At 42.3% G+C, this 57,671-nt stretch carries 46 protein-coding genes; 9 read left to right on the forward strand and 37 right to left on the reverse strand.

From position 1 onward, the window contains the following. Positions 1–177: 177 nt before the first annotated feature. The 3 genes from tnpA to LJE09_RS08185 all read left to right on the forward strand — a co-directional run bounded on the left by tnpA (position 178) and on the right by LJE09_RS08185 (position 2,921). Positions 178–582, forward strand: coding sequence for an IS200/IS605 family transposase (tnpA, locus tag LJE09_RS08175; protein ID WP_227311148.1), 405 nt, complete (start codon positions 178–180; stop codon positions 580–582). A gap of 194 nt (positions 583–776) precedes the next feature. After that, positions 777–1,940, forward strand: coding sequence for an aminotransferase class V-fold PLP-dependent enzyme (locus LJE09_RS08180; RefSeq protein WP_177968987.1), 1,164 nt, complete (start codon positions 777–779; stop codon positions 1,938–1,940). 84 nt (positions 1,941–2,024) lie between these two features. Further along, the gene (locus LJE09_RS08185; RefSeq protein WP_173696600.1) at positions 2,025–2,921 is read left to right on the forward strand and encodes a selenium metabolism-associated LysR family transcriptional regulator; all 897 of its coding nucleotides are present in this window, start codon (positions 2,025–2,027) and stop codon (positions 2,919–2,921) included. A 3-nt stretch (positions 2,922–2,924) separates the two neighbouring features. Here the strand turns inward: LJE09_RS08185 and LJE09_RS08190 are convergent, their stop codons facing one another. From LJE09_RS08190 to cobI, 5 genes are all read right to left on the reverse strand, one after another. After that, complete coding sequence (locus LJE09_RS08190; RefSeq protein WP_227311150.1) at positions 2,925–4,874, reverse strand: putative bifunctional diguanylate cyclase/phosphodiesterase; 1,950 nt, start codon at positions 4,872–4,874, stop codon at positions 2,925–2,927. A 75-nt stretch (positions 4,875–4,949) separates the two neighbouring features. Next, a complete protein-coding gene (locus LJE09_RS08195; protein WP_227311152.1) occupies positions 4,950–5,726 on the reverse strand; it encodes a response regulator in 777 nt (258 codons plus the stop codon). A gap of 299 nt (positions 5,727–6,025) precedes the next feature. Beyond that, positions 6,026–6,757, reverse strand: a complete 732-nt coding sequence (locus LJE09_RS08200; protein WP_008706312.1) for an ABC transporter permease — start codon at positions 6,755–6,757, stop codon at positions 6,026–6,028. A 73-nt stretch (positions 6,758–6,830) separates the two neighbouring features. Further along, entirely contained in the window at positions 6,831–7,673 is an 843-nt protein-coding gene (locus LJE09_RS08205; protein ID WP_118593020.1) for an ABC transporter ATP-binding protein, read from the reverse strand. Then, on the reverse strand, positions 7,670–8,365 hold the full coding sequence (gene cobI, locus LJE09_RS08210) for a precorrin-2 C(20)-methyltransferase (RefSeq protein ID WP_055054022.1): 696 nt from the start codon (positions 8,363–8,365) through the stop codon (positions 7,670–7,672). The genes LJE09_RS08205 and cobI overlap by 4 nt, the downstream gene beginning before the upstream one ends. Positions 8,366–8,610: 245 nt before the next feature. Between cobI and LJE09_RS08215 the strand changes: the two genes are divergently transcribed. Beyond that, the gene (locus LJE09_RS08215) at positions 8,611–9,129 is read left to right on the forward strand and encodes a hypothetical protein (RefSeq protein ID WP_022380025.1); all 519 of its coding nucleotides are present in this window, start codon (positions 8,611–8,613) and stop codon (positions 9,127–9,129) included. A gap of 81 nt (positions 9,130–9,210) precedes the next feature. On the opposite strand, the gene LJE09_RS08220 is transcribed toward LJE09_RS08215, so the two are convergent. From LJE09_RS08220 to LJE09_RS08275, 12 genes are all read right to left on the reverse strand, one after another. Beyond that, complete coding sequence (locus LJE09_RS08220) at positions 9,211–10,521, reverse strand: alpha-L-fucosidase (protein WP_022380024.1); 1,311 nt, start codon at positions 10,519–10,521, stop codon at positions 9,211–9,213. Positions 10,522–10,648: 127 nt separating this feature from the next. Further along, positions 10,649–13,150 carry a transglutaminase domain-containing protein gene (locus tag LJE09_RS08225; protein ID WP_227311154.1) on the reverse strand — a complete coding sequence of 834 codons (2,502 nt, stop codon included), beginning with the start codon at positions 13,148–13,150 and terminating at the stop codon, positions 10,649–10,651. Beyond that, complete coding sequence (locus LJE09_RS08230; protein WP_227311156.1) at positions 13,150–13,896, reverse strand: copper homeostasis protein CutC; 747 nt, start codon at positions 13,894–13,896, stop codon at positions 13,150–13,152. Before LJE09_RS08230 ends, LJE09_RS08225 begins: the two co-directional genes overlap by 1 nt. A gap of 98 nt (positions 13,897–13,994) precedes the next feature. After that, entirely contained in the window at positions 13,995–14,756 is a 762-nt protein-coding gene (locus tag LJE09_RS08235; protein ID WP_118569517.1) for a DeoR/GlpR family DNA-binding transcription regulator, read from the reverse strand. 101 nt (positions 14,757–14,857) lie between these two features. Further along, entirely contained in the window at positions 14,858–15,832 is a 975-nt protein-coding gene (locus LJE09_RS08240) for an ABC transporter ATP-binding protein (protein ID WP_025578858.1), read from the reverse strand. 3 nt (positions 15,833–15,835) lie between these two features. After that, positions 15,836–16,825: an ABC transporter ATP-binding protein gene (locus LJE09_RS08245; RefSeq protein WP_008706297.1), complete on the reverse strand. Its 990-nt coding sequence runs from the start codon at positions 16,823–16,825 to the stop codon at positions 15,836–15,838. A 12-nt stretch (positions 16,826–16,837) separates the two neighbouring features. After that, complete coding sequence (locus LJE09_RS08250; protein ID WP_020993648.1) at positions 16,838–17,737, reverse strand: ABC transporter permease; 900 nt, start codon at positions 17,735–17,737, stop codon at positions 16,838–16,840. A gap of 13 nt (positions 17,738–17,750) precedes the next feature. Beyond that, on the reverse strand, positions 17,751–18,671 hold the full coding sequence (locus LJE09_RS08255; RefSeq protein WP_055060088.1) for an ABC transporter permease: 921 nt from the start codon (positions 18,669–18,671) through the stop codon (positions 17,751–17,753). Between the two features lie 212 nt (positions 18,672–18,883). Continuing rightward, positions 18,884–20,494: a glutathione ABC transporter substrate-binding protein gene (locus LJE09_RS08260; protein WP_022380018.1), complete on the reverse strand. Its 1,611-nt coding sequence runs from the start codon at positions 20,492–20,494 to the stop codon at positions 18,884–18,886. Between the two features lie 391 nt (positions 20,495–20,885). Further along, on the reverse strand, positions 20,886–21,746 hold the full coding sequence (locus LJE09_RS08265; RefSeq protein ID WP_118331220.1) for a mechanosensitive ion channel family protein: 861 nt from the start codon (positions 21,744–21,746) through the stop codon (positions 20,886–20,888). Between the two features lie 307 nt (positions 21,747–22,053). Beyond that, positions 22,054–22,347 (reverse strand): DUF1294 domain-containing protein, encoded by a 294-nt coding sequence (locus tag LJE09_RS08270; RefSeq protein ID WP_020993650.1) that lies wholly within the window; start codon positions 22,345–22,347, stop codon positions 22,054–22,056. A gap of 28 nt (positions 22,348–22,375) precedes the next feature. Further along, the gene (locus tag LJE09_RS08275) at positions 22,376–22,609 is read right to left on the reverse strand and encodes an HPr family phosphocarrier protein (protein WP_020993651.1); all 234 of its coding nucleotides are present in this window, start codon (positions 22,607–22,609) and stop codon (positions 22,376–22,378) included. Between the two features lie 163 nt (positions 22,610–22,772). On the opposite strand from LJE09_RS08275, the gene LJE09_RS08280 reads away from it, so the two are divergent. Then, positions 22,773–23,666, forward strand: a complete 894-nt coding sequence (locus LJE09_RS08280; RefSeq protein ID WP_008706289.1) for a LysR family transcriptional regulator — start codon at positions 22,773–22,775, stop codon at positions 23,664–23,666. A gap of 87 nt (positions 23,667–23,753) precedes the next feature. Here the strand turns inward: LJE09_RS08280 and LJE09_RS08285 are convergent, their stop codons facing one another. From LJE09_RS08285 to dapF, 8 genes are all read right to left on the reverse strand, one after another. After that, a complete protein-coding gene (locus LJE09_RS08285; protein ID WP_118409152.1) occupies positions 23,754–25,913 on the reverse strand; it encodes a Tex family protein in 2,160 nt (719 codons plus the stop codon). A gap of 179 nt (positions 25,914–26,092) precedes the next feature. Continuing rightward, complete coding sequence (locus LJE09_RS08290) at positions 26,093–27,373, reverse strand: M28 family metallopeptidase (RefSeq protein WP_227311157.1); 1,281 nt, start codon at positions 27,371–27,373, stop codon at positions 26,093–26,095. Between the two features lie 185 nt (positions 27,374–27,558). Beyond that, positions 27,559–28,641: a DUF975 family protein gene (locus tag LJE09_RS08295; RefSeq protein ID WP_227311159.1), complete on the reverse strand. Its 1,083-nt coding sequence runs from the start codon at positions 28,639–28,641 to the stop codon at positions 27,559–27,561. Between the two features lie 14 nt (positions 28,642–28,655). Further along, positions 28,656–29,864: an aspartate kinase gene (locus tag LJE09_RS08300; protein ID WP_227311161.1), complete on the reverse strand. Its 1,209-nt coding sequence runs from the start codon at positions 29,862–29,864 to the stop codon at positions 28,656–28,658. Positions 29,865–30,027: 163 nt separating this feature from the next. Continuing rightward, on the reverse strand, positions 30,028–31,242 hold the full coding sequence (locus tag LJE09_RS08305; RefSeq protein WP_025578840.1) for a homoserine dehydrogenase: 1,215 nt from the start codon (positions 31,240–31,242) through the stop codon (positions 30,028–30,030). A 6-nt stretch (positions 31,243–31,248) separates the two neighbouring features. After that, complete coding sequence (locus tag LJE09_RS08310; protein WP_008706279.1) at positions 31,249–31,704, reverse strand: ACT domain-containing protein; 456 nt, start codon at positions 31,702–31,704, stop codon at positions 31,249–31,251. Between the two features lie 156 nt (positions 31,705–31,860). After that, positions 31,861–32,971, reverse strand: a protein-coding gene (prfB, locus tag LJE09_RS08315; RefSeq protein WP_096788358.1) for a peptide chain release factor 2 whose coding sequence is annotated in 2 segments (ribosomal slippage) — positions 31,861–32,895 and positions 32,897–32,971 — 1,110 coding nt in all. Because the reading frame shifts where the segments join, the coding sequence is not laid out codon by codon here. Positions 32,972–33,204: 233 nt separating this feature from the next. Next, complete coding sequence (gene dapF, locus LJE09_RS08320) at positions 33,205–34,053, reverse strand: diaminopimelate epimerase (protein WP_331466570.1); 849 nt, start codon at positions 34,051–34,053, stop codon at positions 33,205–33,207. A 675-nt stretch (positions 34,054–34,728) separates the two neighbouring features. Between dapF and LJE09_RS08325 the strand changes: the two genes are divergently transcribed. Beyond that, a complete protein-coding gene (locus LJE09_RS08325; RefSeq protein ID WP_008706276.1) occupies positions 34,729–35,589 on the forward strand; it encodes a helix-turn-helix domain-containing protein in 861 nt (286 codons plus the stop codon). A 129-nt stretch (positions 35,590–35,718) separates the two neighbouring features. On the opposite strand, the gene LJE09_RS08330 is transcribed toward LJE09_RS08325, so the two are convergent. The 6 genes from LJE09_RS08330 to LJE09_RS08355 form a co-directional block, all read right to left on the reverse strand. Beyond that, positions 35,719–37,185, reverse strand: coding sequence for a sodium-dependent transporter (locus LJE09_RS08330; protein ID WP_062808120.1), 1,467 nt, complete (start codon positions 37,183–37,185; stop codon positions 35,719–35,721). Between the two features lie 282 nt (positions 37,186–37,467). Next, positions 37,468–40,044: a preprotein translocase subunit SecA gene (gene secA, locus LJE09_RS08335; RefSeq protein ID WP_025578833.1), complete on the reverse strand. Its 2,577-nt coding sequence runs from the start codon at positions 40,042–40,044 to the stop codon at positions 37,468–37,470. 233 nt (positions 40,045–40,277) lie between these two features. Next, a complete protein-coding gene (malQ, locus tag LJE09_RS08340; protein WP_195277488.1) occupies positions 40,278–41,750 on the reverse strand; it encodes a 4-alpha-glucanotransferase in 1,473 nt (490 codons plus the stop codon). A gap of 363 nt (positions 41,751–42,113) precedes the next feature. Then, on the reverse strand, positions 42,114–42,641 hold the full coding sequence (hpf, locus tag LJE09_RS08345; RefSeq protein WP_008706266.1) for a ribosome hibernation-promoting factor, HPF/YfiA family: 528 nt from the start codon (positions 42,639–42,641) through the stop codon (positions 42,114–42,116). A 202-nt stretch (positions 42,642–42,843) separates the two neighbouring features. Then, on the reverse strand, positions 42,844–43,611 hold the full coding sequence (gene hisA, locus LJE09_RS08350) for a phosphoribosylformimino-5-aminoimidazole carboxamide ribotide isomerase (RefSeq protein WP_195277487.1): 768 nt from the start codon (positions 43,609–43,611) through the stop codon (positions 42,844–42,846). Between the two features lie 324 nt (positions 43,612–43,935). Further along, a complete protein-coding gene (locus LJE09_RS08355; protein ID WP_227311164.1) occupies positions 43,936–44,463 on the reverse strand; it encodes a hypothetical protein in 528 nt (175 codons plus the stop codon). 254 nt (positions 44,464–44,717) lie between these two features. Here LJE09_RS08355 and LJE09_RS08360 point away from each other — a divergent pair, with 254 nt between their 5' ends. Then, positions 44,718–45,977 carry a D-alanyl-D-alanine carboxypeptidase gene (locus LJE09_RS08360; protein WP_118331210.1) on the forward strand — a complete coding sequence of 420 codons (1,260 nt, stop codon included), beginning with the start codon at positions 44,718–44,720 and terminating at the stop codon, positions 45,975–45,977. A gap of 147 nt (positions 45,978–46,124) precedes the next feature. On the opposite strand, the gene dapB is transcribed toward LJE09_RS08360, so the two are convergent. From dapB to LJE09_RS08380, 4 genes are all read right to left on the reverse strand, one after another. After that, positions 46,125–46,886, reverse strand: a complete 762-nt coding sequence (gene dapB, locus LJE09_RS08365) for a 4-hydroxy-tetrahydrodipicolinate reductase (RefSeq protein ID WP_008706259.1) — start codon at positions 46,884–46,886, stop codon at positions 46,125–46,127. Positions 46,887–46,951: 65 nt separating this feature from the next. Further along, entirely contained in the window at positions 46,952–47,845 is an 894-nt protein-coding gene (gene dapA / locus LJE09_RS08370) for a 4-hydroxy-tetrahydrodipicolinate synthase (protein ID WP_008706258.1), read from the reverse strand. A gap of 79 nt (positions 47,846–47,924) precedes the next feature. Then, positions 47,925–48,416 (reverse strand): cob(I)yrinic acid a,c-diamide adenosyltransferase, encoded by a 492-nt coding sequence (locus LJE09_RS08375; protein WP_020993654.1) that lies wholly within the window; start codon positions 48,414–48,416, stop codon positions 47,925–47,927. Positions 48,417–48,697: 281 nt separating this feature from the next. Next, a complete protein-coding gene (locus tag LJE09_RS08380; RefSeq protein WP_008706256.1) occupies positions 48,698–49,324 on the reverse strand; it encodes a single-stranded DNA-binding protein in 627 nt (208 codons plus the stop codon). 425 nt (positions 49,325–49,749) lie between these two features. Between LJE09_RS08380 and typA the strand changes: the two genes are divergently transcribed. Next, complete coding sequence (gene typA, locus LJE09_RS08385; protein ID WP_008706255.1) at positions 49,750–51,582, forward strand: translational GTPase TypA; 1,833 nt, start codon at positions 49,750–49,752, stop codon at positions 51,580–51,582. 502 nt (positions 51,583–52,084) lie between these two features. Then, positions 52,085–54,742 (forward strand): bifunctional acetaldehyde-CoA/alcohol dehydrogenase, encoded by a 2,658-nt coding sequence (gene adhE, locus LJE09_RS08390; RefSeq protein WP_227311166.1) that lies wholly within the window; start codon positions 52,085–52,087, stop codon positions 54,740–54,742. 88 nt (positions 54,743–54,830) lie between these two features. Here adhE and LJE09_RS08395 read toward each other — a convergent pair whose 3' ends face one another. Further along, on the reverse strand, positions 54,831–55,919 hold the full coding sequence (locus tag LJE09_RS08395; RefSeq protein WP_227311167.1) for a class II aldolase/adducin family protein: 1,089 nt from the start codon (positions 55,917–55,919) through the stop codon (positions 54,831–54,833). A gap of 99 nt (positions 55,920–56,018) precedes the next feature. Then, on the reverse strand, positions 56,019–57,578 hold the full coding sequence (gene cls, locus LJE09_RS08400) for a cardiolipin synthase (RefSeq protein ID WP_227311169.1): 1,560 nt from the start codon (positions 57,576–57,578) through the stop codon (positions 56,019–56,021). Positions 57,579–57,671 lie beyond the last annotated feature (93 nt).

Genomic DNA, 57,671 nt, shown 5'->3' on the forward strand with positions numbered 1-57,671 from the left:
ATCACAATAAACAGACATTGTTTTATTAAGCAAAACTTTATCTGTATCAGTTGCAACTATCTGAACTTTTGCAGTTATAGTTATCTGTTCCATAAAATTTATTCCTCTCATTGATACTTCACTAGCAATAGTGTATACTAATATTTAGTGAACGTCAATAACTATCAGAGGTGATTTATGGATAATAGATATTATCGTCATAACAGACGAAAATACAGTCTGAAAGTACATATAGTTCTTGTAACCAAATACCGCAAACAAATACTAAAAGGCTCTATTGCTGATGATGTGAAACAAAAGATTCTCGATATAGCTAATACTCGTGGCTACGAAATAATTGCTATGGAAACAGACAAAGACCATATACATTTTTTGTTAAGTTATGATACAACGGATAGAGTATGCGACATTGTTAAAATTGTAAAGCAGGAAACAACATACTACTTATGGCAAAAGTATAATTCGGTCTTATCAAAACAGTATTGGAGGAAAAAAATATTTTGGTCAGATGGTTATTTTGCTTGCAGCATTGGAGAAGTGTCATCAGCAACTATACAAAAATATATTGAGAGTCAAGGATAATAGATAACAATTTACAAGGCTCCTCCCACCGCCTAAAGGGACGCCACTGAAAAACTATTTTTATACACATTATATAGTAGATTAAAACAAATAAAAACACTTTATATTGTACTGCTTTATGCAAAATAAAGACTTTTTCAGTGGCGTCCCTAAAGGCAGTGGGAGGAGCCCATGACAAACGAAAGGATTTATTTATGAATAAAATCTATCTGGATCAGGCCAGTACGTCTTTTCCCAAGGCACCATCTGTTGCACAGGCAGTTTATGATTACCTGTCAGGCTCTGCTGTGAATGTGAACCGGGGAGGATACCGGGCAGCTTATTCTGTGGAGGAACAGATTTTTGAAACAAGAGAACAGCTTCTGAGGCTCTTTCACTTTACTTCCGGAAAGGGTAAGAATGTTATTTTTACAGAAAATATCACTGCCAGTCTGAATGTTCTTCTGAAAGGACTTCTGAAACCCGGCGATCATGTACTTGTAACTGCCATGGAGCATAATGCAGTGATGCGTCCCCTTGTACAGCTGGAGAAACATGGAATTTCTTTTGACAGGATCCCATGCGCTTCTGACGGCAGTCTTCTGCTTGATAAAGCGACCGCACTCCTTCGTCCTGAGACTAAGCTTGTGGTCTGTCTTCATGCTTCTAATGTATGCGGAACTGTCATGCCAGCACAGGAAATCGGAGATTTCTGCAAAGAACATGGGCTTCTTTTTATTCTGGACACTGCACAGACGGCAGGAACCATTAACATTGATATGGAGAAATGTCACATAGACGCACTGGCATTTACAGGTCACAAGGGACTCAGAGGGCCACAGGGAACAGGTGGCTTTCTGATCCGCAATAAACTGGCAGCGCAGATTGAGCCTCTTATCAGCGGTGGAACAGGAAGTGCCTCTCATTCTGAAGAAGTACCGGCATTTCTTCCTGATCGTTTCGAGCCCGGAACTCCCAATATACCTGGGATTCTGGGACTTCATGCCGCACTCTGTGATCTGGAGAAACAGTCCATGGAAGAAATCCGCCAACATGAATTAATGCTGACACAATACTTTATAGATGGTATCCTGAATCTGGATCCTGAAGAAAAATTTCTGCGTATTATCGGTAAAAAAAATATTGAAAACCGTTGTGCAGTTGTATCCGTCCAGACCTTACATATGGACATGGCTCAGGCCGCCTTTGAGCTGGACAGTACTTATGGAATTATGACAAGAGTCGGCCTTCACTGTGCACCAAACGCACATAAAACTCTTGGAACATACCCGGATGGTACTCTCCGTTTTTCTTTCGGACCTGAGAATACAAAGCAGGAACTGGATATTGCTTTAGATGCATTATCCGCATTACTATAGCAATCCCCGCAAATGATGCATTTATAGCAATCCTCTTAAATGCATTATTATTTAAGAGGATTGCTATAAAAGGAGAATTTCATAATGGAATTTAAACAGTTAGAAGCATTCGTCGCTGTCGTGGACTACGGCAGCTTCTCAGAGGCGGCCCGCCGCCTCTATCTGACACAGCCTACGATCAGTGCGCATATACGTTCCCTGGAAGATGAACTGCATATGAAACTGATCATCCGTACTACAAAGAAAACAACAATCACAGCCAAAGGCTACCAGCTTTATGACAGTGCAGTCCGTATGCTGGAAATCAGAAATAACCTGCTTGAAAATTTTACAGGTGCCCACAAACATATGATAGATCTGGCTGCATCTACCATTCCTTCTTCTTATCTTTTGCCGGAACTGCTTGCTGCTTTCGGCAAAACGCACCCGGATGTTTATTTTCACTCCATACAGTCAGACAGTTCAGAATCCATCAGCCGGGTGCTGGACGGAACTGTAGATCTGGCTCTGGTAGGCCAGAATACACGTGATGAGAGCTGCGTATTTATTCCTTTCTGCCATGATGAGCTGGTCATAGCAACTCCTGTAACAGATCACTATCTTGCACTCAAGGACAGAGAAACACCCGCTATTTTTCATGATTTCCTAAAAGATCCTATTATTTTCAGGGAAAAAGGCTCCGGCACAAAAAAAGAAATGGACCTTTTTCTGGAGCGCACAGGCATCACAACAGGCAATCTGAATGTAATCGCCCGCATGAATGACCTGGAAAGCATCAAAAAGTCCATTGTTAATGGTCTGGGAATCTCTATTCTTTCATCACGCTCTGTCAATGACCTGCAGAGGACAAAGCAGATTCTTGTCTTTCCGCTGGAGGAAGCTGCCCATAAGCGCAGTTTCTATATAGTCTACAGCAAAAACAGGATTCTGAACCCCCATGTAAAGCAGTTTGTACAGTTTGTGCGAGACTATTATATGTAACTGTTATCTGCCGGCATCCAGCAGTTTCACAAACTCTTCCTCCTGCATCGGTTTGTAAAAATAATAACCCTGAATATAATCACAGCCGTTATCTCTTAAGAACTCGACCTGCTCTTTAGTTTCAGCACCTTCTGCTATAATCTTTATATCCATAGTATGTGCCATTTCAATGATGAAGCGGATAATACTGCGTGTTTTGGTATTGGTTTCTATCTGCCGCACAAAACTCATATCAATTTTCATAATATCAAAGTTGTAATTCTGGAGCATTCCAAAGGAAGAATATCCGCTTCCAAAATCATCCAGGAGCAGCAGAATCCCTGCTTCTCTTAATGCCTCCAGAGTTGCATTTCTGTCTGCCTCAATGGCAGCATAGGAGGTTTCTGTAATCTCCATTCTGCACAGACCGGACGGCATGGAAGCATCTACACATTTCTTCTCCAGCCAGTTCATGATCGTCTCATCATAGAAATCCATCCATGACAGATTAGTTGATACCGGAACTGTGATCTTATCGAACTGATAACGTTTCTTCTGAAATTCATTAACCGAATCCAGCACATACAGATCCAGTTCGGAAATATGTCCGCTTTCCTCCAGTGCAGGAATAAATACACCCGGCGAAATAAATCCCTTTTTCGGGTGGAACCACCGGATCAGAGATTCTGCTGATGCAATCTTTCCGGTCATTGCATCCACAACAGGCTGAAAATATACTTTGAACTGTCCCTGCTCAATCCCTTCCTCCAGTTCACCTGCTAATGTTGCTTTATCTATATATGTATTCTTCATGGAAGAATCATAAATCTTATATGACTGGACAAACTCATCTGTAATATATCTCTGGGCAATCTTTGCCCTGTCGATCATTCCATTCACAGACATTTTTTTCTTTTCAAGCATAAAAATCCCACATTTGACAGACAAATGAAGTGTTTTTCCTCCCCGGGTAAGTTTCTTCTGACACATTCCGGTAAGCATATCCAGATTGAGATTCTTACGTTCTACCAGACAGATAAAATGATCTGCATCCTCACGTGCCGATACCAGAGGCTTCAGCTCTGATTTCCGGACATCTTCGTACACTTTGCGCAGCATCATATCTCCGATTTCTGTTCCAAAAAGTTCATTGACTGCCTTGAAATTCTTAATATCGAAAAATACAACCGCATATCCGGTTCTGTCTTCACTTTCTTTCAGAATCCGTTCCACATGACGGATAAAACCCTGTCTGTTATATCCGCCCGTCAGAATATCCTGTTCAAATTTCTCCGTAATATCCTCAACTGTAGCTACAATAATGTCAAAAAATTTATTGAGGTAAAAAAATGTATAGTTCTTTAAACATTTCTCCCCTTTTTTATTAAACTGATGAACAGAGAAAGAATATCTATCTTTCTCCTGCAGCTCTTTCCGAATGGTATCAAGACGCACACATTTTTCATATACGGATTTCTCATCATCCGGAACAAATTTCTTCATAACTTCAGTAACATAACCGGAATAACTGATCTCTTCTGCCAGAACCATCTCCATGGCACAGATACCCGGATGATCCAGTCTCACACAGTCTCTCTGCCCGTCAATAATCTCTATTCTGTCAAAATTCTTTCTGTACAGCATATGCGGAATCTGCTCTGAAAAATAGTTCTCTGTAATATCAGAAAAATAGATCAGTGCTTCCAGCCTGTCATAAGAAACGTTCCGGACCATCTCAACTGTGGTTCTGATCATCCTCAGACTGATTCCTTTTGCGGCATACACAGGACATTCCCATTGGATCATATCTTTTCCCTGTGTCAGACACTCCCTCAGATTATCTACACAAAATACCTTTCTGTACTGAGTTCTCACTTCTCTCTGCGGAATAGACTGACTGATCCGCTCAATATAAGAATCCAGTGGTTCATTTACATCTTTCAGCTCCAGTGAAGCAATCCTGCTGTTTGCCATAATACAGCTTCCATCCGAAATATTTACTGTAACTGAGGCAAACGCATCTTTTGCATGACGTATGATCTTATCCAGCTATTTCAGATATTCATCATTGATATCCCGGATATACATCATGGCAATCTGGTCATCCGGTTTATATTCTGCACTTCTGATGACTTCCATACATACCCAGCGGTACTCCTGTTTTATCAGAGTTCTGTAGTTCAGGTAAATGCGTTCTCTGCCTTTCGCAAGTTCTCTTCTCAGATTATCTATACTGCAGAATTTCAAATATTCTTCCTGATCCTCTTCATAAATATACTTATAATCAGCCATCATTTTAAGGCTTTCAGAAAGACTTGGAAGCATGGAAACAGTACTGTCTTTTCCTCTTATAACTGTATAAGTATCTGTCGAGAGATTAATCTTGAGTATCCGGTGAAAAATAGATGATAACATTTTCATCGCATCCTGCAGGTCTCCCGTCATCTTATCATGCAGCTCAATCGTACTCTCAACACGATGAAAGACCGTCATTGTATCAAAGGGACGTGTGAAGTAATCACTTGCTCCCAGCCCATAAACCCGACGGATGCTATCTTCGGAAGTCTCTGATGAAATACAGATAACAGGCAGCATATCCAGCCATTGCTTTTCCTTCATAACAGCAAGTACCTGATAACCATCCATTACCGGCATGATCAGGTCAAGGAGCACCAGCTTAAAATCCTTATGGCATCTTTCAAGGATTTCAACTGCCTGCTTTCCATTTTCAGCTTCACAGATATTATATTTATCTTCCAGCATACAGGAAAGGATTTCTCTGTTTAATTGTGAATCATCAACGATTAATATCTTTGGCTTACTCATATAATGTATGCCCTTTCTTCTGTTATTATGGCTGTGTGAAAATTTAACCGGACAGATGTCAAAAACAGCTGCTCGGTTATGCATAATTCAAGTATATCATTCAAAGGATAAAAGTCAATAATTGGAAATATCGTTTTATCGCTGTTCACCGGTAAAAGTTTTACTGAGAACAGAGTGAATAGCAACGTTTTCATACACTGTCAGTATATAATTCCCCGTTTTCTCTTTACAAAGATTCACATTGATATATAATGCATAACCAGATCAAGGAGGAGCACAGGCTCCTCCTTGTCAGTCAGTTACAGGTTTTTCTTCTTATAAATAAACCATGATGCAGCTACAGTAAACACCAGCAGATAAAGAAGCAGAATCCCAATACCGGTGTAATTCACCGCCTCACCTGATGAAATGCTTCTCATCAGATGGCTGGTCTGGGATAATGGCAAGGCTGATACAAACTTGCCTACAAATCCCGGAAGTTTCTCTGTTGAGAAAAAGGTGTTACACAAATATGCCATAGGCATAATGATATAATTGGAAAACCTCGGCACGTCTGCGTGGTTTTTTGCCAGAAAGGAGACCACCACGCCGATGGCTGAGAATACCGCTCCGTTCAGGAACATCACCAGAAAGGACCATCCGTTGAAGATCAGTCCTGTCTCAATAGGTGCTGTAAGAAGCAGTATGATTCCTCCTGCATACAGACCGCGCAGACTTCCCCCGATGATCTGTCCGGCAATAAACTGCCATAATGGTGTGGGGGAGATCATCACCTGATCAAAAGCCTTCTCATACAGTCTCTGTACGTTTAGGTTCTGCGCAATGGCGTTGAAGCTTCCGTTCATAGTTGTCAGTGATACCACACCCGGAATCAGAAAGTTCAGGTATGGCTGTCCATGAGAAGTGGTCTGGATTCCCATTCCGAATACGATCAGATACATTAGCGGTGCAATCATTGCCGCCAGTGTGATTTTATAGAAATCCCGGCGGAATTCTACCCACTTCTCCCATAATATTGTTATAATTCCCATACATTTTTCTCCAGATTATTCTAACTTTTTTCGCAACCTCCGCAGGGGACTTCCCTGATTCAGTTAATATCTGCTATTTTGAAATCAAATGTTTCCCGGCTCTTTCTACAAAGACGTCTTCCAGTGTTGTCTCACGAAGAGACGCCTGCCCTGTAAGCTCTTCCAGATACCGGATTGCTTCCTGTCGTGTATGGAAATAGTGATTCTGCGTTCCATCTGCTGTCATCTCGTCCACTGCATAAGCACCAAGACTCTCGATCAGTGCTGACGGAGTACTTACCTCCTCCAGCTTACCATGATCCATCAGTGCCACACGATTACAGAGACTCTGTGCTTCTTCCATATAATGAGTAGTCAGCAGGATCGTCAGGTTTTTCTCATTAAGCTTACGCAGAAGATTCCACATCTGTCTTCTGGAAAGAGCATCCATACCTGCTGTGGGTTCATCCAAAAGCAATATCTCCGGATCTGTCAGTAATGCCCGACAGACCATCAGCTTACGCTTCATTCCACCGGAAAGCTTACGGACTGTACGTTTGCGAAACTTCAGCAGGTCACAGAACTCCAGAAGTTCTTCTGTTCTTTCTTTTATCTGCTTTCGCGGCATAAAATAGAGCCTTCCCTGGTATTCCATAATCTCATCCATATTCATATCCTGACGCATAGAATATTCCTGGGTGATCACACTGATTTTTCTTTTCAGATCAGGACGTTGTCTCGTAAGCTGCTGACCGTCTATGAGGATTTCTCCCTTTGTCGGAAGAAGAAGGGTTGAGAGCAGGCTGATGGTCGTTGTCTTGCCTGCTCCGTTTGGTCCGAGAAGACCAAAAAACTCACCTTTTTCAATTTTCAAGTTCAGGGAATCCACTGCTGTAAAATTGTCAAAAGTTTTCGTCAGATCTTTTGTCTCTATCATTTCTCTTCGGCTTTCTCTTTGGCAATGATCAGGGAATAATATCCTGCATCATCCGGAATTTCCTCTACGCTGTTGTAAATATGTTCATCCGGCATACCACAATTCTCTACCATACGGACTTCGCGACCGCTTCTTTCAAGGATTTCCTTTACCTGATTCATTTTTCTGCCTGATTTCATCAGTACATAGGTTCCCGGCTGATCAAGTTCACTGTCAAGGCGGTGAACTGCAGGCTGTACATGAAGAGGCTGGTTCCACTCTGTAAGCGGGATATTCAGGCGTGCTGCTGTTGCGCAGAAGGAAGTGATGCCGCTTACCAGTCTTGTCTCATATCCATCTGCTTCTACTCTCTTCTGCACATATGAAAATGTTGAATAGATAGTCGGATCTCCAAGTGTCAGAAATACTACATTCTTACCTGTATCAAGTGCTGCTTCCAGCGCCTTGGCTCCTTTTTCATGGTTCAGTTCCAGTTCTGCCTTATCGTGTGTCATTGGCATATAGATTGGCAGGAGTTCTTTGTCTGCAAGCTCAGGTACTGCCTGTACTGCGATCTTATATGCAACTGTTTCACGCACCTCTGCACCCGGTACTGCAATAATATCATTCTCTTTGATCAGGCGCACTGCCTTTAATGTCATAAGTTCCGGATCTCCGGGGCCAACTCCTACTCCGTATAAAATTCCTCTCATTACCATATCCTCCTGTGATTTGCATATACATTTTTATGATATCAGAATTGCAGGAGCTGCTTCGCAGCAAAGCAATTCACAGATATTCATTTATTGTGCTCACTGTTCACTACGTTCTCAATGATGTTGCGTGCGGACAGCACCTTTTATTATACTAAAACAGGATAACTTTTTCAACGAAGTATTGACAATTAATTTCAATTGTGGGATGATGAAAATTATCGAATTTAAGTGAGGAAAGAAATATGAGAAAGATTTTTGCAGTTCTGGCAGCTTTGATCTGCTGTCTGTCAGTATGGACTTCTGTTCCTGCTGCACAGGCTTTCACTCTTGATAAAGAAGATGGGGAGTATTCCATCCAGGTAGAGCTGGAAGGCGGAAGCGGCAAAGCCAGTGTCACTTCACCGACTTTGATCACTGTGAAAAACGGCGAAGTAACTGCCGATATCCAGTGGAGCAGTTCTAATTATGACTACATGATCGTTGACGGTAAAAAATATCTCCCTGTCAATGAGGAAGGAACGAATTCTGAATTCCAGATCCCGGTTACCATTATGGATGAGAGCATGCCGGTAATCGCAGACACTACCGCCATGGGTACCCCTCATGAGATCAATTATACCCTGACTTTCTATTCCGATTCCATCGGTTCCAAAAGCCAGATGCCGCAGGAAGCAGCGAAACGTGTTGTTGCTGTTGCACTTGTTATTATCGTAGGCGGTGGGATTCTGAATTATTTCGTAAACAAGAGAAACCGATGCTGAACCAGGCAGACACCTGCATCTCAGTTCGGTTAAGAAATACAAAAAAGCTGCCATACGGCAGCTTTTTTGTATTCTATATCTTTATTCAGCCATCTCCACTTCCAGCACATAGTCTACAGGATCCGGCAGTACAGGATCCGGGCCAAGGTCAACAAATGCGATATCCGGATAATCGCTGTGAACCCATAAAGTAGAGATCGGCACTTCATGTCCGTCATCCAGGGCACGTACTTTCACAATCTTATTCTTATCAAATCCAATCAGTGGCAGTGGTCCTAATGTATTCTCATAAATATGGACATAATACTTGTTTCCATTTCTGGTGATACGTCCGTAATCCGGTTTCGGGATATCTGCTGCCGGAGCGCATCCATAGATACTGTCATGGTTCTTATCCATCCAGCGTCCGATTTCCGCCAGGATCGCGGAGGATTCTTTCGGGAATTTACCTTTCGCATCAGGTCCTACATTCAGGATCATATTTCCACCTTTGGAAACACACTCTACCAGCTTCTTGATCAGCATGGAAGCAGGTTTGTAATAGTGGTCATTTGCGCAGTAGCCCCAGTTATTGTTCATGGTGAAGCATGCTTCCCATACCATCGGATTCCCTTCTTTGTCACAGATTCCTTCCGGCGGGATGATCTGTTCCGGGCTTATAAAATCGCCATGATACGGTGTCGGATCGCATTCATACAGAGATCCTCTTCCCTCACCACTGACTTCCAGACGGTTATCAATGATGATTCCCGGCTGTAATCTGCGGACCATATCTATCAGTCTGGTTGCTCCCCATTTCTCGCCTCGCATATCGTCATAGGAAAAGTCAAACCACATAATATCGATTTTTCCATAATTTGTGCAGACCTCTTCCACCTGATTGTACATATACTCTATATAACGAGAAAAATCTCTGTTTTCATTACTGCATTCCGGATGGTTTCTCATAGGATGGATGCGGTCTCCGTAATGAGGATAGTCCGGATGATGCCAGTCAAGTAAAGTGAAATACAGACCGACTTTCAAACCTTCTTCGCGAAGAGCTTCCACATATTCTTTGATCAGATCTCTTCCTGCAGGTGTATTGGTAACTTTATAATCTGTGTATTTACTGTCAAATAAACAGAAACCATCATGATGTTTTGCAGTCAGAACCACATATTTCATACCTGCTGCCTTTGCCTCTTTTGCCCACTGTTTCGGATTATAGTCTCTGGCATCAAATTCTTTCATAAACGGAAGGTATTCTTCCTCAGGCATCTCCTCTGTACTGCGTACCCATTCTCCTCTTGCAGGAATAGAATATAATCCCCAGTGGATAAACATTCCGAAACGGGCATCCTGATACCATTTCATACGTTCTTCATATTCTTTTCTGTTAAACTGATACATGATTTTTATCTCCTTTATGTAAATGCAAATTCAATATCCAATCCTTTACATCTATACAATAATGTAATCCGGCAATACCAGAAGATGCTCACAGGTGTCATCTCCGGGCATCTTATTTATCGCTCTGTTACATTAATCTAAGCAGCATATCCCCGGTTCCTACATTGTAACCGCTGGTCGCATAAATCCCATTCAGGGTTCCATTCGTCACAATAATCAGCGGAAGTTTGTCCGGATCTACGTACATACGCCTTCCCAGAGTATTGATAATCTCTGAGAAATCATCATAATAAATCTGAATATTTTTTAACTTTGCAAGTGCTTTGGACAGTGTCGGTGTCTCCAGTGCTTCTTTGCTTCTCACTACAAAAATAATCTGCTCTGCATATCCTGCGAAAGCCTCTTCCTGCTCCATCATTTCATTTAAAATATGCTCAGTAGGCTCTTTTTCTTCTTCCAGAAACATAAGGATATGTTTTCCGTCTGCTGTAAGATCAGATGCTTTCACTTCTGTACCATCCTCAGTTTTCAGCATGAATTCCGGCATGGAAATATTCTCCAGCATATCCTCCAGATCTGCTTCCCTGAGTACCAGCTCGATCTCCTTTGTCTCTCCGGGCTGAATTTCAAAATGATATTCATTTGCAAACATATTTCCATTTGGAAGTCTGTTTGAAGTAAGAATCCTGTAGTTTCCGGATTCCAACGGCAGATTCAGGATCTGATCTTCGAAATTCTCTGCTCCCAGTTTCAGTGATGTATATCTTCCATTCTCCAGTTTTGCAATACTCCAGTTCTGGAAATATTTCCACTGTACAGTCTCTCCTGCTTTCAGGATCAGAGTACAGTTCTTCTCTGTTCTTGCAAGCACAGGAACAAATCTTCCGTTTTTCATATATTCCATAGAACGATCATGTGGATTCAGTCTTGCCGCTACTCCAAGGGTTCTCGCTATTGCAACAAACAGGATTTTCTTTGACAGGAAGCTTCCTGTACAGGTCCTTATGCATCCTGCCGGTGTTGTGATCACACTGGAACGCTCTTTCTCCGGTCTGGAAACAATTGCCTTCTCGATCAGATTCCAGATTCTGGAAGGATCATCTCTCAGCTCCTGTTTCTCAGTTCTGGAAAAATGCTTCTTAATCTCTCTTCTGTATTTCTGAAGAACTTCATCATCTACTCTTGGATTTAACACATAAGATACAAAGGTATCCTTTTTCATCATACCATGATATGGGATTGCCAGCTCCAGGTGTTCCTCCAGAACGTCACTGATACAGTCAGTTCTGTCTTTCTCTGTGAGAACCCTCAGGAGATCTTCTCTGTATGAGGCAGCAATGGCTTCTTCTATCCTGTTTACCTTTTTTTCCAGGAAACGTTTACATTCCGGATTTGACCAGTTTCTTACTTTCTGCTCTCTGTGTGCATTGGCTGCTGTCAGACGCTTATTTCCCTTCGCCTTCTGTTCTAAAGTCGGCATGTCTGTGTTTACAGGTGCATCATGAGGAGCAAATATATCTGCTGCTGTCCACTTTTCTGATTCACCGTCATTTCTTTTATCCTGCGATACCAGACAAAGTTCACAGTTATCTTCTTTCTCAGTGTTCATAACTGTTTCCGCATAGAACCACTCGCCGTCAGAACACATTCTTGCGGAAATATGCAGACTCCCAAGTCCTGTTGTCAGTCTGGCGGTTCCCTTACTGTCTGTTTTCTTCTCTGCGATCGGTGCATACTCTGAATAGTTCAGCACCTCAAAGGAAACCTCAGCTCCCTCTGTGGGTAACCCCTGCGCATCCTTTACTGTTACTGTAATTTCTTTGGTTACTGCATACCTCTTCAATTCATTCAGCATGGTCACCATACCATCTGTGCCGATCACCTCGCCTTCCGGTATCTTAGTGTCAAACACACGTGAATGGATCATCATTGCTCTGGAAGAAGCGTTTGTAAACCATCCTTTATTCAGGATTTCTTCAGGCTCACAGGCTCCGAGGAAATACCATTTGCCGTCACACCAGATTTCTACCCAGGCGTGATTGTCATCGCAGTGAGACCACTTCGGTGCATATACCTGGCGGGCAGGTATGCCTACACTTCGCAGTGCATTTACAGTGAATACGGACTCTTCACCACATCTGCCATTTCCTCTGCGGTACACAGAAATCGCAGATAAAGTACGGTCATCTGTACAATGATAAGTAGCTTCTTCGGCACACCAGTAATTCACTTCCAGCGCTGCTTCTCTGAAGTTCATTCCCTGTATTCTGCTTCCGATCTCTGTGCGGAAATAAGTTCTGCACTGTGCGATCTCTTCCTCATTTACTCTGTGAAACAGCACATAATTCAGGAAGATTTCTTCCGGAAGATCTGCAACCTGTGGATTCTCTTTCCAGAGCTTCACACCATTCTCTGCATAGTCCAGAAATACTTCAAACGGATAATTGCCAATGTCACTGTACGGCATAAACGCATATAAATATTTACATGCAAGTGCCACTTCCTCTGTACATTTCTGTAATTTTTCGTCTACAGGCGCAAAAACCCGGGGCAGGTTTTTTGCCTGCTCCAGGTAGTTCTCTTCAATTCGGCCCCTGTTCTCTTTTAAAAAAACTCTCGGTTCTGCCATTATAATTCCTCCAGAACTTTCTTTGCGGCACGGATATTATCTATATCCGTACGCCATATCTCATATTCACTCAGCATCGGAAGTCCCATATTGACTCCATCCTTACGAAACTGCATCTCACTGTCAATGACTCTCTTTCCGGTCATATGATAAGCCCTGACTCCTGTAAGCGGATAAAGCTGGCGGATTACTTCTGCTCCCACGCCGCTTCCTGCCTGAATCGTGATACGTCCCTGACTCTTCTCTACCAGTTCCTTCAGCAGATCTGCCCCCTGCAGACATACATTACGCTGACCTGAAGTAAGGATCGTATTGATTCCCAGTGAGATTGCCTGTTCCATTGTTTCTATTGGATCCACACATACATCAAAAGCTCTGTGAAGAGTCACCGACATATCCCCTGCCGCCTCCATCAGCTCTTTCATCTGTTCCATGTTTAATGTGCCATCCGGCTTCAGCACCCCAAATACAACACCTTCGGCACCCATTTTTCTGAAATCTTCCACTGCATGCTTTATCATGGAAAATTCTGCATCTGTATAGCAGAAATCTCCAAAACGCGGACGGATCAGAGCATGGATCCTGATATCCGAACGCTTTCTTATTTCATCAAAAAGCCACGGTCCCGGAGTGGTTCCGCCGATGATCAGGTTACCGCAAAGTTCCAGTCTGTCTGCGCCTCCTTCAACCGCTGCCATAGCAGATTCTACAGAATCTACACAGGCTTCCAAAATATATTCTTTCACGTACTTGCCTCCATCTTTTTTCATTTAAGCCAGACAGATCGTCCTTTCTGCTGACTGATTTAACCAGATCAGATAAGTCCCCCGAAGACTTACCTGCATCAGAACAATTTCACCCCGGCTCTCTCCAGTGTACTCACGATCGTATCATCTGGAAATTCATCCGTAACAATTCCGCTGATATCATCGAAGTATGCATATTTATAGGAATCATTGAAATAGAATTTATCCCTTTCCATAACAACATATTTATGTCTGCTGCTGTGCACGGCTGCTTTCTTTGTCAATCCGTCCTCTACCCCCAATGTAGTAATTGCACAATCAGTCATATCCACACCGCAGCTTCCTATAAATGCACGGTCAAAGCTATACTGCTTGATCACTTCTATCGTTGCAGCTCCCATAAATCCGTTTACTGTCTGATACATTGTTCCCCCTGTACCGATTGCAGTAATAGACGGATTTGTGGCAAGGATCTGCAGGATATCTATCATATTGCTCACCACTACCACACGCATATTTGACGTGGCAAGAAGCTTTGCCAGTTCAATATTTGTGGTAGAAATATCAAGGAAAATCGTTTCGTTATTCTTGATCAGTTTAAATGCTTTGGCTGCAATTGTTCTCTTTTTGTCAAGGTTAAACTGGCGTCTGTCTACTACGTCTCTCTTCAGCGGATAATCCTGTGAAAGGATTGCGCCGCCGTAGGTTCTCTTTAACTTACCGGCGTTTTCAAGAGTCTTAAGATCTTTTCGGATACAGTCTTCTGTGACCTGAAACATTTCACTCAATTCCTTAACCTTGACTTTTCCGTTTTCACGAAGGCATTTCTCTATTGCGCTTTGTCTTTCCTCAGTAAACATAGCCCCTCTTTCCTCATCCATTCATGATGACCTGTATCTCTCAGTGAATCCTGTTTTCTTCACTGTTCATCTTCAGGTGTAATATTGTTATTTCGGAATTCCTATTCTGTAAGTTTTGGATAATGACATTTTACAATATGACCCGGTGCAATTTCAACAGGTGTCGGCACCTGTGTCTTACATTTTTCCGTACAATGTGGGCAGCGTGTATGGAACAGGCATCCACTTGGCGGATTACTCGGACTTGGGAGATCACCTTTTAAGGTAATACGCTCTTTCTTCACTTCCGGATCCGGGATCGGAACTGCGGAAAGAAGTGCTCTTGTATATGGATGTCTCGGGTTTGCATAAAGTTCTTTCTTCGGTGCTGTCTCTACGATCGTACCCAGATACATGACACCGATCCTGTCTGAAATCATTTCAACGACGCTCAGGTCATGGGAAATGAACAGATAGGTAAGATTAAAGTCTTTCTGTAACTGCTGCAGAAGATTTAATACCTGCGCCTGGATAGAAACATCAAGGGCAGATACCGGCTCATCTGCGATGATAAGCTTTGGCTGTACAGTCAGTGCTCTGGCAATTCCGATACGCTGACGCTGACCACCGGAAAATTCATGAGGATAACGTTCTCCGTGTGATGGGCTTAAACCTACTGTTCCCAAAAGCTCATGCACTTTCTTAAGGCGCTCGCCTGCACTCATATTTGTATGAATCAGAAGTGGCTCACCGATGAGATCCTGAACTTTCATTCTCGGATTCAGGGAACCGTATGGATCCTGGAAAACCATCTGGATATCTGAACGTAACGGGCGCATTTCTTTCTCTGAAAGTTTGGAGATTTCTTTTCCCTCAAACCAGATTTCACCGGAGTCAGGTGTGATCAGATGATCGATCAGTTTACCTGTCGTGGATTTACCACAGCCGGACTCGCCTACCAGCGAAAAAGTTTCACCCGGATAAATATCAAAAGATACGTCATTTACCGCATGGACAAATTTCTTCTTGCTGAACATTCCTCCGTTTGCCTGGAATGTTTTCTTCATATTCTTTACTGATAATAACGGCTCGCTCACAGGTTACGCCTCCTTTCCGGTTTTGTTGAGCAGATGGCATCTGCATTTTCTGGTACCTGCTTCGTTGATATCTGCAAGCTCCGGTTCCTGCTGATGACAGATATCCATTGCATATTTACATCTCGGTGCAAACTTACATCCTTTTGGCATTACGGACAGATCCGGTACGCTTCCCGGGATGGACGGAAGAGATTCCACACCACTTCCAAGTTTCGGTACAGAACCGATCAGCCCCTGTGTATATGGATGTTTCGGATCTGCAAAAAGTTCCTGCACAGGCGCTTCTTCTACGATTCGGCCGGCATACATAACAACAACTCTGGAACACATTTCAGCGACAACACCAAGATCATGTGTGATCATCAGAATACCTGTGTTTTTCTTTGCCCTGATGTCCTCCATCAGCTCTAGGATCTGTGCCTGAATGGTAACGTCAAGGGCTGTAGTCGGCTCGTCCGCGATGAGAAGCTCCGGCTCACAGGACATTGCCATAGCGATCATAACACGCTGGCACATACCGCCGGAAAGCTGGTGCGGATAACTCTTTAATGTCATATCCGGTTCAGGGATACCTACTGATCTCAGTACTTCGAATGCTCTGTTGTGCGCTTCTTCTTTTGAGAAATTGTTATGGAGCAGGATTGCTTCTGTCAGCTGTTTCTCAATTCTCATACATGGGTTCAGAGAGTTCATCGGCTCCTGGAAGATCATGGCAACTTCACGTCCTCTGATCTTTCTCATACCTTTTTTATCTTCTTTGAGAAGATCCTTGCCATTAAGCAGGATCTCACCGTTGGAAATCTTACTGTTACGTGCCAGAAGTTTCATAATGGAAAGGGAAGTTACGGATTTACCGCATCCGGACTCTCCTACCAGACCAAGAATCTCACCCGGCTGAATGGAGAAGCTTACATTATTAACTGCTGTCACCCATGTTTTATCTCTTTTAAACTCCGTACGGAGGTTCTTTACTTCTAATAATTTTTCTGCCATGGTTTCTTCCTCCTAGTTCATCTTTGGATCCAGGGTATCTCTGAGACCGTCGCCCAGCAGGTTGAATGCCAGAACTGTAAGGAAAATCAGAATACCAGGGAACAGTACCATGTGAGGAGCTGTATTCAGATAGTTACGTCCTGTGGAAAGCATGGAACCCCAGTCAGGCTCTGTAACGTTTGCACCGAATCCCAGGAAGCTTAAGGATGATGCAGCAAGGATCGCAGTACCTACACGCATGGTAAAGTTAACGATCATAGACTGGATCGTACCAGGGAAAATATGTACAAACAGAATTCTTGTGTTTGAACATCCCAGGGAACGGGCAACCTCTACATAAGGAGCCTGCTTTACAGAAATCGTCGCGCTTCGTATGATTCGTGCGAAGGACGGCACTGTAAATACCGCAACTGCGATCATAACGTTTACCATACCCTGTCCGATGATGGCAACAACTGCGATAGCCAGCAGGATATCAGGGAAAGCAAAAAGTACATCACAGCATCTCATAATCAGGGAATCGATAATTCCGCCGTAGAAACCTGCGATCAATCCGAGAACAACACCGATAGCCGTACCAATGATCGTCGCTGTCAGCGCGCATGTAAGAGAAAGTCTGGTACCAACCATCAGACGGGAGAAAACATCCTGTCCGTATTCATTGGTTCCCCAGATGTGGGCTGCGCTTGGCCCCTGCATCATAGCTGTGTAATCCGGTGCCTGCGGATCATACGGAACTACATACGGTCCGATGATTGCCATTAAGATAATAAAAACTATAAATGCCAGAGAAATCACTGCTGTTTTTCTCTTCATGAATTTCTTGACAAATTCTTTGAACTTGCTCTGTGCCTTAGGGAGTTCTTCGGCAGCAGCAAGGTTAATGTTTGATGTTGTGTTCTTATCTGCCATCTTCTCTCCTCCTCTACTCATAACGTACTCTTGGGTTAATCACGCCATAAAGAACATCTACGATCAGGTTGATCAGGATATATTCTGTAGCAAAGAACAGCAGTAATGCCTGAACAACTTTGTAATCTCTCATCTGGATGGAGTCTACCAGAAGACGTCCAAGTCCGGGAATGGAGAATACTGTCTCTGCCATAACAGATCCGGAAAGGAGACCACCAATCTGAAGTCCGGCTACTGTTACGATCTCGATCAGAGAGTTCTTAAATGCATGGCGCATAACAACCAGTGATTCAGAAAGACCTTTGGCACGTGCGGTACGCACATAGTCCTCACGCATGGTCTCAAGCATGGAAGATCTGGAAAATCTGGCAAGTACGGCCATGATTCCTGCTCCCATTGTAAGTGATGGAAGAATATAGCTCTTCCAGGTTTCCAGTCCACTGGTTGGAAGCCATCCCAGGCTTACTGAGAAAAGCTGGATTAATTCCAGACCTAACCAGAAACTTGGAACAGATATACCTGCGATTGCTATGATCATACCTACATAATCAAGAATTCTGCCATGAAATACGGCAGCGATGATACCGATTGCAATACCGATGATCGCAGCCCATATCATGGATGAGAATGTCAGCATGATAGTTGGTTTCAGTCTTGGTGCGATTGTCTCTACTACGGTTTTACCGTTTTTGATAGAGCTTCCCAGATCTCCTGTAAAAAGACCTTTCATATATTTGCCATACTGTACAAGTAGTGGCTCATCCAGTCCCAGCTGTTCACGTACAACTGCCACATCTTCCTTTGTTGCATCCTGACCGGCTACCAGTCTTGCCGGATCACCGGGAATCATATGGATAAACATAAATACTACGAATGAGATAACCAGAAGCAGCGGGATCGTGCTTATCAAACGTTTACCTAAATAACGTCCCATATTTTTCCTCCTTATCATTTTCTTACCTGTTGTTTATATTTGATGCTTTATAGTCGGAGAACTGCCATAGTGAATCTTATGGCAGTTCTCCGGTTTGAACATCCTTGTCCTGTATTCACACTGCTGTATCGGCAGTATTTTTATGGAATTGCTGCAATTTCAGATCAGGCAGCCATATTTATGTTCTTCGCAGCCTGGTCTCAAACAAATTACTACTGTGCTAAAGTTGCATTTGCGAAGTTAAATGCTCCGTCCGGAGATACATATACGCCAGACAGATAAGATTTTGTAGAATAGATGATCTGGTCATTGCCAAGGAATAACCATGGGCATGCTTCCCATGCGATCTTCTGAGCATCGCCGTAGTATTTAGCCTGCTCTTCTTCGTTAGCTGTTGCAAGACCTTCATCCATATCTTTATCAAAATCAGCATCGTTGAAATATGCTGTGTTTGCACTTGTAGGAGGGCACATTGTGCTGTAAAGCAGGGAACGTAAAGAACCATCCATTGTGAAGTCAGATGCAGACCAGTTTACATACCACATATTGATCTCAGCATCTTCTTTGTCAACATAAATCTTGTCACTTACAGTTGCAGGCTCCATTGGCTGAACGTCAACTTCGATACCGATCTGAGCAAGCTGCTGGGAAATAAATGTCATACCTTTGATTTCCTGTGTTGTGTTATCGCCCCACAGAGTAAGTTTGAATCCGTCTTCGTATCCGGCTTCTTTCATAAGTTCTTTTGCTTTGTCTACATCATATGTGTAAGCTTCCTGCTCTTCATATCCGCCGATGATAGATGGAACTACAGATGTAGCCGGTTTTCCGTATCCGGAATACATTAACTGGATGTATGCATCTTTGTCGATCGCATAGTTCATAGCCTGACGTACTTTTACATCAGAAAGCTGTTCCAGATCCATGTTCAGAGTTACATATCTCATGATGTTGGAGTCTGTTGTAAGGATGTTTACATCGTCTGTTCCTTTGATTGCTTCAATCTGGTCAGACGGTGTAGGATAGATGAAATCTGCTTCACCTGTCTGAAGCATAGCTGTACGTGCACCTGCTTCCGGAACCTCTTTGATTGTTACAGTGTCAACGCCCGGTTTGTCTCCCCAGTAATCATCATTGCGCTTAAAGCTTGTGTGGTCTCCCTCTTCCCATTCTGTACATACATATGGGCCGGTTCCGCATGGATGGTTCATGATATCATTGCCATACTCTTCAAGAGCTGCAGGGCTGATGATACAGAACTGTGTCAGACGGTTGATAAATGGTGCCCATGCCTGTGTCAGTTTGATAACCAGTGTGTAATCATCCGGTGTTTCAATGCTGTCTACACGAGGTGTTTCAGATCCGTCTTCGTTAGTTACGATAAATGTTCTTCTCTGACGAAGATTGTTGTCTTTGTTAACTACACGATCGTAGTTTGCTTTAACTGCTGCTGCATTGAAGTCTGTTCCGTCCTGGAATTTAACGCCCTGACGAAGTTTGAAAGTATAAGTAAGAGAGTCATCGGAAACTTCCCATGATTCAGCAAGTTTGCCTGTTAATTCCTGGTTCTCATCAAAAGAAACCAGTGTCTCATATACACCACGTGTAGCAGAGATTGCGTTTGTATCCGGAATGTTTGCCGGGTCCATGGAGCTTACGCTTCCTTCGATTGCGATCACCAGATCATTGTCGGATGATTTGGAATCTTCATTTGTGGCTTTGAGAATATAGCCGTCATCATCTGCTGCAAATGCTGTAGCGGACATGGAAACTGTCATTACTCCTGCAAGAGCTGCTGCCATAACTTTTTTGTACATTTTCATAGTTTTCTCTCCTTTTCTTTCTGTACATTGTTACTTAGTTACAATCACGAAGTTAATTTTGGGTACAAAAAAAGTGTTTTTATATTTTTGCGTCTTTGCAATGTATAAAAATCGTGCAGCAATCCATTTACTTACATGCGCCTTTGCATCTTCATAAAAACACTTAGTTGTTTAACTTGACTCCAGTATAGCAATCTGTTGTCCTATTGTCAATTATTTTGTCGTATTTTATATTATTTTGGTGGTATTATACCAATATCTGACAGTGAAATTGGTATAAATCACTATGGATCAAGGATTATTTATTCTTGTTTGGTATTATTTAGCTATAATCTGTACAAACAATAAATCCTTTAAACCTTATAGTTGGTTCAGAGGACTTATGTTGTTATCATATCTGTTTCTTCACATGAACCTGTAACTGATTGTACGGGATTTCAATTCCGTTTGCATCAAATGCTTCTTTGATCAGTTCATTAAGCCGCCACCTAGCAGGCCAGTATTTCTCCGTAGCCACCCACACACGCAGGCCCATGACCACTGCGCTCTCTCCAAGCTCATCTACAAACACCACCATTCCCTGGTCGTCTTTCGTATCTTCATCATTATGAAGGATTTCTTCCAGGATTGCTTTTGCTTTCTTAATGTCTGAATCATAAGAAATTCCTACTTTGATCTCCAGCTTACGAAGATCTCTGGCAGTTACATTTGTAATAATGCTGCCGGACAGCGTTCCATTTGGGATTACAATGTGTTTGTTATCTATGGAAATCAGAGTTGTATAACAGATTTCTATTTTGTATACAGTTCCTTCGCACCCATTCTGCTGTGCAATAATGATATAATCCCCAACCTGAAATGGTTTGAAGATCAGAAGCATGATCCCGCCTGCGATATTTGCAAGGCCGCCCTGCAATGCAAGACCTACCGTTACACCGGCAGTACCAAGCAGTGCTGCAATAGAGGATTCCTTTACACCAAAATGAGTGGCAATGCTAAATACCAGCAAAATGTAAAGTACAATTCTCAACAGCGACCCTGTAAACTGGATCACACCTTTGTCTACAGACGCACGCTCCATGGACTTCTTTATGAAAGAAACAAACCACTGGATCACTTTGCGCCCGCCCACAAATACCAGCAATGCCATTACTACTTTCAGCCCCAGTTTCGTCAAAGCCGGAAGATAGTCTGAAAAATACTGCTTATAGCTGTAATATAAACTTTTTGCCTCCTGAATTTCCTGGTCCAATATTTTTCACCTGCTCTCTTATATTTTTGTCATATATTATTTTTCTGCCCTTCTTTCATTTAACAGGCAGCTTTTCATATAATATCAGGGTTAAAAGATATCTTTCCCCTGACTTGATATCTACGAATTACTCCGCTGCTTTGCAGATCCCGCAATTCTCATATAAGAGTAGCATAACATACCTCATTCTCTGTAACAATCAATTTTATTCGGGCAAAAAAAGAAAGCGGACAATATATCCGCTTTACTGACACAGGATTTCACGCTCTGATGAGCTAAAATCAATATGCATTATTTATAAGGATTGCTATAAGCGCAGAATAATACCCTCATTTCCCGAAAACAGAAAATAAATAATTAGTTGAATAATCAGTATCGCTGGAACTCCTGTCTTAAATTTCGGCTTTCTTGTTTTATGATGAAATACCTTCATACCGGCCAGAGCTCCCACCGACCCTCCGATCACCGCCAGAAATATCAGCTGCGCTTCCGGTATGCGCCACTGTCCGGCTTTTGCCCTGCTTTTATCCAAGCCATAGATAAAAAATGTGACTACATTAATGATAATCACATAAATATATAGAAGATTTGTAGATGTCATCTGCACCTGCGAATTCCTTTCTTTAATCTTAACATGCCAGACCTGCTATCACTGATTCAAAATCCTCATCATAACCATCATATTTAAGTTCCAGAGGTTCTTCCACATCAAGGCTTAATACTCCGAGAATAGATTTGGCATCAATAAAAATTTTTCCTTTAGATACAATGTCAATATCAAATGGACATCTGACTGCCGCACAGACCAGTTTCTTTGCTGCCTCTACGTCATTAATCTTAATTGTCTTATTTGCTGTTGTCATATTCGGTAATCTCCCTTCCCTTTTGGTCTCCGTCCTATTGTCAGGACTTTTATATTGATTTTTTGACCCAGTCGTATTATACTGATTCACACATTGATATACAAACGTTATTTTTCTATATCAGATATTCTATTTTTATATAGCATAAGGAGCCGACTGTATCATGATTCTTGATTATTATCGTATTTTTTACTATGTTGCCCAGTATAAGAGTTTTTCCAAAGCAGCCGACGTTATGGGAAACAATCAGCCTAACATTACCCGGTGTATGAACATTCTGGAGAATGAACTGGGATGTAAACTTTTTATCCGTTCCAATCGCGGAGTACAGCTGACCATTGAAGGAGAAAGACTTTTTGAACATGTATCAATTGCAATAGAACAGCTTGTATCAGGAGAAAATGAACTTCTCAAAGATAAAGGTCTGGAAAGCGGACTTGTAAATATTGGTGCCAGTGAAATCGCACTGCGTTTATTCTTGCTGAACGAACTGGAAGTCTTTCATCACCGTTATCCACATGTAAAGCTGAGGATTTCTAATCATTCCACACCACAGGCAGTTCAGGCACTGGAAAACGGTCTGGTAGACTTTGCAGTAGTTACCACACCTGTCGCCCTGAAAAAACCGCTTCAGAGAATTCCCCTCTATTCTTTCCGCGAGATCCTTATAGGCGGAGAGGAATATGCGGAAACAGCTTCCAACAAACACTGTCTTCAGGATCTGCAGGATATCCCTCTGATCGGGATTGCTCCCGGAAGCAGTACAAGAGAATTATATACACAGTATTTTATGCGCCATAACCTTCCCTTCTCACCTGATATGGAAGTGGCAACTACTGACCAGATCTTCCCTATGGTGCAGCACAACCTGGGAATCGGATTCTTCCCTGAAGAGCTTGCTGCTGAACATATTGCTCAGGGGAAAATCGTCCAGATTCCCATTGAAGAGCCTCTTCCTGAACGAAAGATCTGTCTGATCCGCAATGTAAAAAGGCCACAGAGCATTGCAGCACGCAGCCTTGAAGAACACCTCACATCACACCGGGAAACAGAATAACTGTTACTGCAGACAGCAGTACCCCAAAAAACAGGGATCACTCCTGCAGATATCCGGTCTGCAGTGGTAATCCCTGTTTTATTGATGTTATTTATTTAATCCTTTCATGGATAAGCTGATACGTTTTTTCTTCATATCAACTCCGATTACTCTTACATCTACGATATCCCCTACACTCACCGCTTCCAGAGGATGTTTGATAAATCTCTCTGTCATCTCGGAAATGTGCACCAGACCGTCCTGATGTACACCGATATCTACAAATGCACCGAAATCAATAACATTACGGACAGTTCCCTTCAGCACCATTCCTTCTTTCAGATCTTTCATTTCAAGAACGTCTGAACGAAGGATCGGTTTCGGCATGTCATCACGAGGATCTCTTGCCGGTTTCTCCAGTTCCTTTACAATATCACGAAGTGTGATCTCACCGATTCCCAGTTCTGCTGCCATCTTCTTATAGTCTTTTACCTGCAGGGAAAGTCCAAGGAGATTTCCTGCCACAACATCATTTGGCTTATATCCAAGTTTTGAAAGAAGTGCAGATGCTGCTTCATAGCTCTCAGGATGTACACTTGTTGCATCCAGAGGATTCTTTCCACCTGAAATACGCATGAAACCTGCACACTGTTCAAATGCCTTCGGTCCTAATTTCGCTACCTTGAGAAGTTCTTTTCTGTCTGTAAACTGACCGTTCTCTTCTCTGTAAGCTACGATATTTTTGGCAATTGCTTTGCTGATACCGGAAATATACTCAAGTAAAGATGCAGATGCTGTATTTAAATCTACACCAACTTTATTTACACTGTCTTCTACAACGCCGCTTAATGCTTCATCCAGTTTCTTCTGGTTCATATCATGCTGATACTGACCCACACCGATAGATTTCGGATCGATCTTAACCAGTTCTGCAAGCGGATCCTGTACACGTCTTGCAATGGAAGCCGCACTTCTCTGTCCTACATCAAAGTTCGGGAATTCCTCTGTCGCCAGTTTGCTTGCAGAATACACAGATGCTCCTGCCTCATTTGTGATAACATACTGCACCTTTTTTTCCGGGATTTCTTTGAGCATATCTACGATCACCTGCTCGGATTCACGACATGCTGTACCGTTTCCTACTGAAATAAGGGATACACCGTATTTTTCGATCATACCTTCCACTGTATCCTTGGCAGCACGGATCTTTTTCTCAGTAGTCGGAGCTGTGGGATAAACAACTGTTGTATCCAGAACTTTACCTGTTGCATCTACAACTGCCAGCTTACAGCCTGTACGGAACGCAGGGTCCCATCCAAGTACGACTTTGCCTGCGATTGGAGGCTGCATCAGAAGCTGTTCCAGATTCTTGCCGAATACATGGATCGCGCCGTCTTCTGCCTTATCAGTAAGGTCACTGCGGATTTCTCGCTCGATAGCCGGTCCGATCAGACGTTTGTAACTGTCTTCTACAACTGCTTTCAGAATCGGAGTTGTATTCGGGTTGTCTTTTTTGATCACTCTCTTATTCAAATAACGAAGGATGTCTTCCTCCGGTGCATTTACTTTAACAGTGATAAATTTCTCTTTCTCACCACGGTTTAACGCAAGAATACGGTGTCCTGCCAGTTTCCTAACCGGCTCCTCGAATTCATAATACATCTCATATACAGACTGAGTTTCCGCATTCTTTGCTGTGGAAGAAATACTTCCGTTCTTTGTTGTCAGGTTACGGATGTAGATACGATAGTCTGCTTCATCGGAAATACGCTCTGCAATAATATCTTTAGCTCCATTCAATGCTTCTGCAACATTCTTAACACCCTTTTCTTCGGAGACGTATGCCTTGGCTTCCTCTTCTACCGGCTTGTCTGTCATCTGCAGAAGAATGATATCTGCCAGTGGTTCCAGCCCTTTCTCTTTGGCAATTGTCGCACGGGTACGGCGTTTCGGGCGATATGGTCTATATAAGTCCTCTACTACAACCAGTGTCTGGGCATCCAGAATCTGTTTCTTCAGTTCCTCAGTCAGCTTGCCCTGGTCTTCGATGCTCTTTAATACCTGATTCTTCTTATCTTCCAGATTTCTCAGATACGTCAGTCTCTCAAAGAGTGTACGAAGCTGCTCATCATTAAGGGAACCTGTTGCTTCTTTTCTGTATCGGGAAATGAATGGGATGGTGTTGCCTTCGTCAATTAATTTGACTGCGGCTTCTACCTGCCATTTCTCCACTTTCAATTCCTGTGTGATTACCTGAATAATATCCATTAATTTTTTATCTCCTCTTGTTGCTTTTCAGAATGCAGATACGTGTAATCGACCCTTGCATCCACATTGTTTTTCTTCTATAGCATAAAAAACGCTCTTGTGATAGGGTATCAATCTGGCGTTCATTTGTCAAGTGTGGGATTGATTCTGCCAATATGATACATACTGCCGGAATAACATTAGCCAAAATATTCATCCAGTTGTCTGATAAACTCTTCCGGCACTTTCCGTTCAAACGGAAAAATTTCGATGTTTCCCAGTCTGTCCGCGATATGCCCCAGTAAAATCGCGCTTCTCTCCAACGACCAGTCCGACAGCAGTGCAATGGTATCATGACGTGTATGCATGCCAAATCCATCCCTGTTTAATGTCATAGCCGGAATACCTTTCCACGCAAAGGTGTTAGAATCGCTTCCCCAGATCTGATTCTTTGTAGACATGCCGATTCCTGTCTCATGAGCCATATATGTGATCATATTGCAGATTGACGCATCACCTGTCACTCCTACAACCGTTCCGCCCACAAGCTGTCCTGCGAGGTCTACATTCATATTGAAACGATGAGCCGGAAGTTCTGTTTCATGTTCTTTAATATAGTTCCGACTTCCAAGCAGACCTTTCTCTTCTGCACCAAACCATACGAATTCCATTGTTCTGCGTGGTCTGTGTTCTTTGAAATATCTGCAAAGTTCCATGATGATCGCGGCACCGGACATATTATCGTAAGCACCAGGTCCCTCCGGTACTGAATCATAGTGTGCAGTAAGAGTCAGGATCTCCTCTGCTTTATCTGTTCCTTTGATTCGTGCCACTACATTTCGGGATGTACGTGTCACTGTCTCCTGTTCTACGGACAGGCAAGCCTTAGCTGCCCCTCTTGTCACTAGTTCGACAGCATCTTTATAATGAATGCTTACACCCGGAATTCTGTTATCGTAATTTGCCGCTTCTATCCCGGCTGCTTTTTTCTCTTCACCTGGCAGATTCTTCGGTAAGCTGTATGCACGCGGTGTCAAATCTACGCCCTCGTCCAATGGGGAACCGGCAATACTGATAAAACCGGCTACACCTGCTTTCACCAGTTTCTGGTACAGTTCCTTTCTTACCGGGTCATTTACCATAACAATTTTTCCTCTGGCATTTGCGAGGCTGATCTCATCAGCATTCTCCACATACAAAAAAGATTCATTCCGTCCATTCTCATCTGTATTGGCACATCTTCCACATCCGGTTACTGTATATTCTTTTGCATATGGTTCCGTTATCGTAAGCTTCGCCTTTTTTACCTGAAAAGTTTCAAAACAAAACTCTTCCAGATGGTTCTCCACACCAAAACTATTCAATGTTTCCTGAATAATCGTTGCTGCTTTTTCCTCTCCTACAGTTCCTGCCTCTCTGATATAATCAAACTCCGCCAGAAACTCCATCTGACGTTTTCCACTGATTTCATTTGTGTTCATAATTGTAAAAACCTTCCTCAAATATATTTATGCTACCAGCAATTATTCCTATTATACCATTTACGTATAAGCTTTTTCCACCATTATAAATGAGAAAATTCAGTAAAACCAAATTAATAAAAATAAAAAAGACCTTTATCAACATTTTTACATTGTGTCAGTTAAAGGTCTTTCATATTATGATTTTATTTCAAGCTATTGAAGTATTCATCCCATGGTTTTGGTTCGTTATCTTCTTCCTCTTCCGGAATTGTCTGACTCTGCAGGCTGTCCTGTACTTCTTTACTCTCTGAAGAATCATATGGGTTATCCTGTGTCGTTCTATTATTTTCCACAGAACCATACAAACTATCCTGGGTATTCTCACTTGCTGCATTATTCTGCACTTCTTTGTTCTCATCCGAAGCCACTGATGAATCACCTGTCACACTCCAGAACTGCTGCGGATGCGTCTGATCTTCCTGTGGCTGTTCGTTCTGTGAATAGCTGTCAAACATGGGATTCACATAGTCTCGTGCCACACGTTCTTCTTCCTCTTTCTGCACTTTAAGCTCCCCTGTCAGATCACGATAGAACATTACTTCTGTCATGGCCATATATGGAAATATCCACAAGAGTGCAATATAGAATGTAAAAACAGAAAGAAACATCAATGGGATAAAGCTTATCTTCAGCATCAGATATCTTCCGAAGTTTCCATGCATCATCTCCAGACTCTCTTTCATAGCCTCTGTACTTTTCAATTCCGGCTTATCTGACAGAATATAATAAGTCATCTCCAGAGGAATAACCAGAATCTGATAAACAATCATTCCAACGATCATCAGAACAACACCTGTATACAGCCAGGTGATCAGCACCTCCACAGAAGCATCTTCACCCGGAAGATTCGCATTACTGTAAATCGTATAGGGCAGCATGGTAAGCAGATTCAGTACTGCCATAAAAAATCCGGCAACGATCACTCTGTCCGGATGATGTCTGTAAAAATAAAACAGGTCATTTAATGAATATACTTTCCCTCTGGCAATATTCAGATACATATAATTCATACCTGCCGCGACCACATTGATCAGCAGAGTCAGAATAAATGTAAATGCATACGACAGCACAATATCAATTGTTTCCTCTCCCGGAAATAAAGCCGAGGATATCATGCTGCTGATCAGAGCCAGTGCCTGAACTGCAACAAATGCCAGGATCAGTATCCCATATTTTCCTGACATGGCCTGCTTCGCATAGTTTTTTAATTCACGTCTCGATGTCATGTAATTCTCCTAAATCAGTCTGCCAGACCAAAGGCATCATGTACTGCATTCATTGCGCGCACGCCGTCCTTTTCATTGATCAGAACTGTCACACGAATCTCGGATGTAGAGATCATATTGATGTTTACGCCCTCATTATAGAGGCTCTCAAACATCTTTGCTGCTACTCCGGGATTACTCATCATTCCTGCACCTACGATGGAAAGCTTCGCAATATTTCTCTCAGAATGAAGCTCTGCAAATCCAAGTCTTGCCTGATTTGCATCCAGAACTGCAACTGCATCATCCAGATCATTTCCATCTACTGTGAAGGAAATGTCCTTTCTGCCCGCACGTCCGATAGACTGCAGGATCACATCTACATTAATATTCTTCTTCGCAAGGGTATCAAATAATTTAAAAGCCACACCCGGCTCATCCTTTAATCCGATTACCGCAATTCTCACTGCATCTGTATCCAGCGCAACACCGCTGATCAACATTCTCTCCACTGTAACTTCCTCCTTTACCACAGTTCCTTCACTGTTGTTTAAACTTGAACGTACCACAAGCGGCACGCCATATTTCTTCGCCATCTCCACAGAACGGTTGTGAAGCACACCTGCCCCGAGAGTCGCAAGGTCAAGCATTTCATCGTAAGTGATCTCTTTGAGCTTTCTTGCTTTCGGAACCTTACGCGGATCTGCTGTGTAAACACCATCTACATCTGTATAGATTTCACAGGCATCTGCATGAAGAGCAGCCGCAAGAGCAACCGCTGTTGTGTCAGAACCGCCTCTTCCAAGAGTCGTATAATCATCATACTTGTCAACTCCCTGGAAACCGGTAACTATTACAATCTTTTTGTTGTCCAGCTCTCTTCTGATACGCTCTGTATCAATTCTTTTTAAACGTGCATTTCCATGACTGCTTGTCGTATGCATGGAAACCTGAAAAGCATTCAGGGAAACCGCAGGAACTCCCAGTTTATCCATCGCCATTGCCATCAGTGCAACAGACATCTGTTCTCCGATGGTAAAGAGCATATCCATCTCTCTTTTCGGCGGTTTCTCATTGACATCCCTTGCCATAGTGATCAGTTCATCCGTATATTTCCCCATTGCGGACAGAACGACAACCACGTCATTTCCTTTTCTGTACTCTTCTATACAGCGGTTGGCAACATTAAAGATACGTTCTTTATTTGCAACCGATGTACCGCCAAATTTCTTGACAATCAACATTGTTTTACTTCCTCCATAATAAGTTTACAGGAAAGAGAAGATTCTCATATCTTCCCTTTCCTGTTCTGTTTACAGTAATCACTGTACAAATATTTATCTGAAGTATTGTATCAGTGTCCACCTTATCAGGCACACTATATGATACACGAAATCTGTCAGTTTATCAATCTTTAACTCGAATCTTTGCAAGTACCTGATCTCCGATCTGAGCCAGTTTCTCTTCAAATGCTCCCTGTGTCATTTCATCAGTGATAAATGCACATTCCTGTGGAAGCTGTCCCAGGCTGATGATCTCAACATCACCAAATACCTTCTTCGCTTCTTCTGCTGCTTCTTTTTTAATTCTCACAAAAAATCTTCCTGTCACTTCATCCAGTGGTTTCAGTACTGCCGGAGTGCTGTTCCAGTTTGTCACAATGTTAACATGGAGATGTTTTGCGGCATCCACAATATCACCAACTACAGCACTTGCTGTAGGCAGTTTACCTGCACCGCTTCCATAGAACATGGCATCTCCAAGCATATTTCCATGTACAAATACTGCATTAAACACATCATTTACACTGTAAAGAGGGCTGTTCTGGCCGAGCATAAACGGTGCTACCATTGCATAACAGGTTCCATCTGCCAGTCTGCGGCTGGTTCCAAGAAGTTTGATGGTTCTGCCAAGCTTCGCAGCATACTCCATATCTTCAGGTGTGATCTTTGTAATTCCCTCTGTATAAATATCTTCAAAATCAAAATATCTCTCATAAGCAAGAGAGGAAAGGATTGCGATCTTACGGCATGCATCGTATCCTTCCACGTCGGCGGTAGGATCTGCCTCTGCATAACCCTTCTGCTGTGCTTCCTTTAATACAGTGTCAAATTCACAGCCTTCTGTGCTCATCTTATAAAGCATGTAGTTGGTAGTTCCGTTCAGGATACCTGTTACTTCGTCAATCTCATCTCCTGTAAGGGAAGAATTGATGACACGAATGATCGGGATTCCGCCGCCACAGCTTGCTTCAAATAAGAAGTTAATGCTCTTTTCCTTTGCAATATCCATCAGCTCGCGGCCATGCTTTGCAACCAGAGCCTTATTGGAAGTGCAGACATTTTTTCCTGCCAGAAGTGCCTTCTTTACAAAAGTATAAGCAGGCTCCACACCGCCCATAACCTCTACTACAATATCTACTTCCGGATCACTGACGATCTGTTCATAATCATGGACCAGAACCTTCTCTACCGGCTGTCCCGGAAAATCACGAAGATCCAGAACATATTTTACATGAAGTTCCTGTCCGGCACGTCTGGAAATGCTCTCTTTATTTTCATTTAATACTTCAAATACACCGCTTCCAACTGTGCCATATCCTAAAATTGCTACATTGATCATTTTCTTTTACTCCCTGCCTAATATTTTCAGATAATGAATTCCTTCATTCTGTTCAATCGTCTCTACCATTGCTTCTGCATCCCCCTCGCCCGGAAGAATGTCCACACTCAGAGTAAGTGTGGCAATCCCATTGATAGGAATACTCTGATGAATGGTGAGAATGTTTCCATGAAACCGTGCAATCGTCTGCAGGACAACCGACAAAAGCCCCGGTTCATCGTCCATCTGGATAATAAAGGTGATCGTCTTTCCCCTTGTCTCTTCATGAAATGGAAAAATATCATCTTTGTATTTGTAGAAAGAGCTTCTGCTGATTCCTGTGCGCTCTGCTGCATCCTGTACAGTATCCACTTTGCCGGAGTCCAGAAGCTTCTTTGCCTCCACAACCTTCAGCAGGACTTCCGGAACTGCTCGTTCCCTCACTACAAAATATTTTTTTTTCTCTGTTACTGGTTTCTGCATATCAATTTACCTGTCCGTTCTTTAAAGACATTTGTTTTTACACACTGGATATATTATCACACCACACAAAAATACGCAAGAAATATATTCTGCAGAATCATTATGGCGCACACACGAAAAAGGCTGTCCTGATTTCAGACAGCCTTTTTTATTCTTTTATTTCTTCAGTGCGATCCATTTCAGATATGCATTGATGAAAATATCAATTCCTCCGTCAAGCACTGCATCCACATTTCCGGTCTCCTCGTTTGTACGATGATCCTTTACCATGGTATATGGCTGCATAACATAAGAACGAATCTGATTTCCCCATCCGATATCTGTCACCTCACCGCGGATACCGGAGAGTTTTTCCTCTGCCTCCTGCTGCTTGAGAAGATACAGCTTGGCTTTCAGCATCTGCATGGCTTTATCTTTATTCATGTGCTGAGAACGTTCATTCTGACACTGTACCACGATTCCGGTAGGATAATGTGTGATACGGATGGCAGATGATGTCTTGTTAATATGCTGACCGCCGGCACCACTGCTTCGATAAGTATCAATACGGATCTCATCGTCATTGATCTCTACATCCAGATCCTTCTTGATATCCGGCATAACATCACAGGATACAAAAGATGTCTGTCGCTTACCTGCTGCATTGAAAGGAGAAATACGCACCAGACGGTGAACTCCCTTCTCTGATTTCAGATAACCGTAAGCATTTGTTCCGTTTACCTGGAAAGTAACCGATTTGATACCTGCCTCATCGCCGTCCAGATAATCCAACACTTCCAGGGTAAATCCTTTCTTATCTGCCCAACGGCTGTACATACGGTAAAGCATACCGCACCAGTCACAGGCCTCTGTTCCGCCTGCACCTGCATTCAACTTAATGATAGCATTCTCACTGTCATATTCTCCGGAAAGAAGTGTCTTGATACGGATATTGTCAAAATCCTTCTGAAACTCATCCAGCATTTCCTGAATCTCAGGAATCAGTGCAGGATCGTTCTCCTCATATCCCATCTCGATCATGGTTTCCATATCTTCCATCTGTGTAACCAGATTCTGATAGGTCTCCATATCATCTTTCATGTCTTTTAATTCTTTCATTTTCTTCTGGGAAACTTCTGCATCATCCCAGAAATCAGGCGCTTCCATTTCGCGCTCTAATTCTTCGACCTTCTGCTCTTTGTTAGCCAGGTCAAAGTGAATCCCTCACTTCCACTAATGGTTCTGTATAAGTCGCAAGAATGCTCTTGAACTGGTCTAATTCAACCACAGCTTCACCCACTTTCTTATTATAAATATTCTCTGTCGGACTCCCTGTGGATAACCGACTGAATTGCTATAGATTATAGCAGTCCTGATAAATAATTCGTTTAAAATAATACCATATCTTTAAGCAAATTACAAACAAAGAATTACCCACAGTGTGAAATGATCATTTATCGTTACATTTCACACTGTGGGTAATCATACTTTACACTGAATTGCGCATAAAGCCTGTATAATTTACGAGAAGAAGCTCTCTGCAACACTGATATCTGCAATATATCCCACTGTTCCTGTCATATAGATGGTTCCGTCCTCTTCCATATCGATCTGTATCATTCCGCCCGGCTGATTTACATTAATACGGGATTCTACCAGCCCCAGCTTATAGGCTGCCGCTGCTGCCGCACAGCTTCCTGTTCCGGAAGCCTTTGTATATCCGGAGCCTCTTTCCCAGATTTCAATCTCCAGATTTCCCTTGTCGACCTGACGGCAGATCTGCAGGTTCATTCTCTCCGGAAATTCATCTGCATTCTCCACATAAGGTCCCAGATTCTTTACAGCTTCTGCACTTACATTGTCTGTAAAAATAATGCAGTGTGGATTACCAACTGTCAGGCAGGTAGCCTTGTATTCTTTTCCATGGAATACGAAATTCTCCTTAATTACTTCACGAACTTCACCGGAAACAGGGATATCGCTGGAGATAAAAGATGGTTTTCCTATGTTTACTTTAAATTCCGTTGCCCGGCTGTTCAGGCATTCCACATGAATCGTGCCTGACATAGTTTCAATGTCAAATTTTTTCTCAGTAATATATCCATTATCCATCAGATATTTGGCAAAAATACGCACGCCGTTTCCACTGATGGCAGATTCACTTCCGTCTGCGTTAAAAATACGCACACCCAATTTCCCATCAATTTCTACCGGTCCATAAAGCACACCGTCAGCGCCAAGCCCAAATCCTCTCTGGCAGAGAAGTGCAATCTTCTTTCCCTGAAGCTGTACCTGATTTTTCTTCGGATCAAGAATCAGATAATCGTTTCCAAGTCCCTGATATTTATTCATAATAATTGTATTTGCCATAACCATATCTCTCCTTCTGATTTATAATCCCGGATACTTCCCGCTTTTGTATCTGCATTGATAATCAATTGTCGGGCAATCTTTCCAACTCACTTCGCCACTTGTCTGAGTCCCCACCCACTGCTTATTGCTCTTCGCAATTGAAGCAGGGGACTTACTTGATTCGGTTAAATTTTGTGTCAGGTAATTTTCTCATATCACATCCTGACTTTATATTCATTATATTTTATTGTTTTTACCATGTATATAGAGTAAAATGCTTAAAACATTGCAAAAAATGCTCTGTAGGTATTACAAAAAAGACCATTATATCAGTTCTCTGATATAACAGCCTTACAGCAGCATCGCTCCTCTCTGTTCAGTTTTCTATTTCTTTACCCTATTTCGAAATAGTTACAAAGTTTTTACGATTACTTTGTAATTGCATGATACTATTATCGTGTAATAATGTCAATATCTTTGTAGCATATTTTCTCAGAAATTATAAAATATATTCGTTACTATTTGTTACATTCTTAGTAATAATTGTACATTTACGCATTAAATGATATGATTATACCATGAATCAAACTTTTCCCTCCGCTTATTGCTTTCCACTGCTTATTTCTTTTCACAATCTCCACAGGGGACTTGCTTGATTCGATTAAATAATCATTGCAGATATCGGAGGCAGATATGTTATTATCAGAACAGTTCTATCAGACAGAAAAAACAGGATACCTGAACGAACAATTCCGACTTTTTCATCTTAAAGACCAGACCAGAAAGGAATTCTCTTACCATTATCATGATTTTCACAAGGTAGTTATCTTCATCTCCGGCAAGGCTGCTTATCATATAGAAGGAAAAGCTTATCAACTGAAACCATGGGACATTCTTCTGGTAAACCGCCATGCCATCCACCGCCCGGAGATTGATCCATCTGTTCCATATGAACGTTTTATTCTCTGGATCCAAAACGATATTCCCTGGCAGGAACTGCTGAAATGCTTCCAGAAAGCAAATGACCGAAGCTATAATCTGGTACGTCTGAACTCTGCTCTTCAGGAAAAGATGAAAGACATCCTGTTTGAGCTGGAAAATTCTGCAAAATCCGATGAATATGGAAGAGAAATCCTGACACAGTCACTTTTTCTCCAGTTTATGGTTTATCTGAACCGTATCTTTCTGGAAAAGCAGTACATTTTTGATAAAAAATCCTACACCTTTGACTCGCAGATTGCCAGTATCCTTCAGTATATCAACCACAATCTGAAAGAAGATCTATCTGTAGAAACGCTTTCTGCCAGATATTATGTAAGCAAGTACCATCTGATGCGGAAATTCAAACAAGAAACCGGCTATACCCTTCATAATTATATTGTAAACAAGCGGCTTCTTATGGCACGTACTCTGATCTCAAATGGAATGCCTGTGACAAAAGCAGCACAGGAAAGCGGGTTCGCAGAATACAGCACTTTTTCCCGGGCATACCGTAAACAGTTCAAAACCAACCCCAGCGAAGAACTGCCTCATTATAGCAATCCTCTAAAATAATGCATCCACTACCTTTACACAACAATTCCATAACACAAAAAAGATGTAACCATGTCTGAAAGAATCTTTCTTCTCAGACATAATTACATCTTTTATTGTTCTCAGGTCGGGCAGATATTCGCGCTCCGCTTACTGTTTCACTTTCTTCTTCGCTGTCGCACAGTAGAATACGAATCCCAGCAGTACCAGTGCCACGATCATCCATCCGGCCAGTGCTGCTGTTCCCAGACCTGCAAATTTATCATAGTAACCTTTCAGATAGATCACAATGATAATCGCCGGAATTCCATAGGCAACATAATTTTTCAGACATTTCGGGAATTTCATGCCTGTACCGGCATTCACCTCTGCAATGAAATTGTCCCATCCCCATCCGTTCTTTCTGGTACAAAACAGAAGGTAACCAAGACTTCCAAGAGGAAGAAGGTTATTAGAAACAATAAAGTCTTCCAGATCCATGATGTTGCTTCCATCTCCGAATGGCTGGAATCCGGAAAGTACATTGAATCCAAGCACACATGGAATGCTTAAGATCACAACAAGAACTGCGCAGACAACAACACTCTTTTTACGGTTCCAGCCAAACAGTTCCATATTAAACACGATCAGGTTCTCAAATACAGCAATGATCGTTGAAACCGCAGCAAATGTCAGAAACAGGAAGAACAGACTTCCCCACAAAGCCCCTCCGCTCATCTTTGCAAAAATATTGGGCAGAGTGATAAAGATAAGGCTTGGACCTGCATCCGGCTGGATTCCATAGGAGAAGCATGCCGGAATAATGATAAATCCTGCTGTCAGCGCAACAAAAGTATCGAGTACGGTGATGCTTACCGCCTCTCCGGTAAGGCTTCTGGATTTGTCCAGATAACTTCCGAAGATCAGCATGGCACCAATACCAATGGATAATGTAAAGAATGACTGACTCAATGCCGCAAATACTACATTACCAACTCCTGCTTCCTTAATCTTCTGAAAATCAGGAATCAGATAGAAGCTGATTCCTTCTCCCGCGCCTTCCATCATTACTGAATGAACCGCAAGGATCACCATAATGATAAGCAGTGCACTCATCATTACTTTGGAGATTTTTTCAATACCATTCTGCAATCCCATGAAACAGACTGCAAATCCGATCAGACAGATGATCACCATCCATAACATCATCGTCGGTGCATTTCCCAGCATATCGGAAAAAGACTGTGTTACTGCTTCCGGAGTCGCTCCAACGAAATCTCCCCGCAGACTCTTCACACAATAGTAGATCATCCATCCTCCTACTGTTGTGTAAAACATCATCAACATATAACATCCAATAATACCAATAAATTTCAATGGCTTCCAGCCGCTTCCTGCAGGTGCCAGTTTGTCAAAACATTTCGCAACACTTGTGTGGCTTCCCCGTCCTACCGCAAATTCTGCTACCAGAACCGGAATACCGAGAATAACCAGAAAACATAAGTAGATCAGGATAAAGGCCGCGCCTCCATATGCCCCGCAGATATACGGAAACTTCCACACGTTTCCAATACCGATGGCACATCCTGCTGACACCAGGATAAAACCAAGGCGTGAGCCGAAAGACTCTCTTTTCATACTGTTTTTCCCCCTTTATGGAATTGTTATGTGACTGTTCATCAATCATAATCACATAGCTGTGGATGTACTGAACAGTTCAGACAGATATTCACAATCTGCCAATTCAACGCGCTAACGTGTTTTTGCGCACGATAAAAGGGCCTCATGATTCAGCCCTTTTATTTTGCAGCAGACATGATCTGCTCACAATGTTCTGTTTACAAAATCATTACTGCCCGCTCTGTAGTAATGAACTCACCACTTACAGAAATGGGAATCTTCTCAACTGAGATAAACGAGTCAGGCCTTATTCTTACGTCCACAGCACTGTTTGTATTTCTTACCGCTTCCACATGGGCAGGGATCGTTCGGATATACTTTGATTTCTTTTCTCTGAACCGGTTTCTTAGGACCGGCACTGTCATCCTTGTTTGTTCCGGTAACTTTAGCTACCTGTTCACGCTCGATCTTCTGCTCTACATGTACATGGTACAGCATACGAAGAGTATCTTCCTGAATGGATGTGATCATCTCGTTGAACATATCAAATGCACTCATTTTATATTCAACAACCGGATCTCTCTGTCCATAAGCAGCAAGTCCGATACCCTGACGAAGGATTTCCATATCATCAATGTGATCCATCCACTTGCTGTCAATGCATTTCAGAAGTACAACTCGCTCTAATTCACGAAGCTGCTCCGGTTCCGGGAACTCTGCTTCTTTTTCTTCATAGAGCTTCACTGCCTCTTCTTTCAGTTCATGTCTGATCTCATCACGTTTCTTGCCTTTTACACTCTCAGCTGTAAGCGGTCTGATCGGAATGATCGGAGTAAGAACACCGTTAAATTCATTCAGATCCCACTCTTCAGAATCTACATCATCAGAGAAACACATATCAACATAAGTATCCACTGTATCCTGGATCATCTTATAGATTGCTTCACGCATATTCTCACCGTCGAGAACCTGACGACGTTCTTTGTAGATGATCTCACGCTGTTCATTGTTTACCTGGTCATAATCAAGAAGATTCTTACGGATACCAAAGTTGTTAAACTCAATCTTCTCCTGAGCTTTCTCAATTGCATTGGAAAGCATCTTGTGCTCAATCTGTTCATTCTCTGCAACACCAAGAGATGTAAAGATCTTCATCAGTCTCTCAGAACCGAACAGACGCATCAGGTCATCTTCCAGGGAAATATAGAAACGGGATTCACCCGGATCTCCCTGACGTCCGGAACGTCCGCGAAGCTGATTATCAATACGTCTGGACTCATGACGTTCTGTACCGATGATCATCAGACCACCTGCATTTCTTGCCACATCATCCAGCTTGATATCTGTACCACGACCAGCCATGTTAGTGGCGATCGTAACTGCTCCTGCCTGACCTGCCTGTGAGACAATCTCTGCCTCAAGTTCATGGAACTTGGCATTCAATACATTATGTTTGATTCCCTGTCTCTTCAGCATACGGCTGAGAAGCTCGGAAGTTTCAATCGTAATGGTACCGACCAGTACAGGCTGCTGTTTCGCATGAGCTTCCACTACAGCATTGACAACTGCGTTGAATTTCTCTTTCTTTGTCATATAAACAGCATCTTCATGGTCAACTCGGATAACCGGTCTGTTAGTCGGGATCTCTACAACGTCCATTGCATAGATATCACGGAATTCTTTCTCCTCTGTGACAGCTGTACCGGTCATACCACCCTTCTTATCATATTTATTAAAGAAGTTCTGGAAAGTGATGGTTGCGAGAGTCTTGCTCTCACGTTTAATCTTAACATGCTCTTTCGCTTCGATTGCCTGATGAAGACCATCTGAGTAACGGCGTCCCGGCATGATACGTCCGGTGAATTCATCAACAATAAGGATTTCATCATCTTTAACTACATAATCCTGATCCTTATGCATCAGGTTATGGGCACGAAGTGCAAGTGTAATATTATGCTGAATCTCCAGATTCTCCGGATCTGCCAGGTTTTCAATATGGAAAAATTTCTCAACCTTATGAACGCCCTGCTCTGTAAGGTTTACGATCTTATCTTTCTCATTTACAACGAAGTCACCTGTCTCGATAACTTCTTCACCCATGATGGCTGCCATCTTGGTCATCTCATGGCTGGCTTCACCGCGCTCTAACTGCTGAGCAAGGATATCGCAGGCCTCGTATAACTTGGTTGACTTACCGCTCTGTCCTGAAATGATCAGAGGGGTACGTGCCTCGTCGATGAGAATGGAGTCGACCTCATCGATGATACAGTAGTGCAGATCTCTCTGTACCAGCTGTTCTTTATAGATAACCATGTTGTCACGCAGATAATCGAAACCAAGTTCGTTGTTCGTAACATAGGTAACATCACAGTTGTATGCAGCACGACGCTCATCCTGCTTCATATCATTTAAAACAACACCGACTGTCAGGCCAAGAAACTCATGGATCTTTCCCATTTCTTCCGCATCTCGTTTAGCCAGGTAATCGTTGACTGTTACGACATGCACACCTTTGCCTTCCAGTGCATTTAAATATGACGGAAGTGTGGCGACAAGTGTTTTACCTTCACCTGTTCTCATCTCTGCGATACGTCCCTGATGGAGAATGATACCACCGATGAGCTGCACACGGAAATGTTCCATCCCAAGAACACGCTTGCCGGCTTCACGTACAACCGCAAATGCCTCAGGAAGCAGATCATCCAGTGTCTCTCCCTCTTCAAGACGTTTCTTAAATTCTCTTGTTTTTCCTCTAAGTTCCTCGTCACTTAATTTCTGCATGTCCGGGCGCAGGCTCTCGATTTTCTCAACCAGAGGCATGATACGCTTAACCTCTCGCTGGCTGCGGGTCCCGAATACTTTTGAAAACATATTCATATTAGGTTTTACTCCTGTTTATTTCTTTTTTATACAAGCATTGCTGCCATATAACAATTGCTACTGTGCGGAATAATTTCTGTTCACTCCGTCCACAGCAGACATGTCAGCAGCATGCGAACATTACAAACGCTTACTATAATACACAATACTTATATATTCTAACACTTTCCGTTATGGAAAACAATGAATTTTTCATGAACAAACCAAGAAAATTACGGAGTCACCAAAATTTATCGCTTTGTATCCACGATCAGTCTGCCAAATTTCTGCAGTTCCTTTTTGGCCTGTATAAAATCCGGTAAATGCCACTCCCAGTTCGGAGAACCAATGGTTCCCGGTGTGTTGATATGGCCCTCTTTTCCAAGTCCAAGAATATCTGCCAACGGAATGATCGCATATTCTGCCTGATTCTGCATGGTATACTGCAGGAATCTGTCCTTGACAGAGCCCTGTGATGCTCCCGCCTTCTTTAACATCCTGCGGATTTTTCTTCTGGCTGCGGCACTCATATTTCCATACCACTGCATGATCGTATCATTGTCATGCGTTCCTGTGTAAAAAATCATGTTTTCCACATCATGGAAGGTATCTCGGGCATATTTTCCACCTGTTTCTATGGAGAAGATCAGAATCTTCATTCCCTTCAGATGATAATGATCTTTCAGCATCAGAACCTCCGGACGAAGCAGCCCCAGATCCTCTGCTACCAGATCTAATCCCGGAATTTCTTTCTGAAGTGTATCAATGACCTCATATCCCGGTGCCTCGATCCATTCACCGTCAATAGCAGTCGGGCAGTCTGCCGGAATTTTCCAGTATGTATCAAATGCCCGGAAATGGTCGATCCTTATAATATCAAACAATTTGTTGCTATAGCCGATCCTGTCCACCCAGAATCTGTAATCCTGTTCCTTCATATGCTCCCAGTCATAGATCGGATTTCCCCATCTCTGCCCTGTAGCACTGAAATAATCAGGCGGTACTCCGGCGATGAAGATCGGACGTCCATCTGTATCAAGAAGAAAGTTATCTTTTCCACCCCATACGTCTACAGAATCCTGTCCCACATAGAAAGGAACATCTCCCATAATCTGGATTCCAGCATCGTTTGCAGCCTTCTTCACCTTCATCCACTGTGTGTAGAAAATATACTGAAGAAACATCTGATACTGCGCCTCTGTCTCCACCTCTGCCGGTAACTTCTGTCTGTTCTCCGGCCAGGTTCTATATTCTTCCGGCCAGTCATTCCAGCATTCTCCGTTATTTGCTTTCTTTAATGCGCGGAACACACCATACTCATATACCCATTCCTGTGAAGCAAATTTTTTATATGCTGTTTCTTCCTGTCCCTTTTTCCCTGTAAAAACATCAAACGCAGTTCTTAAGAAAGGCTCTCTGTACTGGCGGACAGCCTCATAATCTACTCTTGTAGCTCTCTCCTGAAATTCCTTTGGATGTTCCTTTAACAGACCTTCCTCTGCAAGCGCATCAAGACTGATATACAACTCATCCCCTGCACAGGAGGAATATGGCTGGTATGGGGAATTACCATAGCCAACCGGATTCAGTGGCAGTATCTGCCATATCTTTACATGATTCTCCTTTAATAACTCGATAAATTGGAATGCAGATTCTCCAAGTTCTCCGGCACCAATACGGGACGGAAGTGCGGAAACTGGCATTAATACTCCGGCTTTTCTCATGATTTTTGTGCTCCTTCCTTCTTTTTACACTTCTTCATTTATAAAATTTCGGTAACTATTCTTCAGCAATCCATTCCAACAGAATATACAAGTCAATATTCCATTGCCGCAGGCAATCCGGAATGAATTTCAACTTGTAATTTTTTAACTGCTGATCAGTTACAAATTTCATAATATCTTTTGATATTTTAACATATTTAGGCCACTGCGTCAAAGCATTCCTTATGCGCTAAAGGTATATATTTTTCCTGACAAAAAAGCTCCCTTACAGGGTGGCATTTTGTCTCTCTGTAAGGAAGCTTTTCTTTATGAAAACTTTTTTATGGCTGTCTATGTTTCATATTTTTGATCTTATAAGCAGATTTAGAATTCCGGTTCGATCAGACCGTAAGTATTGCCTTTACGTTTGTAAACTACATTTACCTGCTCTGTCTCTGCATTGTAGAATACAAAGAAATTATGTCCGAGCAGTTCCATCTGTACGCATGCATCTTCCGGATACATTGGTTTGATTCCGAATTTCTTGGTACGGATGATCTTAACTTCTTCATCCTCATCGTAGTCCTTGTCCAGATATGCTTTCTGGAAGTTGGCTGCTGCCTGCTGTTTGTCTACGATTTTATTTTTGTACTTGCGAAGCTGACGTTCAATGACTTCCTCTACCAAATCGATTGATACATACATGTCATTGCTTACCTGTTCGGAACGAATGATATTTCCTTTTACAGGGATTGTCACTTCAATTTTCTGTCTTTCTTTTTCAACACTTAAAGTTACTACAACTTCGGTGTCAGGAGTGAAATACCTTTCCAGTTTACTGAGCTTGTCCTGGACTGCTGTCTTAAGACCTTCTGTAACTGTAATATTTTTTCCGCTGATGATAAACTTCATGCTTCCATCCCCTTTGCTGTTTGATGAACCTATTATAACACACATTTTTGAATTTTAACACTATTTTATTAAAATTTCACATTTTTTCTGTTTACTTCAGAAATAACTTTAAAGTTCCTTTGTCATTATGGGGAAATAGCAAAAATTCTGTAATTGTTCTGTACATTTTCACTGTGATTCCTGAGATTACTATAAAAATTAGTTAAAGTTTAATCAGTTCTGAGAATGAAATATTTCCGCCAAAAAGATCCAATGCACTGCCTACTGTGACATCCAGTCTGTCTTTTCCATATTTTCGCAGATCCTCAATATCCTTCATGGAGCCAACTCCACCTGCGTAAGTAACCGGATTTCCTTTATACTCCCCCAGCAGAGATGCAAGTTCTGTTTCAACTCCGCGTGCCTTTCCCTCCACATCTACTGCATGGACCAGAAACTCATCGCAGTAACTTCCCAGTTCTTTCATAATATCCAGTGTCATAGTGACATCTGTAAATTTCTGCCAGCGGTCTGTCACAATATAGTATTTTCCATCTTTTCTGCGACAGCTCAGGTCAAGAACCAGTTTCTCTTTTCCCACAGTCTCTTTCATTTTGTTCAGATTTTCCCAGGAAATCCTTCCATCTTTAAATACATAAGATGTAACGATTACATGACTGGCACCTGCACTAAGATATTCCCCTGCATTTTCCGGGTTCACTCCTCCGCCGATCTGTAATCCTCCCGAATAAGTATGTAATGCAAGAATCGCCTGTTCTTTTGTTGATTCATAGTATGGGGAGTCATGACCATTTAACAGAATTACATGTCCTCCTTTTATCCCTGCCTTTTTATATAATTCTGCATAGAAAGATGCATCCTGCTCAGATACAAAATTCTCACTTGCCTGATCCTGTACGTCCGTAAGGCTCCCACCTACAATCTGCTTTACTTTTCCATTATGTATATCAATACATGGGCGAAATTTCATAAAATCCATACCTCCATATCCGTTATATGTACTCTCAGAATCTTTTTGTACTTATAGCAAGCCTCTTAAATTAATGCATTTGAGACAGTTCAGCAGAGTGCGAAAGACAAGGAAGATATCTGCAGGCGTGCTGACGCAGGATTTCAGTTACTGTTCACTCCGTTCACAGTAACAGATTTCACGCTCTGATGAGCTGAATCAATATGCATTATTTACAATGATTGCTATAGTTAGATGCAAAAACAAATGCAATAAAAACTTAGGGAGTACACTATTTAAATTTTACCGATTTAACACGATAATACCATAAATTATTCCTGATGTCTATCTTCCTTCTGCCGCATTGCCAACAGCATCCCCCACATCTTCTACAGCATTACCTACCCCTTCGCCCAGATCTTTGACGCTGTTTCCCAGTTCACCGGATACTGTGCCGTCACCGTTGTTGTTTTCATCAATTCTGGTATTATCTGCAGTGTTATCTGTTGCAGTGTTATCTGTTGCATTGCTATTCTGTTTTGTCTCATTTTCTGCAGCTTCATCCTCTGCGGCAGTTCCATTGTCTGTGACGGTTCCACCATTATTTACATTTTTATCTGCCGCATTGTTTCCTGATGTGCTATTTCCATTTGTATTGTTTTCTCCTGCGTTATTTTCCATGTTATCATCGTTTGCTGTCTTATTATCCGTCATATTTTCTTCGTTTGTGTCTGCCTCATCAGCTGCTTTATTTGCATTCCCACATGCTGTGAACATGCACAGTGACATAATAAGTGCTGTACCTGTCAGAATCTTTTTTACCTTTATTCCCATATTCATCTCCTGTTCCCGGAAAGCATTCTGCCGGTCCATGCAGCAGAACCTCTCCGTCTTTTCATGTTTTTATATTATGTTTTTAATATGTACCAAAAACTTAATACTATTCTGGAAAAAATTTACTTTTCATGCTATGATTTAAATAATACAAAACAGATTACTCCGTACATATATACTCCTACAATCTAGCGTACCGACAAGTTGCCATAGCAGGATTTCACTCATTAATGAGATGGATTGACTGCAGTATTTTACGGAATATCTATAACTCATATTTACAGGAGGTTATCATGAAAAGAAAAAGGAACCATTCACTTCGCAGCTCTGTTTTCATATTTCTGGCTGCACTTTTCCTGCTGTTTACCTGCAGTGTTTCTACTATCTATGCATCCACACTTCAAAAACCTGATATCGCAGCATCGGGAAAATTTGTAAAAGACGGCGATTACTGGATTTACCGCTATGATGATAAAACCATCGCCAAAAATGTATTTCTGAAAATTGACAAAAAGACCTATTATTTTAACAAACTCGGACACCGCTGGTGCAGCTGGCATACGATCAAAGGCAAAAATTATTATTTCGGAACCAGATCTCAGGGATATCTGATAAAGAATTCTCTTATCAAATATAAAGGAAATTATTACTATGTCGGTAAAGACGGTGCCATGGTTACCGGATGGTACACTGACAAATCCGGAAAGAAATACTATTTTGGCAAAGACGGAAAAGCAGTTACAGGAAAACACAAGATCAAGGGAACTTACTATTACTTTAACCAGAATGGTACTGTCACCCACACCGGATTAAATTATTCCCTTTCCTCTGACTGTGCACTTCTCATGAATGCAGATACCGGTCAGATTATTTATGGCAAAAATGAAAATGTTGCTCATGCCAACGCCAGCACAACCAAGATTATGACCTGTATCCTTGCACTTGAAAACTGCAAATTAAACGAAAAAGTAAAGTTCTCCCCTTACGCAGCATCTATTGAACCCAGCAAGCTTTATGCAAATGCAGGAGAAATATTTTATCTGAAAGATCTGCTTTATTCCCTGATGCTTCCCTCCCACAACGACACCGCAGTTGCCATTGCCGAACACGTCAGCGGTTCCACTGCAAAGTTTGTTAAATTAATGAATAAAAAAGCAGCAGAGATCGGATGTACGAATACACATTTCGCAACCCCAAATGGTCTGGATGCAGGGTATAACCATTACACAACAGCTTCTGACCTGGCAAAAATTGCCCAGTATGCGATCAAAAAGCCTATGTTCCGCAAACTGGTGAGCACCGGCTATTATTCTTTCTCTAATCTCAACACCGGCAGAAGCTATTCTATCGGCACTACCAACGCCCTGCTCGGCAATGTTCCGGGAGTTCAGGGTATGAAAACAGGCTATACCAACAAAGCAGGCTATTGTTTTGTCGGACTTTCTTATTCCGCAAGGGGAAACACCTATATTTCTGTTGTCCTGGGTGCAGATTCATCTTCTGCCCGCTGGCAGGATTCCAGAACATTGCTGACTTACGCATATAATCATTGATCAGAATTATTATAGCAGCATACAGGCCAATATTACAAAAAAGGAAAGTGTTCTGAAACATCAGATACACTTTCCTTTTATATATTTTATTTCACTGCTATGAAGATACTGAAAATTACCAGTTATCAATTTTTACTGCATTCCTGATTATTTTGCACTGATAACATCGCTCATATCATATCTTCCTGCCGGTTTGCCTGCAAGGAATTTCGCAGCTTCAACAGCACCCTTTCCAAATACAGCTTTGGAATATGCAGTATGCTTAAATTCGATCACTTCATCCGGACCTGCGAAGATCACTTCGTGTTCTCCTACGATTGTTCCACCGCGGACTGCTGAGATACCGATTTCCTTATCATCCCGCATCTCACGTCTCTGGCTGCGGTCATAGATATAATGATACTGGTTATCCATTGCCTCATTAATACTGTCAGCCAGTGCAAGTGCTGTTCCGCTTGGTGCATCCAGTTTCAGTCTGTGATGCTTCTCAACAATCTCCATGTCAAATCCTGCTGTTGCCAGAACCTTTGCCGCATCCTGAAGCAGTTTCATCAGAGTATTGATTCCAAGAGACATATTTGCAGATTTCAGAACTGCGACATTCTTAGATGTCTCTTCCACCTTTGCGAGCTGCTCCTCGCTTAAACCGGTTGTACATAATACAACCGGGAGTTTGCGTTTCTCACAGTAAGCAAGAAGTGCATCTGTTGCTTTTGCAGAAGAGAAGTCGATAAGGGCATCTGCCTCTACCTGACATTCTTCCATATTTGTATATACAGGGTAGCTGTTCTTTCCCTGATCTGCCACATCGATACCTGCTACGATCTCAGCATCCGGATCCTTCTCCACAAGTCCGGAGATTACCTGACCCATGTGACCGTTACAGCCATGCATAATAATCTTTACCATTTGTCTATTCCTCTCAATTCCAGTATATCGGCAAGTTGATTTTCCGAACAATCCTGCGGTTATATTTATGCAAGTTTAATTCCGAAATTCTTCAGTTCTTCTGCAAGTTTTGCCTTGTTTGCATCTTCCATCTCGGATAATGGCATACGAAGTGGTCCCACTTCTTTACCCATCAGATTCAGGGCTGCTTTCACCGGAATCGGGTTTACTTCACTGAACAGTGCATGAATTAACGGGATTGCCTTTAACTGGATTTCTGCTGCACCCTTTGTATCTCCTTCAAGGAATTTCATAACCATATCATGTGTTTCCTTAGGAGCTACATTAGAAAGTACGGAAATTACTCCAAGTCCGCCAAGTGAAAGGATCGGAAGTACCTGATCATCATTTCCGGAGTAGAGTTCAATGCAGCCATCAGCCATGGACATCATGGTTGCAATCTGTGAAAGATCTCCGCTTGCTGCTTTGATACCAACAATATTCTTAACATTTTTAGCCAGAGCTACTGCTGTTGCAGGCTGAATGTTACAACCTGTACGGCTCGGAACATTGTACATAATGATCGGTGTTTCCGGAACTGCCTCTGCAATAGCTGTATAATGAGCGATCAATCCTTTCTGAGTCGCCTTGTTATAATATGGAGTCACTATAAGAAGTGCATCTGCACCGTAAGAAGCAGCCTCCTTTGACATCATAATTGCAGTTTCCGTACAGTTGGAACCTGTACCTGCGATGACCGGAACACGTTTGTTTACCTTGTCGATTGCAAACTTAATTGTCTTAAGATGCTCTCCATGCGTCATCGTTGATGATTCTCCTGTTGTTCCGCAGATAATGATCGCATCTGTACTGTTTGCAATCTGATACTCCAGAAGTTCCTCCAGTTTATCATAATTAACCTTGCCATCTTCATACATAGGGGTTACGATTGCAACACCTGCACCTTTAAAAATTGCCATTTGCCTTCCTCCTTTATTCTTCTGTAATTTCCATACAGATTACTGTCCATTCATAAACAATAATCAGGTTTTATACACCTTATACAATCTCTGTTGTCAGTGTAGTTATGCTGTCTGCATATTTACGCAGGCTGTCCGGTAACGTCCGTCCCGTAAGCAAAATATGCATACTCTCGTCCTTCATCTTCAGGATATCACCGATTGCCTCTGCAGTAGTGATCCCATAATCCGGAAGTGCAAGAATCTCATCCAGGAGCAGAAAATCGCATTCCTGCGTTGCGATCACTTTGCGCGCAAAATTCAAAGCATTGAGAATATTGGTTTTCTCCTCTGCCTTCTCCTGCTCATTCAGCTCCTCATATCCTTCATCATGCTTCTCAAAACGGAATATCTTAATATCCAGATTATCCAGTTCCTCCAGAAAATCCAGTTCCCTGCGCTCTCTTCCTTTCAGAAACTGAATAATAATGACGCTTTTACCCTGTGCAGAAGCTCTCAGACACTGACCGATCGCCAGAGTTGTCTTTCCCTTTCCCCCGCCACAGTAAACCTCTGTAAATTCTTTTTCCATAACAAACAATTCCTCTTATCGTTATTGAAATTGTACCTTCTTCTCTGTGTCATTACAGACATGATAAACAGCAGTCTGTTTTCGACTTCTGCGATGAGCTTCCGGCATATTCACGCCGGAATGCTTCGTGGAACAGCAGGCTGCCATAGTTATCTGAATACGCTTATATTACCGCAGTTTATGAAGAATTGCAAGTGTTACTGTTTACAGTAATCGTTACTGTTCACTCCGTTCACAGTAACGTGGCCAAAATTCATTCCAAATTGCCTGCGGCAATGGAATTATTCCATATATTCCAGCTTGCTTACAGATACTTCATACGCAACTCTCTTCTCTGTTTCATTTTCCCCGATCCGTTTCATATATTCTCTGCTCTGGATACGTCCCCAGATCAGGACATGACCGCCAACCTCAAACGCAGATGCATAGCGGGCATTTCTGCCCCAGCAGATGCATGGTATGTAATCTGATTTTCCATACGGACGATTTACTGCCAACAGCACATCCGCAATTTCTCTTCCAAGAGGAGTTTTACGGTACACCGGAGGCTTACAGATATATCCGTCCAGAAAAATCTGATTTACCGGAACTGTTTCATCCTCTTCTTCCACAAACTTCAGTTCTCTGCTGAATACTGAAAGCACGAGACGGTTGTGCTTCTCCTCATGGCGGTTATATGAGCGGAACTGTCCATGGATTTCCACATATTCTCCGATATAATCCTGCGTTACATCCACCAGCCGTTCAGAAACCATCACCGGAATCCTGTCTTCCGAATCACTGAGCCTTTTGACCAGCAGCTCAGTCATATAGAAGCCTTCTCCAAAGACCTGATGACTGAATGTAAAGCCTGCTGCAATTTTGCCCATCATAGATACCTGATTGTTTTCAATAATTTTATCTGCCATAATGTGGTTCTCCTTCCCTGTAGAGCACCTGTGTCAGAATCCCTGCCTGCAGTACAGACCGTAAATCGTCTCTGCTTTTTCAGCGATCCTACATATGCTCCTCTGTACCTTGTATTGTTCTTTATAAGGTTATGTACAGGCATTCTCATTTAGAACCAGAATCTGCAAAAATAAAAAAAATTATTTTAACACCTTGTAATCTGGCGAAAATGTGGTAAACTGAAAATTCGGGTAACTTATTGAAGAAAAAAACACATAATAATAGGAACAAATTCATCTGCAAGATTATATCGTGCTTGAAAAATGCTTTTGCAGCAAGATAATCCTGCTGATAACACATGAATATTAACAATTCCGGTAACTGTTCAGCCAGTGTGCCGAACAGTTACCCATTCAAAGCTTAAAGAGGAAAGGAAAATCATTTTATGAGAACAAAACGTGAAGATGTCCGTAACGTAGCCATTATCGCCCACGTTGACCATGGTAAAACAACTCTGGTTGACCAGCTTCTGAAACAGAGCGGTGTATTCCGCGAAAATCAGGAAGTTCAGGAACGTGTCATGGACTCCAATGATATTGAGCGTGAGCGTGGTATCACTATTTTATCCAAGAATACAGCTATTCATTACAAAGATACAAAGATCAATATCATCGACACACCAGGACATGCTGATTTCGGCGGCGAAGTAGAACGTGTACTTAAAATGGTAGACGGTGTTATTCTTCTCGTTGATGCTTTCGAAGGTGCTATGCCTCAGACTAAATTCGTTCTTAAGAAAGCCCTTGAACTTGATCTCCATGTAATCGTATGTATCAACAAGATTGACCGTCCGGAAGCTCGTCCTGACGAAGTTGTAGATGAAGTTCTGGAACTTCTTATGGATCTTGGTGCTTCTGACGAGCAGCTTGACTGCCCGTTCCTGTATGCTTCTGCAAAAGCAGGACATGCTGTTATTGACTTAAACGATACTCCTAAGGATATGGCTCCTCTGTTTGACGCTATTCTGAAATATATCCCTGCTCCGGAGGGAGATCCTGATGCAGATACTCAGGTTCTGATCAGCACCATTGACTACAACGAATATGTGGGACGTATCGGTGTCGGTAAAGTTGAGAATGGTAAGATTGCCGTTAATCAGGAGCTGACTCTGTTAAACCATCATGATCTGGACAAACGTAAGAAAGTTAAAATCAGCAAGCTCTATGAGTTTGACGGTCTGAATAAGGTTGAAGTAAAGGAAGCTACTATTGGTTCCATCGTTGCTATTTCCGGTATCGCAGACATCCATATCGGTGATACTCTCTGTGGCGGAGAAAACCCGGAGGCAATTCCTTTCCAGAAGATTTCCGAGCCTACCATTGCCATGAACTTCATCGTAAATGACAGTCCGCTGGCAGGCCAGGAAGGTAAATACATCACATCCCGTCATCTTCGTGACCGTCTCTACCGTGAACTGAATACAGATGTCAGCCTTCGTGTAGAAGATACTGAAACAACAGAAGCCTTTAAGGTTTCCGGACGTGGAGAACTTCATCTGTCTGTCCTGATCGAGAACATGAGACGTGAAGGTTATGAATTCGCAGTAAGTAAACCGGAGGTTCTGTACAAAACAGACGAGCGCGGAAAGAAACTTGAACCTATGGAAATCGCTTATGTAGATGTTCCGGAAGAATTTTCCGGTACTGTAATCCAAAAGCTGAGCGAACGTAAAGGTGAGCTGCAGGGTATGAGTACTGCCAGTGACGGTACTGTCCGTCTGGAATTCCACATTCCTTCCCGTGGACTGATCGGATTCCGCGGTGAGTTCCTTACCTCCACCAAGGGTACCGGCATCATCAATACTATGTTTGACGGATATGCTCCTTACAAGGGAGATTTCCAGTACAGAAAACAGGGATCTCTGATCGCTTTCGAGGCTGGTGAAGCTGTTACTTATGGTCTGTTCGCAGCCCAGGAGCGTGGTACTCTGTTTATCGGACCTGGTGCAAAGGTTTACAGCGGTATGGTTATCGGACAGAATGGTAAAGCCGAAGATATCGAGCTGAACGTATGCAAGACAAAACATCTGACTAACACACGTTCTTCTTCCGCTGATGATGCACTGAAATTAACTCCACCAAGAGTTCTCAGTCTGGAACAGGCCATCGATTTCATCGACCAGGATGAACTCCTTGAGGTTACACCGGAATCTCTCCGTATCCGTAAAAGACTGCTGGATTCCAGAGAACGTAAGAGAGCCGCTTTCAGAAAAGCCTGAAACAAATAGAAATTTAAGAAAAATTAAGCCCCGCAAATTTTGCGGGGCTTAATTTTTCTTAATCATTACTGTTCACTCCGTTCACAGTAACTCTTAATCTCCTGCAAACATATGGAAAAACATAAATCCTTCTACAAATTATATTGTTATATTTTCACGAAATTCCTAGTTAGTATTTGTTAACTTTTTTCATATGCTATGTAATTGACAAATGATTAACAAAGTCATATGATAGCATCATCGGGGTTGTTAATTTATTAACGTTTTTTTAACTTTCTCTCAGTCGCCAACAGAACATATATTGTTAAATTTTTCTCATATATTCTGACAATTGATATTTTATTCACATTATTTACGTGATTATGCACAATTTTCACCATAATATTTCGTTATGCTCATATTAATGTTACTGTTGACCGAATAATCAGTTTATTTGTATAATAAAAACATAACAGGTTACGGTAAATACTTTTAACGAAAACACAAACAGGAGGATTCCCAAATGGCAAAAAAAGAGAACACTATCCCAACCATCATCGACACCCCTGAAGCCCTTACTGCAAAGATTGCAGCCATGAAAGAGGCACAGAAGATTTTCGCAACATTTACCCAGGAGCAGGTAGATAAGATTTTTAAAGCTGCCGCTACTGCTGCTGACAAAGCACGTATCCCGCTTGCTAAAGATGCTGTTGAAGAAACAGGAATGGGTATTGTAGAAGATAAGGTTATCAAAAACCATTACGCAGCCGAATATGTATACAACGCATATAAGAATACGAAAACCTGCGGTGTGATTGAAGAAGACACTGCTTACGGTATTAAGAAAATAGCTGAGCCAATCGGTCTGATCGCTGCAGTTATTCCTACAACCAACCCAACATCTACTGCAATTTTCAAAACTCTGATCGCACTGAAAACACGTAATGCAATCATCATCAGTCCGCATCCCCGCGCAAAGAAATGTACCATTGAGGCAGCAAAGGTTGTTCTGGAGGCAGCTGTAGAAGCCGGTGCACCGGAGGGAATCATCGGATGGATCGATGTTCCAAGTCTTGATCTGACAAATCAGGTTATGCGTGAAGCAGACATCATCCTTGCCACAGGTGGTCCCGGAATGGTTAAGGCTGCCTATTCTTCCGGAAAACCTGCTTTAGGTGTAGGTCCCGGAAATACTCCTGTTATCATTGATGACAGTGCAGATATCCGTCTGGCAGTTAACTCCATCATCCATTCCAAGACCTTTGACAATGGTATGATCTGTGCTTCCGAACAATCTGTAACTGTTCTTGAGAGCATTTATAAGAAAGTAAAAGAAGAATTCCTTTACAGAGGATGTTACTTCCTGAAACCGGATGAATTAGAGAAAGTAAGAAAAACTATCCTCATCAATGGTGCATTGAATGCAAAAATCGTAGGTCAGAAAGCTGCCACTATCGCTGAGATGGCCGGTATTACAGTTTCTCCTGAGACAAAGATCCTGATCGGCGAAGTTGAATCTGTAGACATCAGCGAAGAATTCGCACATGAGAAGCTTTCACCTGTACTTGCCATGTACAAGGCCAAAACTTTTGACGAAGCGATTGCCAAAGCTGAACAGCTTGTAGCTGACGGCGGTTATGGACATACCTCCGCTCTCTACATTGACACAAGAGAGAAGGAAAAGATGGAAAAACATGCAGCAGCTATGAAGACCTGCCGTATCCTCATCAATACTCCATCTTCTCAGGGCGGCATCGGCGACCTTTACAACTTCAAACTTGTTCCGTCCCTGACTCTGGGCTGTGGTTCCTGGGGTGGCAACTCCGTATCTGAGAACGTAGGTGTGAAACATCTTATCAACATCAAGACCGTTGCTGAAAGGAGAGAAAATATGCTCTGGATTAGAACACCGGAAAAAGTTTATTTCAAAAAAGGCTGCCTGCCGGTTGCTCTGGATGAGCTTGGCACTGTTATGCACAAGAAACGCTGCTTTATCGTAACAGACTCTTTCCTTTATAAGAATGGATATACTAAAAAGATCGAAGATAAATTAGATCAGATGGGAATCGTACATACCTGCTTCTACGATGTAGAGCCAGATCCATCTCTCGCTTCTGCAAGAGCCGGTGCTGCTGCAATGAGAATGTTCGAGCCTGACTGCATTATCGCAATGGGCGGTGGTTCCGCAATGGATGCCGGCAAGATCATGTGGGTTCTCTATGAAAATCCGGACGCCAACTTTGATGATATGGCTATGGACTTTATGGATATCCGTAAGAGAATCTTCACATTCCCGCATATGGGTAAAAAAGCTTACTTTATAGCTGTTCCAACATCTTCCGGTACAGGTTCCGAAGTAACGCCGTTTGCTATCATTACTGATAAGACTACAGGTATCAAATGGCCTCTGGCTGATTATGAATTAATGCCTGACATGGCTATTGTTGATACAGATAATATGATGAGCGCACCTAAGGGACTGACCTGTGCTTCCGGTATCGACGTTATGACTCATGCACTTGAAGCCTATGCTTCCATGATGGCATCTGATTATACAGATGGTCTTGCATTAAATGCCATCAAACTGGTATTTAACTATCTGCCACGTGCATACAAAGATGGTTCTGATGTAGAAGCAAGACAGCATATGGCAAATGCTTCCTGCATGGCTGGTATGGCTTTCGCAAATGCTTTCCTTGGCGTAAACCACTCTCTTGCTCATAAGCTGGGAGCTTTCCATCATCTTCCACATGGTATTGCAAATGCTCTGGTTCTGCTTCATGTTTTGCGCTATAATGCAGCCGAAGTTCCGGCTAAGATGGGTACCTTCCCACAGTATCAGTATCCGCACACACTTGCACGTTACGCTGAGATTGGCCGTTCTGTAGGTCTGACAGGCAAGAACGACAGCGAAGTATTTGAGAAGCTTCTCCAGAAACTGCAGGAACTGATGGATACTATTGAGATCAAACATACGATCAGGGAATACGGCGTAGACGAGAAGTACTTCCTTGAAACTCTGGACGAAATGACCGAACAGGCATTTAACGACCAGTGTACCGGTGCCAACCCAAGATATCCATTAATGTCTGAACTGAAAGAAATCTATCTGAAAGCTTACTATGGTGAGGGAAATATTCCTGAATCCGGGAAAGCCAAAGAGAAAAAAGAAGAGAAATAAGATTTGCTGAAAATAAACCTTTTCCTTTAAAAATATAGTGTTCAAACCAACAAATGGGGCTGTCAAAAAACGACAGCCCCTTATTATATTATTTCTTACTGCGATATGCTTCTGCTTCCCAATGCGTGATAAAGTATGTAATATCATCTGTCATGTGAAGCGGGCCACCAAAGCTTTCTGCATATACAGCAAGCTTAATGGCATCTTTTACAAGAAGCTGTGCTTTTGCAGCTTTTCCCTTATCATCTTCCATGATAAAGGCACCGACTCCCTGTACCAGGATCAGTCTTGGCTCTTTGTCATTCTCTTTCATAAATGCGTCCAGCGCATCTTTTGCCTGATCAATATTTTCTACAAATAACGGATATGGTCCACAGTATACAATGTGATCCGGTGTAAATGGTTTCAGAAGCGGTGCAGCCGCTACTTTATCTTTTACAAAATGATCAGCTTCTGCTGCAGGTACAACTTCTACTGCATGTCCCAGTAACCGGGAAAGCTTCTCTGCTGCCTGCTCTTTTTCAGGTGTAACCGCATCACTGTCATCAGCAGTTCTCTTTACCTGTTTCTCTAATTTACTGATCACGCCGTCAAATAATACTCCAATTTCCTCTACAGTATTTGCTGCAACGAAAATTCCATGATTCTGAAGTAGAAGAACCTGAACATCTTTTCCGGATTCTTCTTTATAAGCATTCATTTTCTCATAACAGATACGTGCAAGTGTATATCCGGGTTTGCAGATATCAATCCAGAGTACATCCTTTCCAAGAAGCTGTTCACTAAGTTCCTTTGCCCCTTTTCCGCAGGTCAGTCCATTGACAAGTGTAGGATGAACATGCAGTACATATGTGTAGGCAAATAAGTTATGAAGCAGTGCTTCTACACTTGGACGTTTTGTTTTGTCAGCATCTGTTACTGCAGCCATAACATCTGCAAGATACAGTGATTCACGTTTGACATCATCTTCCGGATAATCTGTTTTCATGATCTCATTCAAGCGTGCTCTGCTCATTTCCACAAATTCCTCTGCCTTGATTGTGGCAAGCTGTGTACCGGAGCCTTTTACATACAATGTGGTGTCATCTTTTACAGAAGTATTGCCACCACCTGCCAGAACATAAGCAGGATTACTTCCATAAGTATTTGACATTTTTACTAAGGTTGAAAGATCCATAGTTAAAATACCTCCCATATTTTAATAGTTTTGCTATTACCCATTCCATTGTACACGATATCCTACTTTTTTCCAAGTGTTATGGAGTAAACAGTAACGTTATAATAATCCCGCAAATAACCTCATAAACAGCTGTCCCAATCGCAGATATGCGCTGCGTCCGGTACTGTACTGTTCTGTGACTTCACGGCATTCATCCATTGTTGCTGCAAGATCATTTCGGATATCCAGAACTGCCTGGCAGTCTGCCATAAAGCAGCCGTTTTCAAAATGATGATACAGACTTCTGTAATCCAGATTTATGGTTCCGCAGGTTGCCATACAGTCATCTGCCACACTCATCTTTGCATGACAGAAACCAGGTGTCCATTCATAGATACGCACTCCATGTTTTACCAGTCCATGGTAAAAGGAACGTGTGATATTGTAGATCATCTTTTTATCCGGAATACCAGGTGTGATGATCCTCACATCTACCCCACGCTTGGCAGCCAGACACAGCGCATGGCTCATTTCATCTGTGATGATCAGGTACGGTGTCATAAACCAGCAGTATTTTTCCGCTTTATTCACCATACTGATATACACCTCTTCGCCTACCTGTTCATGGTCCATAGGACTGTCCGCATAGGGCTGGATAAAGCCTGTCTGCTTTGCCTGATAATCTGTCTGAACCAGAAATCCTGTAAAATCACTGTCATTTTTATCCTTATCACTGACAGCATTCCACATCTCCAGGAATGTTACTGTTAGGGAACGGACTGCCTCCCCCTCCAGACGGATACCTGTATCCTTCCACTGTCCATAAGGATGTGTGAAATTAAAATATTCGTTGGCAAGGTTGTAACCGCCGGTAAATCCCACTTTTCCATCGATCACTGTGATCTTGCGGTGATCCCGGTTATTCAGGAACACATTCAGACCCGGAGTAAATGGATTGAACACTCTGCAGTGGATTCCTACCTTTTTCATTTTCTTAATAAAGTCTGTGTTGATAAATCCAATGGAACCCATATCATCATAAAATACTCTGACTTCCACTCCCGCCTTTACGCGGTCTTCCAGAACCCTCTGGATTTTATGCCAGGCCTGTGCATCCTCAATAGCATGATATTCCATAAAAATGAATTTCTCTGCCTTTGCCAGATCTGCCAGCTGAGCCTCCAGCCCTTTGACTGCCTCATCATAATAAATAACATCTGTATTCTGATAGACCGGATAGGAGGCATTTTTCTGTATATAATCAGAAATATTGCCTGCCTTCGGGATTTTCCTGCCAAGCGTTTCCCTGCACTCACTGTCATTGGGAAGCAACGGCAGAAGTTCCCTGTCGATCTGGTCATAACGCTCCCGCATTTTACGGGTACCGCCATTGAGACCAATCAGTAAGTACAATCCCACTCCCAAGATAGGGAATACAAGGATCAAAATAACCCAGGGCATTTTCATAGATGAAGTCTGATCTGACGCATACAGCTTAAGAACCAGTACACCTGCAAGAAGCCTTGTCATCAGATTGATAATCTCCGCATATTGATTCAGCTTTGTGATCATAGCAATGATAAAAGCTGCTTCCAGTAAAATACATACTGCGGAAAAGCATAATCGTTTTACACCATTTTTCGTTTTCGCCCTGCCTTCCAGGGTATCCTGTTTCATATTCTTTCTCTCTCCCTCTGTCATTGTACGTTAATATTCACTCTATTCCCAGAACACATATCAGACGGATAAAATCATCCGCTTTTTTACTTG

Source organism: Blautia sp. DFI.3.45 (assembly GCF_020593505.1).
Taxonomy (GTDB): domain Bacteria; phylum Bacillota; class Clostridia; order Lachnospirales; family Lachnospiraceae; genus Blautia_A; species Blautia_A wexlerae.

Bases quoted from the DNA above. Each gene is read 5' to 3' on its own strand.
- cobI (WP_055054022.1), bottom strand. From the start codon at position 8,365: ATGAGAGGAATTTTATACGGAGTAGGAGTTGGCCCCGGAGATCCGGAA.
- LJE09_RS08300 (WP_227311161.1), bottom strand. From the start codon at position 29,864: ATGTTGATTGTCAAGAAATTTGGCGGTACATCGGTTGCAAATAAAGAA.
- LJE09_RS08355 (WP_227311164.1), bottom strand. From the start codon at position 44,463: ATGGACCGGCAGAATGCTTTCCGGGAACAGGAGATGAATATGGGAATA.
- hisA (WP_195277487.1), bottom strand. From the start codon at position 43,611: ATGAAATTTCGCCCATGTATTGATATACATAATGGAAAAGTAAAGCAG.
- adhE (WP_227311166.1), top strand. From the start codon at position 52,085: ATGGCAAAAAAAGAGAACACTATCCCAACCATCATCGACACCCCTGAA.
- LJE09_RS08225 (WP_227311154.1), bottom strand. From the start codon at position 13,150: ATGGCAGAACCGAGAGTTTTTTTAAAAGAGAACAGGGGCCGAATTGAA.
- malQ (WP_195277488.1), bottom strand. From the start codon at position 41,750: ATGAGAAAAGCCGGAGTATTAATGCCAGTTTCCGCACTTCCGTCCCGT.
- LJE09_RS08260 (WP_022380018.1), bottom strand. From the start codon at position 20,494: ATGAAAATGTACAAAAAAGTTATGGCAGCAGCTCTTGCAGGAGTAATG.
- LJE09_RS08380 (WP_008706256.1), bottom strand. From the start codon at position 49,324: ATGGCAGATAAAATTATTGAAAACAATCAGGTATCTATGATGGGCAAA.
- LJE09_RS08255 (WP_055060088.1), bottom strand. From the start codon at position 18,671: ATGGGACGTTATTTAGGTAAACGTTTGATAAGCACGATCCCGCTGCTT.
- dapB (WP_008706259.1), bottom strand. From the start codon at position 46,886: ATGGTAAAGATTATTATGCATGGCTGTAACGGTCACATGGGTCAGGTA.
- LJE09_RS08195 (WP_227311152.1), bottom strand. From the start codon at position 5,726: ATGAGTAAGCCAAAGATATTAATCGTTGATGATTCACAATTAAACAGA.
- LJE09_RS08395 (WP_227311167.1), bottom strand. From the start codon at position 55,919: ATGGATCTTTCAACCTTAGTAAAAATGTCAAATACTTATGGAAGTAAT.
- LJE09_RS08235 (WP_118569517.1), bottom strand. From the start codon at position 14,756: ATGTTTACTGAGGAAAGACAAAGCGCAATAGAGAAATGCCTTCGTGAA.
- LJE09_RS08215 (WP_022380025.1), top strand. From the start codon at position 8,611: ATGAGAAAGATTTTTGCAGTTCTGGCAGCTTTGATCTGCTGTCTGTCA.
- LJE09_RS08190 (WP_227311150.1), bottom strand. From the start codon at position 4,874: ATGGCAAACAGCAGGATTGCTTCACTGGAGCTGAAAGATGTAAATGAA.
- LJE09_RS08285 (WP_118409152.1), bottom strand. From the start codon at position 25,913: ATGGATATTATTCAGGTAATCACACAGGAATTGAAAGTGGAGAAATGG.
- LJE09_RS08185 (WP_173696600.1), top strand. From the start codon at position 2,025: ATGGAATTTAAACAGTTAGAAGCATTCGTCGCTGTCGTGGACTACGGC.
- secA (WP_025578833.1), bottom strand. From the start codon at position 40,044: ATGAATATGTTTTCAAAAGTATTCGGGACCCGCAGCCAGCGAGAGGTT.
- LJE09_RS08305 (WP_025578840.1), bottom strand. From the start codon at position 31,242: ATGATCAATGTAGCAATTTTAGGATATGGCACAGTTGGAAGCGGTGTA.
- LJE09_RS08205 (WP_118593020.1), bottom strand. From the start codon at position 7,673: ATGATAGAGACAAAAGATCTGACGAAAACTTTTGACAATTTTACAGCA.
- hpf (WP_008706266.1), bottom strand. From the start codon at position 42,641: ATGAAGTTTATCATCAGCGGAAAAAATATTACAGTTACAGAAGGTCTT.
- LJE09_RS08375 (WP_020993654.1), bottom strand. From the start codon at position 48,416: ATGGAAAAAGAATTTACAGAGGTTTACTGTGGCGGGGGAAAGGGAAAG.
- LJE09_RS08325 (WP_008706276.1), top strand. From the start codon at position 34,729: ATGTTATTATCAGAACAGTTCTATCAGACAGAAAAAACAGGATACCTG.
- cls (WP_227311169.1), bottom strand. From the start codon at position 57,578: ATGAAACAGGATACCCTGGAAGGCAGGGCGAAAACGAAAAATGGTGTA.
- LJE09_RS08295 (WP_227311159.1), bottom strand. From the start codon at position 28,641: ATGACATCGAGACGTGAATTAAAAAACTATGCGAAGCAGGCCATGTCA.
- LJE09_RS08275 (WP_020993651.1), bottom strand. From the start codon at position 22,609: ATGACAACAGCAAATAAGACAATTAAGATTAATGACGTAGAGGCAGCA.
- dapF (WP_331466570.1), bottom strand. From the start codon at position 34,053: ATGGCAAATACAATTATTATGAATAAATATCAGGGACTTGGAAACGAT.
- LJE09_RS08280 (WP_008706289.1), top strand. From the start codon at position 22,773: ATGATTCTTGATTATTATCGTATTTTTTACTATGTTGCCCAGTATAAG.
- LJE09_RS08270 (WP_020993650.1), bottom strand. From the start codon at position 22,347: ATGACATCTACAAATCTTCTATATATTTATGTGATTATCATTAATGTA.
- LJE09_RS08360 (WP_118331210.1), top strand. From the start codon at position 44,718: ATGAAAAGAAAAAGGAACCATTCACTTCGCAGCTCTGTTTTCATATTT.
- dapA (WP_008706258.1), bottom strand. From the start codon at position 47,845: ATGGCAATTTTTAAAGGTGCAGGTGTTGCAATCGTAACCCCTATGTAT.
- LJE09_RS08250 (WP_020993648.1), bottom strand. From the start codon at position 17,737: ATGGCAGATAAGAACACAACATCAAACATTAACCTTGCTGCTGCCGAA.
- LJE09_RS08310 (WP_008706279.1), bottom strand. From the start codon at position 31,704: ATGCAGAAACCAGTAACAGAGAAAAAAAAATATTTTGTAGTGAGGGAA.
- LJE09_RS08200 (WP_008706312.1), bottom strand. From the start codon at position 6,757: ATGGGAATTATAACAATATTATGGGAGAAGTGGGTAGAATTCCGCCGG.
- LJE09_RS08180 (WP_177968987.1), top strand. From the start codon at position 777: ATGAATAAAATCTATCTGGATCAGGCCAGTACGTCTTTTCCCAAGGCA.
- LJE09_RS08245 (WP_008706297.1), bottom strand. From the start codon at position 16,825: ATGGCAGAAAAATTATTAGAAGTAAAGAACCTCCGTACGGAGTTTAAA.
- LJE09_RS08290 (WP_227311157.1), bottom strand. From the start codon at position 27,373: ATGAACACAAATGAAATCAGTGGAAAACGTCAGATGGAGTTTCTGGCG.
- LJE09_RS08220 (WP_022380024.1), bottom strand. From the start codon at position 10,521: ATGTATCAGTTTAACAGAAAAGAATATGAAGAACGTATGAAATGGTAT.
- typA (WP_008706255.1), top strand. From the start codon at position 49,750: ATGAGAACAAAACGTGAAGATGTCCGTAACGTAGCCATTATCGCCCAC.
- LJE09_RS08330 (WP_062808120.1), bottom strand. From the start codon at position 37,185: ATGAAAAGAGAGTCTTTCGGCTCACGCCTTGGTTTTATCCTGGTGTCA.
- tnpA (WP_227311148.1), top strand. From the start codon at position 178: ATGGATAATAGATATTATCGTCATAACAGACGAAAATACAGTCTGAAA.